We start from the raw sequence: 55502 nt of genomic DNA on the forward strand, positions 1-55502 counted from the left end.
GCGGGCGCAGAAGTTCACCTGGAACGCGGACGGCACGCCCAACTTCGGCACCCCGGTCAACAGCGGCGTGGCCATCCCGGTGCCGTCGGGTGAGCCGGCGTCCTGACGTCTTGTTGTTTTGCGGTTTGTTGTTTTCGCGGTCGCCGGCGGCCTCAGCGCTGAAACTCCTGGCGCACGATGCCACCGGCGACCGCGCACCACGTCGCCAGGTCGACTTTCCCGGTGGGCTCCAGGCCGTGCAGGCGTTGCACCTTACGCACGGCGTCGCGGGTGGCCACGTCGAACGTGCCGGTCAGCTCCACCGGGTATCCCTTGGGGCGCAGGATGCTCTGTAGTCCGAGCACGGCGTCGCCGGTCGACCGCGCGTCCAGCGGCGGCACCAGCGCGTCCCAGGTGCCGCCGAGCACCTCGCCCAGCCCGGCGGCCGGCATGCCGTGCGCGACCTGGAAGTCGTTGACGGCCGCGACCGTGGTGGGATCGAAGGTGCCGGTCGGCTGCACCTGGTACCCGTGTGTCCGCAGTAGATACTGGGTGAGCCGGACCACCGGGCCGGTGCTGGGGGAGAGGATGTTGGGCCAGGTGCGGGCCGGGATCGCCGACGGACGCTGGCCCAGCGCGCGTGCCACGTCGCGCCGCACGCGCGGAAAGAGCTTGTAGAACTCGATGCCGGGGCACTGTGTCTCGCGAAAGTCCCAGTGTCCGAAGAGGACGTGCGCGCCCAGCCCGTACCGCCGGCAGATCTCCACGCAGAGCGCGGTGAGCCCGGTGAGCAGCGAGCGCGGCGGCGCCTCCTCGACGTAGATGCCCTCGTTCTCGATGCCGATCGCGCGACCGTTTTCACCCGGCGAGTGGGCGCCGACGACCTGCTGGGTGCCACCGCGCAGCGCGGCGAGGCTGCCCGCCCGGCCTTCGAGCACGAAGCCGCCACGGCTGACCGTGAAGTGCTGGCCGCTGTCGAGCCAGCCGTTGCCGTCCATGTGCAGGTTTTGGATGTCGCGGGCGAGCCAGATCGCCTGGTTGACCGAGTAGTCGGTGCTGTTCGGGTAGGCCGTGTGGTGGATGACGACCTTCTGCGTGGTGCCGGTGTTGAGCGTGGGCGTGCCCGACGGCGCGCGGGCCGCCCAGGACGTGCCGGTGATGATCTGGTCGACGAACGGCTGCTCGGTGTCGCTTGTGGACACCGGCGCGGCCTGGGCGGTGGCCGGGATGGTCAGGCCGCCGGCGGCGGCCGCGGCGACACCGGTCTTCACGAGGGTACGGCGGTCGAGGGTCATGGCTCGCTCCTGGTGGCGGTTTTTGCCGACGCTTTGGACCACGCGTGAAGGATATTGCCAGTCGCCGGTGTGTCCGGTCAATCGCCACGTCCGAATCCCGCCAGCATCGCGGCTCTTCCGGGGGCAGGCTGTAGGCATGTCCACTGTGTTCACGACCCTCGACACGCCCATGGGTGCCCTGCTGCTGGCCGGGGAAGGCGGCGTGCTGACCCGCGTCACGTTCGGCCGCCCGGAGCCCGCGTGGCGCGCCGGCGACCTCCCGGAGGCGACCGGCCAGCTGCGCGCCTACCTCGCCGGCGAACGCCACGACTTCGCGCTGCCGGTGCGGTCGGCCGGCACCCCGTTCCAGGAGCGGGTGTGGGCGGCGCTCGACGAGATCCCGTACGGGCGGACGCTCACGTACGGCGCGCTGGCCGAGCGGGTGGGCGCACCACGCGACCGCATCCGCGCGGTGGCCGCGGCCGTGGGTGCCAACCCGCTGCTGATCGTGCGGCCGTGCCATCGGGTGGTGGGGGCGGACGGCTCGCTGACCGGGTACGCCGGAGGGCTGTCCGCCAAGCGCGACTTGCTGACGCTGGAGGGCGCGCTACAGACCGCGCTGTTCTAGAGACCTTTCGGAGTTGGGGTTACCGCGGTCGCGGGCTCGATTCAAAGGCAGATTTGAGCTACCGCGATGTCCGTCGTGGTCCCGACCGCTGCGCGGGGCCCCCGGGGAAACGTGGAGCGCAGCGGAGCGTTTTCTTGGGGTGCATTTCCCGCGGCCTCACCCGTCCGCCGCTGGTCACGCTCACCCCGCGCACGGTCGTTTGTCCACAATGCCCCGTGCCGAGGCGACCGGCACCGGACCGGACAGAGGCACTGTCACCACAGGTAACCGCCGCGGCGGTGTGAACAGGATCCCGATGCCAGATCTTGGAGAGTTTGGGCGCCATATCAACCCTAGGTCTCCTAGATCTGGAAGCCCGACCCCCGATGCTGGTGACGCTGCGTCAGGATGTCGTTGGTAGGGGCTTGTCCCGCGCAGCTGGCAGTGGACGGCCGGGGATTTCGGGCTCGCCTTTCCTCTTGTCGGCGGCGACAGCGTCGAGCGGCCTTCGTCGCCGCCAGTAGCCACCGAGACGGCATCCGCGGCGCGAGCTTCGAGATCTAGAACGGTTAGGGCGCTATATCAGCCCTAACCGTTCTAGATCTGAAAGCACCTGTCCAGGCCGGCGACGCTGTGTCACCAAGCGGCGCGGCGACCACCACACCGACCCTGCGGGCTTGCGGCGCGGGCCTGGCAGCGCGGGTCGGGGATCTCGGCGAGCCCTGGCGAGCCGCCGACCCACGCGTACTCCGGCGGGAGCAGCGGCCCGCAGCTGACACGAACCCGGGCAAACTCAAGCTCGAGGCACACCACGACCGGCGCCACCCTGACCCCGAAAGGCCTCTAGGGCGCGCTCTCCCGATGATCGTTCGCCCAATACCCGCACGCTTCCCGGCGTGTCGTGTCGTTTTCGGGCGAACGATCATGGCGCCGCCACGTGCCGAGCCACATCCCCAAACAGTGGGAAGCGGGAAGGTCTCCAGACCAGGCGGAGCGAGGGGTGCGGGGTGGCACGTTCCGGGGATTTGGCGGGACGGGCGCTTTCCTAGCGTGAGTGCCATGACGGACTTTCATGTTCCGACCGAGCCGTATCACGTGCTTCCGGCCGAGATCCACAGCGACGGCAACTCCGACGGTGTCACCGACTACGTCGTGCACGACCACGACCGTGACGGGCACTACGAGCGGTACGAGCAGGACACCGACTACGACGGGCGGTTCGACGTCGTCCAGTACGACACGAACGAGGACGGCGTGGTCGACGGGCGGCTGGAGGATCTCAACCGGGACGGCGCCTGGGATGTGGCGGCGTGGGACCGAAACCACGACGGGACCTACGACAACCTCAGCTACAACCTCGACGGGCGGCCGGGCTGGGATCTGCACAAGGTGGACACCAACTACGACGGGCTGATCGACCTCGTGCGCCGCGACCTCGACCACGACGGGTTGTACGACGTGCGGACCGAGGACCGCGACCACGACGGCGCGGTGGACCGGCTGTCGTACGACCTCGACGGCGACGGCCACTTCGACCTGGTCAAGGAGGACAACAACTTCGACGGTGACTTCGAGAACTCGTTCCGCTACTGACCGGCGGCGTCCTCCGCGAGCGCCGCGGCCAGCAGGTCGTAGGTCGCCGCGTCGAAGGCGACCAGCCGCACCTGTTCCACCCTCGTGGGTGTCGCCCGGATCGTCGCCACCGCGATGCGCGCGGCCCTCGCCGGCGGGAAGCCGTAGACGCCCGTCGCGATCGCCGGGAAGGCCACGCTCCGCGCGCCCACCTCGTCCGCGACCGCCAGGCTGCGCCGGTAGCAGGAGGCGAGCACCTCGTCCTCGCCGTACGCGCCGCCGTCCCACACCGGGCCCACGGTGTGGATGACGTGCCGCACCGGCGGGTCCATGCCGAACGCGGGCGTCACCTTCGCCTCGCCGGGCGGGCACGGCGCGATCGCCCCGCCCGCCCGTGCCAGCTCCGGGCCGGCCGCCTGGTGGATCGCCCAGTCGACGCCGCCGCCGCCCAGGAGCGACTCGTTCGCCGCGGTCACGACCGCGTCGACCTTCTCGCGCGTGATGTCTCCGCGCACTACCTCGATCGCCACCATGGCACCGATGCTTCCAGAACGTGGGAGAGGATGTACCCGTGCGGTACGGGGTGCTCGGAGCGGTGCAGGTGCTCGGCGCCGGCGGGGTCGAGGTGCCCGTCGGTGGGCCGCGCGCCCGCGCGCTGCTCGTGCTCCTGCTGCTCGACGCGGGGCGGATCGTGCCGGCCGAGCGCCTGATCGACGGCCTCTACGGCGACAGCCCGCCGGCCGGTGCCGCCAACGCGCTCCAGTCGCAGGTGTCCCGGCTGCGCCAGGCGCTGGGGGAGTACGCGCCGATCGAGTTCCATCCGGCGGGGTACCGGCTGGCGGTGGAGCCGGACGGCGTGGACGCGCACCGGTTCGCGCGGCTGGCCGCCGACGGGCAGCGGGCGTTGGGCGCGGGCGACCTGGCCGGCGCGGCCGCGGCGCTGCGCGAGGCGCTCGACCTGTGGCGGGGGCCGGCGCTGGCCGACGCGCCCCACGCGGCCGGGAGGGCGGCGCGCATGGAGGAGCTGCGGCTCACCGCCGTCGAGGACCGCGTCGAGGCGGAGCTGGGCTTGAAAACCAACCCGGGCCAGCTCGTCGCCGAGCTGCGCGACGTCGTGGCCGCCCACCCGCTTCGGGAACGGCCGCGCGCCCTGCTCATGCGGGCGCTCTACGCGGCCGGGCGGGCGGGCGAGGCGCTCGCCGCGTTCGAGGACGCGCGGCGGGTCTTCGCCGACGAGCTGGGCACCGACCCGTCGGCGGAGATGACCGCGCTGCACGTGGCCATCCTGCGGGAGGAGGTGGCCCAGCCGCCGTCGCTGCCCGGGCAGCTGACCAGCTTCGTGGGGCGGGAGGAGGAGCTGCGCCGCGTGGGCAAGCTGCTCGGCGAGGCGCGGCTTGTCACGCTGCACGGGCCGGGTGGGGCGGGCAAGACCCGGCTCGCGGTGGAGGCGGCCGGGCGGCAGGACGGCGAGGTGTGCTTCGTCGAGCTGGCGGCGCTCACCCCCAGACCGCCGGAGCGGGCCGGCGCCACCGCGGACGCCGCCGACGGGGGGAGTGAGCGCGGCCAGGACGGTGACGTGCCCCGGGCGGTGCTCGGCGCGCTCGGCCTGCGCGAGGCCGGCCTGCGCGGGGCGGCCGACCCGCGGGACGCGACCGAACGGCTCGTCGCCGCGCTCGCCGACCGGCGGCTGCTCGTCGTGCTCGACAACTGCGAGCACGTCGTCGACGAGGCGGCCCGCCTCGCGGCGCGCATCCTCGCGGCCGCACCGGGAGTGCGGGTGCTCGCCACGAGCCGTGAGCCGCTCGGCATCACCGGCGAAGCGCTCTGCCCCGTCTCCGGCCTGGCGGTCCCGCCGACGGAGAGGCCGGACGAGACAACGGCGGAAAGGCCGGACGAGACACCGGATCGGGCGCCCGGCCAGGCCTCCACCTACCCCGCCGTGCGGCTGTTCGCGGACCGGGCGGCGGACGCCGTTCCCGGGTTCACCGTCGATGGTTCCAATGTGGACGATGTGCTGCGGATCGTCCGTACCCTGGATGGGTTGCCGTTGGCCATCGAGCTGGCGGCGGCGCGGCTGCGGGCGCTCCCGGTCGCGGAGGTCGCGGTCCGTCTCGACGACCGTTTCCGGCTGCTCACCCGCGGCAGCCGCGCGGCGCAGCCCCGCCACCAGACCCTCCGCGCGGTCGTCGAGTGGAGCTGGGAGCTGCTCGATGAGAGCGAGCGGCGGCTGGCGCGGCGGCTGACCGTCTTCGTGGGCGGGGCCACGCTCGACGCCGCCGAACGCGTCTGCGGCGCCGACCTCGACGTGCTCGCCAGCCTCGTGGACAAGTCGCTGGTGGTGGCCGCCGCCGGACGGTACCGGATGCTGGAGACCGTCCGCGCGTTCTGCGCCGAGCGGCTCGCGGAGGCCGGGGAGGCGGCGGAGCTGCGGGCCGCGCACGCCGCCTACTACCTCGACCTGGCCCGCACGGCCGACCCCCACCTGCGCCGCGCCGAGCAGCTGGAATGGCTGCGGCGCCTGGACGGCGAGCGGGACGACCTGCGCGCCGCGCTCGCCCGCGCCGTCGACGACGACCCGCCCACCGCGCTGCGCCTGCTCGCGGCGCTGTCGTTCTACTGGTGGCTGCGCGGCCTGCGTACCGAGGGGGCCGCGCTCGCCGCCCGCCTGCTCGCCGCCGCCGGCCCGGAGGCGCCCGAGGGACTGCTGGAGGAGTACGCGGCCTGCGCCCTCACCGCTCATCTCGGCGGCACCGCCGACGTGCCGGCGCGGCAGTGGGGCGCGGACATGATCGTCCCGACGCTGGGGCGGCCGCCGCGGCACCCGTTCGTGCTGTATCTGTCGGCGATGGCGCTCGGCCCGCCCGCGGACGGCCCGGTCACGATCGCCGAGATGGTCGAGCGGTGGGGCCCGATCTTCGGCGAGGACCCGTGGATCCACGCGCTCGGCTCCATCGGGGTGGGGCTGATGCTCCTGTTCCACCAGCGGGTCGAGGAGGCCGAACGGGAGATCGCGGTCGCGCTGGCCGGCTTCCGGGCGATCGGCGAGCGGTGGGGCATGATGCTGTCGCTGGCGGCGACAGCCGAGTTCGCCGACGGGCGCGGTGACCACGCCGCGGCCGCCGCCCCGATGAGCGAGGCGCTGCGGCTGGCCGAGGAGCTGGGCTCCGGGGTCGACATGGCCGACCTGCTGCGCACCCGCGGCGACGGGCGGGTGGCCGCCGGCGACCCGGCCGCGGCGCGCGCCGACTACGAGCGTGCGGCGGCGCTCGCCCGCCGCGCCGGCGTGACCGAGATGGTGGCCGCGGCCCACCTGGGGCTCGCCGGGGTGGCCCTGCGCAGCGGCGACCTGGCCGAGGCGCGGCGGTGGTGCGCGGAGGCACTGGCGGAGTGCCCGAGCGGGTGGTTCAGCGCGGACGCCACCCGCTTCGGCGTGCTGGTGGCTCACGGCAGCATCGCGCGCGAGGAGGGGGACGAGGCCGCCGCCCGTGCCTGGTACCGCCGCGCGCTCGCCGCGATGGCCGGCGTCCGCACGATGCCCATCGTCGCCGACGCGATCGACGGCCTCGCCGCCCTCTCACCGCCGGACGAGGCGTCGCTGCTGCTCGGCGCCGCGGCGGCGCTGGAGGCGGTCCCGCTCGACGCGGCCCGCGGCCGCGCGGCCTCCCTGGCGGACTTCGAGCGCGGCGCCGCGATGAGCCGCGCACAGGCGCTGACGGTGTTGTCAGCCGGCGGTGCGTGACCGGTCAGCGCCGCCCGCCACCGTGCTGGCATGACGACACAGACCCCCGCGGTGGTCGCCGAGGACCTGCGCAAGCGGTACGGCGCGACCACCGCCCTCGACGGCTTCGACCTCACCGTGCCGGCCGGCACCGTGTGCGGCGTCCTCGGCCCCAACGGCGCCGGCAAGACCACCGCCGTGCGGGTGCTCGCCACGCTGCTCCGCTTCGACTCCGGCCGGGCGTGGGTAGCCGGGCACGACGTGGTCCGCGAGCCCGGCCGGGTGCGCGGCGCGATCGGCCTCACCGGCCAGTACGCGGCGGTCGACGACATCCTCTCCGGCCGCCAGAACCTCGTCCTGTTCGGCCGCCTCCACCACCTGCGCCCCCGCGCGGCGAAGCGGCGGGCGGACGAGCTGCTGGAGCGGTTCGGCCTGGCGGAGGCGGCGGACAAGTCGGCCAAGGACTACTCCGGCGGCATGCGGCGCCGGCTCGACCTGGCGGCCAGCCTCATCCGGACGCCGGAGGTCCTGTTCCTCGACGAGCCCACCACCGGCCTCGACCCGCGCAGCCGCAACCAGCTGTGGGACGCGGTGCGCGAGCTGGTCGGGGGCGGGACGACGGTGCTGCTCACCACGCAGTACCTGGAGGAGGCCGACCAGCTCGCCGACCGCATCTCGGTGGTCGACCAGGGCCGGGTGGTGGCCGAGGGCACCTCCGACCAGCTGAAGAGCAAGATCGGCGGCGACCGGGTCGAGGTGGTCGTGCGGGACGCGGCGGACCTGGCGGAGGCGGCCCGCCTCGTCGGCCACGTCACGGCCGCGCCACCCGAGGTCGACGCCGACGTGCGCAAGGTGAGCGCGCCCGTCACCGACCGCGTCGCCGCGCTCTCCGACGTGATGCGGACACTCCAGGCCGCGCGGATCACCGTCGAGGACGTCGGGGTACGTCGCCCGACGCTCGACGAGGCGTTCCTGCGGATCACCGGCCACCGTTCCACCGAGGGGGTGTCGCGGTGACCTCGCTGCGCTGGGGCCTCGCGGACGGGTGGACGATGACCCGCCGCAACATGGCGCACGTGGTGCGCGCCCCCGAGGAGATCGTCATCTACTTCAGCCTGCCGATCATGTTCGTGCTCGTCTTCGGGTACGTCTTCGGCAGCGGCATGGCCGTCCCGGGCGGCGGCAACTACCGCGAGTACCTGCTGCCCGGCGTCTTCGTCATGACCATGCTGTACGGCCTGGGCGCCACCGCCACGGGCGTCGCGGTGGACGTGAGCCGCGGCGTGGTCGACCGCTTCCGCTCGATCGACATGGCCCGCTCCGCGCTGCTCGTCGGCCGCAGCGGCGCCGACCTGCTCCGCGCGCTACTGGAGATGGCGACGCTGGTCGTGTGCGGCCTGCTGGTGGGCTGGCAGTGGCGCGACGGCGTCCTGAGCGCGCTCGCCGGCGTGGGGCTGGTGCTGCTGCTCCGGCTGGCGCTGACCTGGGTCGGCATCTACCTCGGCCTGGTGGTGCCCAACCCGGACACCGTCTCGGTGATCGTGTTTCCGGTGGCGTTCCCGCTGACCGCGCTCTCGAACGTCTTCGTCGCGCCCGACCTCATGCCCCACTGGCTCGGCACGATCTCCGCCTGGAACCCGCTCTCCGCGACGGTCGCGGCCAGCCGGGAGCTCTTCGGCAACCCCGGCACGGGCGGCGACTCGTGGGTGGCCCAGCACCCACTGCTGCTGGCGGTCCTGTGGCCGGCGCTGCTCATCACGATCTTCGCGCCGCTGGCGGTGCGGCGCTACCAGCGCCTGAGCCGCTGACCCCGCCCGTGAGCGGCCGGGCCGCCGGGCGGTGGGCTCGGTGGGCTCGGCCGTTCGGTGGGCTCGGCGGCTCGGTGGGCTCGGTGGGCGCGGCGTCGGTGGGCCTGGCCCCTCGGTGGGGTCGGCGGCTCGGTGGGCTCGGCCGCGAGAATGGGTCCATGAGCGAGGAGATGCGACGCGCGGCGGTGGTGGCGTTGGCCGCGCTGGCGAGGAGTTTCGACGACCGCGACCAGGCGGACGCGGGCCGTTGCCTGGCCAGCTTCGCCGAGATCCCCGAGGCACGCGAGCCGTTGTGGCACCTGATGCTCGGCTCCGCCGGCGCGTCCGCCGTCCGCGCGACGGTGGAGGGCCTGCTCCGGCGCCAGGACGCGGTCGGCGTCACGGTGGTCGCGGCGGCGCTGGGCACCGCCGACCCCGACCAGGTCGACCGGATCCACATCGCGCTGGCCGACGTCATGAGGGTGCTCGCCGGCGAGCTGGATCTGGAGGCCACCATGCGGTCGTGCGGGATGTTGGTCGAAGGCGACGACGAAGACCTGAGCCGCGGCGCCGACATGCTGATCAGCATGGTCGCGATGGTCTCCATCATGGACCCCGACGACTAGCGAGCGTTCGGGCAGATCCGGCTCAGATCGTGGTACTCGGCTGCTGCCCCAGCTACAGCCAGGTACCACGATCCGCATCGTGTGTTACGCCTCCTGCGGGGTGAGCCTGGTGCGGCGGAGGAGTTGGGCGTTCAGGGCAACCACGATCGTGGAGGCGCTCATCAACACCGCGCCGACCGCGGGGCTCAGCGTGATGCCGGCCCAGGCCAGGACGCCGGCGGCCAAGGGGATGGCCACGATGTTGTAGCCGGCCGCCCAGGCGAGGTTCTGCACCATCTTGCGGTAGGAGGCGCGGGACAGGCGGATGACGCCGGTCACGCCGCGCGGGTCGGACGAGGCGAGCACCACGCCGGCCGACTCGATGGCCACGTCGGTGCCGGCGCCGATCGCGATGCCGACGTCGGCGCGGGCCAGGGCCGGTGCGTCGTTGACGCCGTCGCCGACCATCGCGACCCGGTGGCCGCGCTCCTGGAGGCCGGCGACCGCGCTGTCCTTGTCGGCGGGGAGCACCTCGGCGAAGACCTCGTCGAGGCCGAGCTTGTCACCGACCGACTCGGCAACCGCCCTCGCGTCGCCGGTGATCATCGCGATCTTGCGGACGCCCTCGCGGCGGAGCTGGGCGATCGCGTCGCGGGCCTCGGGGCGGACCTCGTCTTCGAGGGCGAGCGCGCCGATCACCTCCGGGCGGCCTCCGTCCTGGCTCGCCGCGCCCCCGTCCTGGCTCGACCCGCCGCGGTCCTGGCTCGACCCGCCGCCCTCGTGGTTCGCCTCGCCGCCCGGCGCCGCGGAGGTGGGGTCGAGGCGGATCAGGTGGAGGACGGCGGCGCCGCGGCGTGACCACTCGCCGGTCTGCTTCGCCAGGTCTTCGGGGACCTCGGCGCCCAGCTCGCGGAGCAGTGCCGGGCCGCCGACCGCGTAGCCGACGCCGTCGATCGTGGCGCGCACGCCGCGGCCAGTCAGGGAGCGGAAGTCCGTCGCCTCGGCGGGGGTGTCCGCGGCGGCGACGATCGCCTTGGCCAGGGGATGCTCGCTGTCGGCCTCGACGCCGGCGGCCAGGCGCAGCACGTCGTCGCCGCCGGCCACGCCGCTGACCTTGTGGGCGCCCTTGGTCAGCGTGCCGGTCTTGTCGAAGAGGACGGCGTCCACGGTGCGCATGCGCTCCAGGGCGAGGCGGTCCTTGACCAGGATGCCGGCGCGGGCGGAGACGGCCGTGGACAGCGCGATCACCAGCGGGATGGCCAGGCCGAGCGCGTGCGGGCAGGCGATGACCAGGACCGTCACGGTGCGGACGACGGCCTCGTCCAGGTCGCCCGATGCCCACCAGGCCAGGAACGTGAGCACGCCCGCGCCCGTCGCCACGTAGAAGAGCATCGCGGCGAACCGGTCGGCCAGCACCTGAGCCCGGCCGGCGCTGGCCTGGGCCTGCGCGACGAGGCGCTGGATGCCGGCGAGCGCGGTGTCCTCGCCGACGGCGTCGACCCGGACGCGGATCGCCGAGTCGGTGGCGACGGTGCCGGCCACGACGCGGTCGCCCCGCTCGCGCGGGACCGGGCGGGACTCGCCGGTGATCATCGACTCGTCCAGCTCGGCGGCGCCGTCGGTGATGCGGCCGTCCGCCGGGACGCGGCCGCCGGAGCGGACCAGGACCACGTCGCCGGGCTTCAGGTCGGCGATCGGGACCCGCTCGCCGCTGACCAGCTCGGCCTCGTCGGGCAGCAGCGCGGCCAGCGCGGACAGGGCGCCCTGCGCCTGGCCGATCGCCTTCATCTCCTGCCAGTGGCCGAGCAGCATGATCGTGACAAGGGCGGCGAGCTCCCACCAGAAGTCCAGGTCGAAGGCGCCCGCGGCGGTGGCGATCGAGGCGCCGTAGGCCACGGTGATCGCCATCGAGATCAGCAGCATCATGCCGGGCGCGCGGTCGCGCACCTCGCGCACGCCGCCGACCAGGAACGGCCAGCCGCCGTAGAAGAACACGACCGAGCCGAGCACCGGGCCGACCCAGTCGACGCCGGGGAAGTCGAGGCGGTAGCCGAACCAGTCCATGACCATCTCGCTGGTCAGCACCACCGGGACGGTGAGCGCCAGGCTCAGCCAGAACTTCCGCCGGAACATCGCCGGGTCGTGGCCGGCGTGCTTATCGTGGCCTTGCACGTGGTCGTGGCTGTGTTCCATGGGCCGTACTATACCCCCCTAGGGTATTGCTCCGGGTAGGATGTGGGGCCGGGAGAGGATGACATGGACGACACTGCACACGCACACCACGGATATATCCACCAGAAGGACGACTACCTCAAGCGGCTGCGGCGCATCGAGGGCCAGGCGCGCGGCCTTCAGCGCATGGTCGAGGAGGAAAAGTACTGCATCGACATCCTGACCCAGGTGTCGGCGATGACGAAGGCACTCCAGTCGGTCGCGCTCGGCCTGCTCGAAGAGCACCTCAGCCACTGCGTGGCCCAGGCGGCCCAGTCCGGCGGCCCGGAGGCCGACGAGAAGATCCGCGAGGCATCGGACGCGATCGCGAGGCTGGTGCGCTCGTAGAAATTCGGCGGCGGCCGCGAGCGAGGACCGGCACCCTGGGCGGGTGGCCACGTTCGAAGAGCTTGTCGAAGAGGGCGCCGCCGCGCCCGTAGAAGGGTGGGACTTCTCCTGGTTCGCCGGCCGGGCGACCGAGGAGCGACCGCCGTGGGGTTACGCCCGGCTGATGGGGCGCCGCATGGCCGAGGCCCGGTCGGGCCTCGACGTGCAGACCGGCGGCGGGGAGGTGCTGGCCACCATCCCCGCGCCACCACCCCGGCTCGCGGCCACCGAGTCCTGGCCGCCCAACGTGGCGGTGGCCCGCCGCAACCTCGCCCCGCTCGGCGCCACCGTGTACGAGGTGGCCGACGACGCCGACCTGCCGTTTCCGGCGGAGGAGTTCGACCTCGTCGTGAGCCGCCACCCGACCCGGATCCTGTGGGACGAGATCGCCCGGGTGTTGCGGCCCGGCGGCGCCTACCTGTCGCAGCAGATCGGCGACGGCACCAACCACGAGCTGACCGAGGCGATGACGGGCCCGGTGCCGGCCGGCACCGCGCGCGACCCGCGCCGGGTGGTCGCCGCCGCCGAGGCCGCCGGGCTGACCGTGGTCGACCTGCGGGAGGCGACGCTGCGGGTGGAGTTCTTCGACGTGGGCGCGGTCGTGCACTTCCTGCGCAAGGTGCTCTGGACCGTGCCCGGGTTCACCGTCGAGGCGTACCGCGACCAGCTGAAGGCGGTGCACGACCGGATCCAGGCCGAGGGGTCGTTTCTGTCCCACAGCCGCCGGTTTCTCATCGAGGCGGTGAAGCCCGCAGGATCTTGACGGTGTGCACGGTGATGTAGCCGCGCCAGTCGAGGGCCGCCGCGGGCGACCCGGCCGCGAAGTCGACGGTCCAGCCGCCGTCGTCCTCCTGCCGCCCGGCCAGCTCGGCGAGCTCCGCCTGGACCGCGCCGGGTGGCATGAGGTCGCGCAGCGGCCCGGGGAATGGGGCGAAGTCGAGCGGCCGCATCGACTCGCCCTCGCTGCCGCCCACCACCGGCAGCGTCGCCGACGCCGGCAGAAACCCGACGAGCCGCCGCAGCTCGGCGGCCGCGCCCGGCCACGAGTCGTGCACCGCGTCGAGAAACCACAGCATGAACCGGAACTCGATCGCGAAGCCGGCCTCCCGCCGCTCGGCGATCCGCTCCCGGCAGTACGCGCCGGCGCGGGCCAGCCACGGGTGGTCGCGTACCGCCGGGTCGTGCCGGGCGACCTGGTGCGCGGCCGCGGCGACCGCGCAAGTGATCTGCGGCGACGACGTGGTGGTGTCGGCCCCGGTCCAGATCGGCGAGGTGCCCGTGGGCTGGGTGACGGGGAGCGCGAACGGCAGGCCGCCGTCACCCAGCGTCACCGATTCGAGCCAGTCGCACAGCGGGCCGCCGAACTCGCTCGTGCCACCCACCTCCGCCAGCACCTCGAACGCGTGCAGCGCGCCGGCCGGCTGGCTCTCCGGCGACCGCAGGTCGGGCTCCAGCGCCCAGCCGAAGCCGCCGTCCGGGTTGCGGTACGCGGCGAGGGCGGCCAGCACCGCCACGCCGTCGCCCTCCCCGGTGACCAGGTCGAACCGCCGGCGGTCGATCAGCCGTGCGTGGCCGGCCAGGAACTCCGCGGCCTTGTTCAGATAGGTCTCCATGGGCCCCATCCTGGCGCGCCCATACCGGCCCCGGCTTGAACGAAACGGACACGCGGCGGGTATCGCACACCGGACAACGCGTATCAACGCGACGTGCGGGCCGCTCATGTCTGCGTGATGCCAAAATCGATCCCGTCCAATCAGCACCGTCCCGGCGCGCGTCGTGGACTTGCCGAGCGGCCGTTCGCGAGAATGGGGCCGGCGATCCGGGGGGACGGGATGGACCCATTGGCGGAGGCGGATGCACGCGATCTTGTCGAGCGGGTGCGAGACGGCGACAACGAAGCGTGGGTGGAGCTCACCGACAGGTACGTGAGCCTGCTCTGGTCGGTCGCACGGAGCATGCGGCTGAGCGAGGCCGACGCGGCCGACGCGGTACAGACCACGTGGCTGCGCCTGGTCGAGGCGCTCGACTCGCTGCGCGATCCGGCGCGGGTCGGCTCCTGGCTGGCGACCACGATGCGGCGCGAGTGTCTGGCGGTGCTGCGGCGCCGCGCGCGGGTGGTGGCCGCCGAGGGCTGGGACCAGATCGCCGGCGACACCGCCGCGCTCGACGAGGCGCTGCTGCGCCGGGAGCGCGACGCGGCGCTGTGGCGGGCGTTCAAGGGGCTCGGGCCACGCTGCCAGTCACTGCTGCGGATGCTCATGGCCGAGCCGGCCCCGTCGTACGCCGAGGTGTCCGCGGCGCTCGACATGCCGGTCGGCGGCATCGGCCCGACGAGGCGCCGCTGTCTCGACAACCTGCGCAAGATCATGCTGGCCGGAGCACATCCGTTCGAGGCCCCGTCAGCGGGGAGTGCGTGAGGACTGTCATGAACGATCTTGATGACGACGCCCTGATGGCCGAGCTGCGCCGCATCGCGGCCGAGGTCGACCCGGTGCCGCTGAGCGTGGTCGAGGCGGCCCGCGCCGCGATCGCCACCCGCCACCTCGACCACGAGCTCGCCGAGCTCGTCGCCGACTCGGCCGACGCCGGGTCGGGCCTGCTCTTCGAGGCGGTGCGCGGGCCGGGGGTGGCGGAGAGCCGGCTGCTCACGTTCGACGGCGGCGGCGTGCAGGTCGACGTCGACCTGGCGCCGACGGGCGGCGGCCTGCGGGTGATCGGGCAGTTCACCGGCCCGGTGACCGAGTGCGCCGTGGAGCGCGGCGACGGCGGCGCGCTGGAGCTCGCGGTCGACGAGCTGGGCCGCTTCGTGGCCGACGACGTCTCGCCCGGCCCGCTGCGCCTGCGCTACCGCTCCGAGATCGGTCAGCTGGTGCGGACCGCGTGGCTCGTCCCGTGAGCCGCGCCCGGGGCGTCGCGTGAGCTCAGCGCCCGAGGGCGAGGAAGGACAGGGCCGTCGCGACCGCGACCGGGTCACCGCCGGTGCCGGCGCGCACGGTGAGCAGCGCCTCGGCGAACGAGGCGCCGGCCCGCAGCCGCTCGTGGAAGGCGACCATCAGCGGGGCGGTGGCGCCGTCGTGCACTGGCACGACGCTGGCCAGGATGCTCGCCGTGCCGAGCGGCACCAGCGCGGTGACCATGCCGAGCAGCTCGTCGACCACCGAGGCGCCGGCCGCGGCGACCGTACCGGCCACACCGGACTCGCAGCTGGAGAGCACCAGCCGCAGCGGCGCGCGGCGCAGCCGCCCCAGGTCGTGCACCATCAGCGGCCCGTCGTCGAGCGACAGCGCGGAGAAGAGCGGGTTTCCACTGTGGAACGTGCCGTGCGCCGCGACGTGCGCGGTCCACGCCCCGTCGAGCGCGGCCAGGGTGGCGGCGGCCGTGGCGGCGCCCTCGCTGAGCACCACCGCGTCGGGGTACAGGGCGGCGAGCTGCTTCAGCTCGACCGCGCTGGCGTCCAGACCCGGGCCGCCGACCAGCGCCACCCGGTGCCGGCGCGGCGCCTGCACGGCACCGGCGCGCAGCCAGGTGGCGGCCGACGGCGCGACGCCCAGCGGGGTCCCGCGCAGCGCCGGGAGCAGCGCCCACGGCACCGCGTGCAGCTGCGCCGGCGGCACCACGACGACCGGGCCGTCGCCGGCGAGGTCGGCGGCGGCCGGCCCGAGCAGCGCCCGCTGGAGCGCCACCCCGGCGCGGTCGAGGCGGTCGAGCACCCCGCGCGGCGCCCGGCCGTGTGCGAGCCGCCGCAGCATGAACCGGGCCAGCTCCACCTCCCGCTCGGCGCCCGCGAGCGAACCGACGGCGTGCATGCGGACCCGGCGGCCGACGGCGGTGGTGGCGTACAGGACGCCGTCGACCGCGGTCAGCTCGGCCAGCCGGTGGTCGCCCAGGCCGTCGAGCAGCGCGGCGAGGTCGGTGCCGGCGAAGCCGCCGCCGGCCGGGTCGCCCGCCGCCCGCCGGGTACGCGCGCGGATCGACGCTTCGAGCGTGCCCCGCTCGTGGTCGAGCCGCGCGGTCGGCGCGCCCTCCGCCCGGGCCGCTTCGAGTCGGCGTACCACCGCGCGCAGCGAGCCCAGCTCGGCGACGAGCTCCGGGTCGTCGGGCGGCAGCGCCGGGGGCACGGCGAGCGCGCTGGCCCGCCACCGCTCGGTCCAACGCAGCAGCATCCGGCCGTCGCCGCGCCGCACCGCGTGGCGCAGGGCGATGTCGACCAGCTCGGTGCCGTACGCGGCGGCGTGCGCGCGCAGCTCCGGCGCACCGAGCGTGCGCTGGTGCTCGCCGGCGGCGACGAGGCCGCGCCGGCAGGCGACCAGCGCGGCGGCCGTGTCACCGCGGCCCTGCGCGCGCAGCGCCTGGGCCAGCCAACCGGCCGCGTGGCCGAACGTCGGGCCTCGGTGCCGGTAGCGGGCCGCGCTGGCCAGGTGGCGCTCGGCGACGTCGGTGCGCCGGCCCAGCCCGGCGGCCAGCCGCCCGGCGAGCAGGTGGGCGGCGGGTGCCTCCTCGGCACGCAGCGCCTCCAGCCGGTGGGCCAGGTCGGCGGCCTGCGCGAGCAGGCGGGCGCCGCGCTCGCCGGCCGCGTACCGCGACTGGGTCACCACGAACGCCGCGCGGGCGTGCCACCACTGCCGCCCCTGCCGGCGGAAGAGGTCGCGGGCGGCGGCCGCGCGTTCGATCGCCTCCGCGGGACGGCCGGCGGCGACCGCGGCACGCGCGGCGACCAGCTGGAGCTCGGCCACCTTCGTCCGCTCGCCGCCGGTGCCCGCCCGGCGCACCGCCTCGTCGGCGACGGTGACCGCCTCGGCGGCCAGGCCCGCCGCGAGCAGCACGGCGCAGCGGTCGATGGCGAGGTTGGGGCGGGTCACGCCGAGCGCCGCGTACCGCTCGCCGGCTTCGTCGAGGAAGCCGAGCGCGCGCGGGATGTCGCCGCCCTGAAGGGCCAGGTCGGCCCGGCTGTGCACGGCCATCGCCGACTCCATCTCCTGCCCCGCGTCGGCGAGGAGGCGCTGGGCGATGGCGAGGTCGTGGTCGGCGCGGGCGGCCTGCCCGAGCGCCGCGTACACGAGGAAACGGTGCGTGCGCGAACGGGCCTCCCAGATCGGGTCGCCGCCGCGCCGCAGCAGGTCGATGGCGCGGCGCAGGTCGGCGAGCGCCTCGTCGTACCGACCCAGCACGCGAAACAGGCTGGCCCGGCGCATCAGCACCCGGCCGGCCCGGACCCCGCCCGCGCAGCCCGCGACCGCGGTGTCCAACATGGCCAGACCTTGTGCGGTACGCCCGGCGAACCCGAGCGTCGCGCCGAGGGTGGCCTGCACGTCGACGACCCGCTCGGCCGAGGGGGAGCGCCGGGCGGCACGGAGGGCGGCGCGCAGTTCGGCGATGGCGTCGTCGACCCGGCCGGAGTCGCGCAGTACGATCGCCCGCGCTTGGTGCGCGACCGAGGCGGCGGTCGCGTCCGGACGCCGGGCGAGCACCTGCCCGGCCTCGGCGAGCGCGTCGGCCGGGCGCGAGACGGCGAGCGCGAGCAGTGCCTCGTCCACCAGCACATCGTAGGAATTCCATGGAACCGATCGAGACACCGGGGAGGGTGTCGTGGCTGACAAGCCGACAGGCAAGTCGAGATCGACCGAGCAGATACAGGCCGACCACACGGTCCGCGCGCTTGGCGGGCCGGAGGAGGCGGGCATCCTCCGCAGTGGACAGCCGGGGGAGATCCAGTACATATACCGGAAGGGCTTTATCCTGGTCCGCGAGGAGGCGGTGGCCGACGTGCGGTCCATCTTGGACCGTTACGACCAAGGCGTGCGTGGGCGGCGCAGCGACGACTACGGCGAGACACCGCCGCCGTCCCGCGAGCGCGACGAGATCGAGCAGGTGGTCAGCGGCGTCCGGCTGCTGCGGGTGCGCGGCCTGGAGACGCACGACGCCCTCGACCTGATCCGGGAGGGCAGCGAGGAGTTCGACATCGCGGGCCTCGGCGCCGGGATGTGCGCGCCCGACCACGCGGTGCACATCTCCGGTGACGCGGCGACGTGCCCGGCCACCGAGCCGGAGCCCGTCGCGCCGGGTGGCTCGCCGTTCCCGCCGATAGCCGCCGACCCGTCGGCCGGCGCCGGCGTCAAGGTCCTGGTGATCGACACCGGCTTCGACAACGGGATGAGCAGCACGCCGTTCTGGCTGCACGGGGTGACCGGCGAGACCGACCCGCTGGTGCGGCAGGGCAGGGTGCTCGAGCCGTACGCGGGGCACGGCACGTTCATCGCCGGGCTGGTGCGGGCGGTCGCGCCCCGGGCCGAGGTGCGCGTGCTGAGCTTCTTCAACCGCGGCGGCGCCACCTGGGAGTCGACGCTGGTGCAAAACCTCGACAGCGCGCTGGCGTTCGAGTTTCCGGACATCATCAGCATGTCCGCCGGCACCCGCTCCTACCCGGGCGGGCTGCTCGCGTTCAACGTCTTCAACGAGCAGCGGCTGCGCCACCACAAGGGCGTGGCGCTCGTCGTGGCGGCCGGAAACGACGGCGACCGCGACTTCTTCTGGCCGGCCGCCGCGTCGTACACGGTGTCGGTCGGCGCTCTCGACACCGACTGGCGGAGCCGGGCCGACTACAGCAACTTCGGCGGCTGGGTCGACGTGTACGCGCCCGGCACCGACCTGGTCAACGCGTTCCCGGACGGGAAGTTCACCTACCAGGAACACCCGAACATCCCGCCCGCGCTGCCGCAGCCGCGGGTCGAGACGTTCGCGGGCATGGCGATGTGGAGCGGCACGTCGTTTTCCACGCCGATCGTGGCCGGGCTGATCGCCGCCCGGATGTCCCGCACCGGTGAGAACGGCCGGGACGCGGCGGCCGCTCTCATCGCCCAGGCGCGGGCACAGGCGGTGCCCGGGGTGGGTGCGGTCCTACTGCCGTAGCACGGCGGCGAGGCGGTCCAGCTCCTCCTCGGTGTTGTAGTAGTGCACCGAGGCGCGGACCAGGTCGGGCAGGCCGCGGGCGGCGAGGTCGAAGCGGGCGTACTCCATCGGGGACACGCTCGTGTTGATCCCCGCCGCCCGCAGCCGCCCGCGCACGTCGGCCGCCGGCACGCCCCCGACCGTGAACGTGACGATGCCGCACCGCCGCGTCCCCTCGTCCCGCACGGCCACGCCGGGCACCTCGCGGAGCCGGTCGCGCAGCCCCTCCGCGAGGGCGGTGACCCGGGCCTCGATCGCGTCGAGGCCCCAGCCGAGCGCGTAGTCGACCGCCACGCCGAGGCCGATCTTGCCGGCGTAGTTGGTCTCCCAGGTCTCGAAGCGGCGCGCGTCGGGGCGGATCTCGTACGCGTCCGGCGCGGTCCAGGTCGCCGCGTGCAGGTCGAGGAACGGTGGTTCGAGGCGCTGGACGAGCCGCTCCGAGACGTACAGGAAGCCGGTGCCGCGCGGCCCGCGCAGGAACTTGCGGCCGGTGGCGGCGAGCATGTCGCAGCCGATCGCGGCTACGTCGATCGGCATCTGGCCGACCGACTGGCAGGCGTCCAGCAGGTACGGCACGCCGGCCGCCCGGGCCAGCGCGCCGATCTCCGCGGCAGGGTTGACCAGCCCGCTGTGCGTGGGCACGTGGGTGACCGCGACGAGCGCGGCGCCCCGCTCCAGCTCCTGGGCGAGGTGGTCGAGCGAGGGGAGGCCGTGCGCGTCGGTCTCGATCACCTCGATCACCGCCCCGGTGCGGCGGGCCACCTGGAGCAGGGCGATCACGTTGCTGGCGTACTCGGTGCGGACGGTCAGGACCCGGTCGCCGGGCCGCAGGTCGTACGCGTAGAACGCCATGTCCCAGCCGCGGGTGGCGTTTTCCACGACCGCCACCTCGCCCGGCGCGCACCCGATGAGCCGGGCGATCGCCGTGTACGCGTGGTCGACCTCGGCCGCCGCCGCCTCGGCCGCCTCGTAGCCGCCGATCCGCTCCTCCAGCCGCAGGTGGCCGACGACCGCGTCGGTGACGGCGGCGGGCGGGAGCGCGGCGCCGGCGTTGTTGAGGTGGACCACGTTTTCGCAGCCGGGCGTCTCCCGCCGCGCCCGCTCGACGTCGATCATGACGCTTGCGCCAGCGTCACCCCGAAACGGCCCGCCGGGTCGGTCCACCACCGCGCCGGCTCGAAGCCCGCCGTCGTCAGCTCGGCCGCGATCCCGTCACGGCGGAACTTCGCGGAGATCTCCGTGTACAGCTCCTCGCCCTCGGCGAACGAGACGTCGAGGTCCAGCCCGGTGACCCGGACCCGCATCGGCCGCAGCGCGCGGAGCCGCATCTCGATCCACTCCTCCTTCGCGTCCCAGAGCGCCACGTGCGCGAACGACTCCGGGTCGAAGTCGGCGCCGAGCTGGCGGTTGAGCACGCGCAGCACGTTGCGGTTGAACTCGGCGGTGACACCGGCGCTGTCGTCGTACGCCGCGACGAGCGTCGCCTCGTCCTTGACCAGGTCGGTGCCGAGCAGGAACCACTCGCCCGGATGCAGCACCGCCCGCAGGTCGTGCAGGAAGCGGGCCCGCTCGGCCGGCTCGAAGTTGCCGATCGTGCCGCCCAGGAACACGACGAGGCGCCCGTCGCCGGCCGGTATCTCGTCGAGGTGGCGGGTGAAGTCGCCGGCGATCGCGTGCACGTCGAGGTCGGGGTAGTCGGCGTCGATCGCGGTGGCGGCCGCGCGCAGGGCCGGCTCGGAGACGTCGAGCGGCACGAAGCGGGCCAGCGTGCCGTGCCGGTGCAGCGCGTCGAGCAGCAGCCGGGTCTTGTCGGAGGAGCCGGAGCCGAGCTCGACGAGCGACTTCGCGCCCGTGGTCTCGGCGATCTCGGCGGCGTGCGTGGTGAGCGCGGCCCGCTCGGCGCGGGTCGGGTAGTACTCGGGCAGCTCGGTGATCCGCTCGAAGAGCTCGCTGCCGTACGCGTCGTAGAACCACTTCGGCGGGAGCGTCTTCGGGGTCGCGGTCAGGCCGGCTCGGGCGTCGTCGCGCAGCGCCCGGGCCAGGTCGGCCTCGGTCAGGTGGATGTCGAGCCTCACAGATCCTCCACTGTGTACGTTGTCGCGTCGGCCACGACGAGCGAACGGTCGGGCACGGGTCGCCACGCGGGGTCGTCGTCGAAGGGCTCGGAAGCGACGACGTGGGGACGGGTCCACAACGAGTGGCCGGCGGTCGTGGCGTGGATCCGGCGGCCGTCGGTGAGCAGCAGGTTGAGCCGCGAGCCGGGCGCGGCGGAGTCCACTTCGGACACGGTGGCGGCGAGCGCGGCGGCCGGGTCGGCGCCACCACGCAGCCGGTGCCGCACCAGCGCCCACAGGAACGCGGCGTCGGTGGGCGCGTCGAGCGTGAGCAGGTCGACCGCGGGGAGCCGCTCGGCGAGCTTGGCGACGCTGTGCGGCCACCCCATGACCCGGCCGTTGTGGCTGAAAAGCCAAACCCCGTCGTGGAACGGGGCGCAGGCGCCCTCGGTCACCGGCATCCCCACCGTCGCCGAGCGCACCGCCGCGAGCACCGACCCCGACGTGGTGACGCGCGCCAGGTCGACGAAGCCCGCGTCACTCCACATCGGACTCGCACGCCGATAGCGGACGGGGCCGTCGGGCGTGTGCCACCCGACGCCGAAGCCGTCCGCGTTGATGGTGCCGCCGCCGCGCATGTCGCGCGGCGCCCAGGACTGGCGCAGCAGCGCGTGCGGCGGCTCCAGCACCAGGGCCGACAGCGACACCGGCGGCCCCAGGTAGGCCAGGTGACGGCACACTAGGCGACCTCGCCGGGCGCGGCGTCACGCGCGCAGCGGAAGCCGCTGAAGATCTGCCGCCGGATCGGGTAGTCCCAGTTGCGGAACGTGCCCCGGCAGGCCGCTTTGTCGGTGCCGAACGAGCCGCCACGCAGCACCTTGTACTCCGGACCGAAGAACACCTTCGAGTACTCGTCGTAGGGGAACGCGGCGAAGCCCGGGTAGCCGGCGAAGTCGGACGACGTCCACTCCCACACGTCACCGATCAGCTGGTGCACGCCGGCCGGCGAGACGCCCGCCGGGTAGGCGCCCACGGGCGCGGGGGAGAGGTGGCGCTGTCCCAGGTTGGCGTGCCGCTCCGCCGGATCCTCGTCGCCCCACGGGTAGCGGCGCGATCGGCCGGTGGCCGGGTCGAAGCGGGCCGCCTTCTCCCACTCCGCCTCGGTCGGCAGGCGCTTGCCGGCCCAGGCGGCGTAGGCCTCCGCCTCGTACCAGCAGACGTGCACCACCGGCTCGTCCGGCACCAGCGGCTCGCGCCGGCCGAAGCGGGTGTACGTGCCGTCGCCGTGCCAGTGCATCGGCCCGGACAGGCCGGCCCGCTGGCGATGCGCCCACCCCTCGGTGCTCCACCAGCGCGGGTTGGCGTAGCCGCCCGCGTCGACGAACTCCTGGTACTGCCCGTTGGTCACCGGCGCGCGGTCGATCAGGAACGCCGGCAGGTCGACGGTGTGCGCCGGCCGCTCGTTGTCGAGCGCCCAGGGCTCCGCGGAGGTACCCATCGTGAAGGGCCCGGCCGGGATCAGCGCCTCGCCGCCGGCGGTGGCCGTGGCGCGCGGTGGCGGCGCGGCCTCCAGCACCGGCGGACCGACCCGCAACTGGTGGGTGGCGAGCATGGTCTCGTCGTGCTGCTGCTCGTGCTGCACGATCATGCCGAACGCGAACCCCTGGTCGACCAGCGGCCGCCCTTCCAGCGGCACCCGGTCGAGCAGGTCGAGCACCTTGTCGCGTACCTGGCGGGTGTAGGCCCGCGCCTCGGCCGGCCCGAGCAGCGGCAGCTGCGGGCGATCCTTGCGCGGGTGCTTGAACGCGTCGTAGAGGTGGTCGATGTCGGACCGCACCGGCTCGCGGCCGCCCACGTCGCGGACCAGCCACAGCTCCTCCTGGTTGCCGACGTGGGCGAGATCCCACACCAGCGGCGACATGAGCGGGGAGTGCTGGCGGACCAGGTCGTCGTCGTCGACCGCGTCGGTCAGGCCGGAGCTGCGCAGGCGGGTGCGTTCGAGCTCGGCGGCGACAAGCGCACGGACATCGATATCAGTCATTTCGCAGCCTCCTGTAGCCGGTCGGCAACCGCGCTGACCTGCGCGGCGGTGAGGTCGGTGTCGGACAGTGCGGCGAGCGCCAGCTCCACGACCCGGGGCGCGACCGCGCCGAGCACCGGGTCCGCGAGGCCGTCGCGCGCCGCCGCCACCCATCGGTCCGCGGCGGGCAGGGCCCGCGCGGACGCCTCGTCCACCGTCTCCTCACGAGCGAAAAGCGCCGCGAGTACGGCCACCGGGGTGAGCCAGTCGCCGGACGGCTGGGCGTCCAGGTAGCGAACCTCGAGGTAGCCCCGGGCCCGCACCGGCGTGAAGAGCGTGGACAGGTGGTGGTCGAGGTCGTCGTAGGTCGGTGGCCGGTCCGGCGCGCCCGCGACGCCGTCGATCCAGCCGGCGAACGTCACCGGTCCGGGGGTGTCGCGTGCCTCGGCGCCCTCGCGGACGAAGAGCACCGGGGTGTCGAGCGTGCGGCCGGCCCACGAGCCCACCGCGCCGTCGCTGGGCGGCGGGGGATGGGTGCGGCTCGGGTCGGTGGCGAACCAGCTGCGCACCCGGCTCGACACCCAACCCGTCTCCCGGCCGGCCTGGCGGGGCGAGTTGGCGAACAGGGCCACCATGACCGGACCGAGCCGATGCAGAGCGGTCCAGCGGGCGGCGACCCGCTCGGTGGTGCCCGCGTCGAGGCAGACCTGGAGCCCGGCGGAACCGGTCATCCACGCGCGGCCGTGCGGCCCGATGCGGTCGAAGGCGCGTTCCATCGCCTGGTAGCGCGGGGTGTGCAGCACGCGCCGCGCCGGCCGGTGCGGATCGCACCCGTGGTCGCCGAGGCGCAGGCCGGCGCCGGCCAGGCGGGCCGCGACGTAGTCGATGTCGGCCGCCGTGCCGGCGTGCAGTCGGGAAAGGGATGACTCGGGCGGGGTGGAGATCTCCACCTGGCCGCCGGGCTCGAGGGTGACCGTGCCGCCGTGCGGCAACGCGAGGTGCGGACTGTCCGGCCGCAGCGTGCGGGGTGTGTGGTCACCGAGCGCCGCGCAGAGCGTGGCGGGGTCGAGGGGTCGGGACGGGTCTTCGGAGTGGTGAACGGTCCATTCGAGCTCGATGCCCAGGTGGCGGGGTGGTCCGGTCTTGAAGCAGACGCGCCCCACATAGCCCTCGGCATCCGCCCGATCGGTGACCGTTGGCGCGGTCGCCGTTACCGATTCGAGATGTGACACGATCGCGACCTTACCTCGGCCGTGTGACATCTTCTCGTCGCTCGGGCGACCTCGGCGGGCGTGCGCGGTCGGTCAGCCGGTGTGCTCCGCGCACAGGCAGCCGACGCCGCGCTCGATCCACTCCTGCCCCTCCCAGTCCGGGTGCAGGCGGATCATCAGGTCGCGTACCTCGGCGACGATCTCGGCCTCGCCCATCGCCGAGTCGCGGCGCTTCCAGGTCTCGTCGCGCAGCAGCCGCAGGTAGTCGCGCACGTCGGCGAGCAGGGCCGGACCGCCCACCGCGCCGTGGCCCGGCACCACGACGCGCGGCGCCCGCTCGGCGAGGCGTTCCATTACCGCCAGCCAGCGGGTGCCGGACACGTCGGTGTCGTGCGGCGGAAACCACGGGAAGATCGCGAACTGCCCGGCCTCCACCAGGTCGCCGGTGAACATCACCCCGGCGTCCGGCACCGTCACCACCTGGTCGCCGCGGCTGTGCGCCCGCCCGGTGGCCGCCATCCGCACGACCCGGCCGCCGAGGTCCAGCTCGTACTCGTCGCCGTAGACCACGTCCGGCTCGGTCAGCGTCACACCCTCCAGCTCGCGGGCGACCGCCTCGCCCAGCCCCTTGAACATCTCGAGGTAGCCCGGCCCCTTGCCGCGCCGGTCCTCGGCCTGCGCGCGGTTGACGAGGTAGGTGGCCGCGCCGGCGAACACCTGCGCGCCCATCGCGTGCTCCGGGTGGAAGTGCGTCGTGGTGAGGTACATGCGGCGCCCCTTGGCCACCTCGGCGGCGAAGGCGAGGACCCGCTCGGCGTTGGCCGGCCCCATGCCGGTCTCCACCACGAGCACCGAGTGGGCGCCGCCGACGACGCCGATGTTCGGCACGAGCTGCACACCCCGGTTGGGCACCACGAGCAGGTCGCTCGCGAGCTCCTGGACACCACTGATCTGTACGACCGTCATGCCACCACTCCAGCGCCGCCGCACCGGTACCGTCCAAGACTTGTTGCGGCGTCCCGATACCGGCCGGGTATCGTCGCCGGTCATGGAGCTGCGGACGCTGCGCTACTTCGTCGCCGTCGCCGAGGAGCTCCACTTCGGCCGGGCCGCCGCCCGCCTGCACATGACCCAGCCGCCGCTCAGCCGCGCGATCCGCCAGCTGGAGACCGACCTCGGCGCGGTGCTGCTGCGCCGCTCACCGGCGGGCGTCACGCTCACACCGGCCGGCACCGCCCTGTACGAGGAGTCCCGGACCCTCCTGGAGCAGGCCGACCGCGCCCGCGCCCGGGTCGCCGGCGCGGCGGGGGAGCAGGCCCTGACGATCGGCACGCTCGTCGACAGCGTCCAGCTGGCCGGCACGCGCCTGGCCGCCGCCTTCCGCGAACGGCATCCGGCGGCGCGGGTGCGGATCCGCGAGGCTGACTTCACCGACCCCACCTGCGGCCTGCGGGCCGGCCTCGTCGACGTCGCGCTGACCCGCGCACCCTTCGACGACAACGGCATCACGACGCGGGTGCTCCGCGCCGATCCGGTCGGCGTGGTCCTGCGCGCGGACGACCCCCTCGCCGCCCGCGACGCGCTGCGGCTGGACGACCTGGCCGGCCGGCGGTGGTTCCGGCTGCCGGACGGCACCGACCCGGTGTGGCACGCCTACTGGACCGCGACGGACCCGGGCGGCCCGTGGCGCGACGGCCCGGTCGTGCGGACGATGCAGGAGTGCCTTCAGGGTGTGCTCTGGAACGGGACGCTGGGGCTGGCGCCGGTGGACCACGCCCTGACCGACGGCGTGACGGTGGTGCCGCTTGTCGACATGCCGCCGAGCCGCCTGGTGCTGGCCTGGAACACCGCGGACACCAGCCCCCTCATCCGCTCCTTCGTCGCGCTCGCCGGCGCGCTCTTCTGACCGGGCCTAGGCGTCGACCACCACGACCTCGTACCGCGGCGCGGTCGGCGGGATGCCGGTGTCGAAGTGCGCGTTGACGGCCGCGAGCCGGTAGCCGAACAGCGCCGCGGTGGTGGGGATCGCGAACGCGGGACTCGTGATCGTCTTCTCCAGCGTGCCCCGGCTCAGGTCGCCGGCGAGCCGGTACCGCGCGATCTGGTTGTCGAAGTTGCGCACCGCCCACAGCCGCCGGCCCTCGAGCACGATACCGTCCACATTGGGCACGTCGACGCCCGCGATCAGCGCGCTGGCGCCGGTGGCCGCGTCCACCGTGTACAGCCGGCCGTTCGCGGAGTGCGCGACGACGAGTGTCTTGCCGTCCGGCGTGGCGGCGATCCCGTTGAGGTTGAAGTCACCGCTCGTGTCGGCCGCCGGGCCGGTGACGGCGAGCGTGCGCACCGCCCCCACCTTCCCGTGCCGGTCGACCGGCACGAAGAAGAGCTTCGCCTGCGTGGTGTCGGTGAACCAGGCGCCGCCCCGCGTGAGGGCCACGTCGTTGACGAAGTTGGTGTTGGCGGTCGCGAGCTGCCGGGTGGCGACGGTCGCGCCGGTGCGCAGGCTGTAGACGTACGCCTGGCCGGTGGCCCCGCCGGCGACGAAGAGCAGACCGTGGCGGGTGTCGGCCTTGAGGCCGACCGCCATCCTGCCATCGGGTACGTCGATGAAGCGCTCCGCGGTGCCCTTGCGGATGTCGCCCCGGAAGATGTCACCGGCGAACAGGTCACCGGCGTAGAACGTCGAGCCCGCGCCCGCCGCGATCCCCTCGGCCGAGGTGGCCCCCGGCAGCACGATGACCTTGTCCTGCCTGGTGTCCGCCGTCCCCCCAGCGGCGGCTGGCGTGGCCGAGGCCAGGGGTAGCGCCAGCGCGAGCAGCGCCACCGCCGTGCGTCGCAGAAGCATGATGTCTCCTATCAGGTGATGTCAGCGTGATTGTGCCGGATCGTCCGCCCGACACAGCTCCGCCACGTCGCCAACCGGTCACGACCGGTCTATCACCGATGTACGCCGATGGCACAAGGTCGCCGCGCTCGTATCCGGGCCGCGCCATGATCGTTAGCCCGACAGCTGTGCGACACGCCGGGATGAGTGCGGTTGTGGGGCTACCGATCATCGACGCGGAGGGCGCGCTCGGCTTGGCCGCTGCCGGGCGGTGCGGCGGCCTGGACGCGGCACGCGGCCACGGTGGCGCCCGGCTGGGTCACCGACGCGGGCTGGCCGAGGGGGACGGAGCCACCAGGCCGTTGACGCGGGCCGGCCGCCGGCTCGGTCACGCGGCCCGGCGGGCGAGGGCCAGTGTGGACAGTCCGGCGGCGAGGAAGAGGGCGGCCAGCACGGCCCAGCCGCCGCGGCCGTGGTCGATCGCGGTCGTGGTGACGACCAGCGGGGCGAGCATCGAGCCCAGCGCCGCCCCGGTCTGGCTGACGCCCTGGTACGCGCCGGCGTTGTCCGGGTCGGCGAGCTCGAAGGCGAGCGTCCAGCTGCCCGCCTCGGAGAGGATCTCGGCGAGGCTGTGCGCCACGGTGGCCAGCGCCAGCACCGCCACGACGACCGCGACGCCGCCGGACGTGGCGGCCGAGTAGAGGGCGCAGGCCACGGCCAGCAGGGCGCCGGCGCGGGCGACCGAGCGGCCGGCCGCCGGCAGGTCGTGCGCGCGGCGGGCCGCCCAGACCTGGAGCAGGGACACCAGCACGGTGTTGACCGCCAGGAGCGCCGCGACGGTGACCGGCGGCGCCGCCGTCCAGCCGGCCACCCACAGGGGTACACCGACGGTCAGCATGCCGAACTGCATGGTCATGACCGCGTTGAGCGCGGTGGCGGCCAGGTACGTGCGGTCGCGGAGCGGGGAGCGGCGGGTGTGTTCCGCCGCGGGCGGGGTGACCTGGCCGGGCACCCTGAGCCGGCGCAGCGACAGCGCGGAGACGAACAGCAGGGCCGCGGTCGACGCCATCGCCAGCATGTACGCGGGCCTTGTGCCGACCGCGAGGGCGATGGCCGCGAGCCCCGTGCCGACGCCGATGAAGCAGTTCATGACCACGCGGAGGCGGGCCCGCACCTCGACCCGTTCCGGGCCGGTGAAGCTCTGGGCGATCATCGTGGACAGCGCGGTGCGCTGCATGGCCTGCTGGCCCACGGCCGCGCAGGCGACGGCGACGAACGCGACCGGCGTGCCGACGGTGAGGTAGGCGAGCAGCGCGACGGCCTGCCCGGCGGTGGCGACGACCAGGACCCGGCGGGCGCCGACGACGGCGGCCAGGTAGCCGGCGCCCAGCGACGCCGCGACGGCCACCGCGCCGGCGACCGTGAGCCCGAACCCGACCGTGGTCGGGGTGAGCCCTGCGACGCGGGTGAAGAACAGCGCGCTAACGCTGAAGAACACGCCCCTGGACAGGGCGGAGGACATCGTCGACCAGGTCAGCGCCCGGGCGACCGGGTCGTCGGGGCTCAGGGTCCGCCGGACCCAGCCCGCCGCCCGGGGAGGGCTCGCGACAAGAAGCACGCCGACAGTTGTCGCAGGTAACCGGCCGGCCGTACCAACGATGTAGCGTATTGCTTCATGATCCGGTACGAGCTTGTCGGCATGGACCTGGCCGACGTGCGGTTCGCGGTGTCGCCGCTCAACGAGCTCGTGCTGTCGTTGCGGGCCTGGCGCGACCCGGGCCGGTATCCGCTGCACCTGCGCTGGCTGCACGCCCTGCGGGAGGCGCGCGGCGACCTCGACGAGGCCACCCTGTCCGCGCTGACCAACGACCGGCTGTGGACCCCCGACTTCCTCAACCCGCGGCCGTACTCGCCGCTGACCCGCGTCGACGACGAGCTGGCCCGGATCGCCGGCACCGACCCGGAGACCGTGCGGCGCGACCTGCGGGCCGTGCACGGCGCCGGGCCGCTCCCGGCGCCGCTGCGCGGGTCCGCGGCGCGCGTGCTGAGCCGGGTGCTCGACGCGCTCGGCGAGTACTGGCGGCGCTGCTTCGAGCCGTACTGGCCACGGATGCGGGCACTGCTCGAAGGGGACGTCACCTATCGGGGACGGCAGATCGCGCAGCACGGGCTCGCGGCGATGTTCGCCGACCTGTCCGGCACGGTGCGCCTGGTCGGCAACGTGGTCGAGGTGCGCCTGCGCTCCAATGTGGACTATGCCCGCCCGACCACCGGCGGCCTCACCCTCGTGCCCACGCTGTGGACCACCAACGCGTCCACGCCGATCTCCGCGGACGAGCCACCGATGATCCTGTACGCCGCGCGCGGCATCGCCACCCTGTGGGAGCCGCAGGTGCTGCCGGCGCCGGACACGCTCGCCGCGATCCTCGGCGCCACCCGGGCCGGGCTGCTCGTCCACCTCCGGACGCCGGCGTCCTCCACCGAGCTGGCCACCCGGCTCGGCGTCACCACCACGGCCGTCAACCAGCACCTGCGCACCCTGCACGCCGCCGGGCTGCTGGTCAGCGCCCGGCACGGCCGCTCGGTGCTCTACCGCCGCTCCGCGCTCGGCGACCAGCTGGCCGGCGACGCGGGTCAGACCGTGGTGTAGCCGCCGTCGACGACCAGCACAGAGCCGGTCATGAACGCCGACGCGTCGCTGGCGAGGTAGATCAGGCTGGGCGCGATCTCCTCCGGCGTGGCGTACCGCCGCATGGGCACGTCGTCGATCCAGCGCTGGCGGAACTCCGGCCGGTCGACCGGCGCCATCTCCGTCTTGATGTACCCCGGCGCGAGGGCGTTGACCCGGATGCTCAGCGGCGCCCACTCGGCGGCCAGCGACTTGGTCAGCTGGTGCACCGCCGCCTTGGAGGCGTTGTACGCCGGCTGCCACTGTGGACGGTTGACTATCAGCCCGGAGATCGAGCCGACGTTGACGATGGTGCCACCGCCGCGGCCGGCCATGTGCTTGCCGAACGCCTGGCAGCAGTGCCACACGCCGTTGACGTTGGTGTCGATGACGTCGGCCCAGTCGGCCTCGGTGACATCGAGGGCGGGCGCGTGTACGCAGGTGCCGGCGTTGTTGACGAGGATGTCCACGCCACCCATCTCGGCGGTGATCTCCGCCACCACCCGGTCGACGTCGGCGCGGCTGCGGACGTCGGCCTGGAAACCCCGGACGGTCGCCAGCTCGCCGAGCACCTCCGCGGTCTTGGCCGCGTCGCGGGCGACGATCGCGACCCGCGCGCCGGCCTGGGTGAGCGCGGCGGTGAACGCCCGGCCGAGCCCCCGGTTGCCGCCGGTCACGACCGCCACCTTTCCGGCGAGCCCAAACGCGTCAAGTACCGACATCACGTCCTCCAACACTCTGGTCCGGGACGCACCAGACTACGTGCGACAAGATGGCGGGGTGCTGCCCGTCGAGAAGGTGCTGCCCGCCATCGGCGATGCCTTGGACCGGGCCGGCGCCGCCGCGCTCGTGGCCCCGCCCGGCACCGGCAAGACCACGGTCGTGCCGCTGGCGCTCATGGAACGCTTCCCGGGCCGCGTCGTGGTCGCCGAGCCGCGCCGGATCGCGGCTCGCGCGGCGGCGCGCCGGATGGCCGACCTGCTCGGCGACCGGGTGGGCGGCCGGGTCGGCTACACCGTGCGCGGCGACCGCCGGGTCGGCGCGGCGACGAGGGTGGAGGTGGTCACCACCGGGGTGCTCGTCCGGCGGCTCCAGCGCGACCCCGACCTGCCCGGCACCGGCGTGGTGATCCTCGACGAGTGCCACGAGCGCCACCTCGACTCCGACCTGGCGCTCGCGTTCTGCGTCGACGCGCGCGCCACGCTCCGGCCCGACCTGCTGCTGCTCGCCACCTCGGCGACCGCCGACGTCGAGACCGTGGCCCGGGCGCTGGGCACCGACGAGGTCGTCGTCGCCGAAGAGGCCCTGCATCCCGTGGAGGTGGTGTGGGCGCCGCCGACCCGGCCGGTCGACGCGCCGCACGGGCTGCGGGTCGACCCGCGGCTGCTCGACCACGTCGCCGCCGTCGTACGCCGGGCGCTGGCCGAGCACGACGGCGACGTGCTGGTGTTCCTGCCCGGCGCGGGCGAGATCGCGGCGGTCGCCTCCCGGCTGCCCGGCGCGCCCGTACAGACCCTGCACGGGCGCCAGGACGCCGCCGCACAGGACGCCGTGCTCCGGCGGGGCACCGGCCGCCGCGTGGTGCTCGCCAGCGCGGTCGCGGAGAGCAGCCTGACCGTACCCGGCGTCCGGGTCGTCGTCGACGCCGGCCTGAGCCGGGTGCCGCGCACCGACCACGCCCGCGGGCTGGGCACGCTGGCCACCGTGCCGGTGTCCCGGTCGACCGCGGAGCAGCGGGCCGGCCGGGCCGGGCGGGAGGCGCCGGGCGTGGTGTACCGCTGCTGGTCGCCGGCCCAGCACGACCGGCTGCCGGCCCAGCCGGAACCGGAGATCGCGGTGGCCGACCTGACCGGCTTCGCGCTCGACCTGGCCTGCTGGGGCGACCCGGACGGCGCCGGGCTGGCGCTGCCGGACCGGCCACCGGCGGGCGCGCTGCGGGCCGCGACGCAGACGCTGCGCGCGCTCGGCGCCGTCGACCCCGGCGGCCGGGTCACCGCGCGCGGGCGGGCCATCGCCGCCGTCGGCGCGCACCCGCGGCTGGCCCGGGCGCTGCTCGACGGCGCCCCGGCGGTCGGCGCCGACCGCGCCGCGCGGGTCGTCGCGCTGCTCACCGAGCCGAGCGGCAGCGAGGAGGACGTGGTCGCCGCGTGGCGCCGGCAGGGTGTGAACGCGGAGGTGCGCCGCCTGCGCGCCGAAGCCGGGGACTGGCCGGAGACCGACCTGCCCGACGATCTCGCCGCCGGTCTGGTGGTCGGCCTGGCGTACCCGGAAAGGCTCGCCCGAGCCCGGCAGGCCGGCGGCCGGGCGTACCTCATGGTCGGTGGGACCGCCGCGGACCTGGCGCCGGGGTCGGCGCTGGCGGGCGCGGCCTGGCTGGCCATCGCCGCCGCGGACCGCGACCCGGGCCGGCCCGCCGCCCGGATCCGGATGGCCGCCGCCATCGACGAGGCCACCGCGCGGGTGGCCGGCGCCGACCACCTGGCCCGCGGCGAGGAGGTGGCCTGGTCCGGCGGCGACGTGGTGGCCCGCGCGTTCGAACGGCTCGGCGCGGTGACGCTCGTCGAACGCCCGCTGCGCGACCCGGACCGTGCCGCGCTCGACCGCGCGCTGCTGGACGGCCTGCGCCGGGAGGGCCTGGCGCTGCTGCGGTGGGACCGCGAGGCGCGGGCGCTGCGCGAGCGGCTCGCGTTCTGCCGGCACGCGCTCGGCGACCCGTGGCCGGACGTGTCCGACGAAGCCCTGCTCGCCACCGCGGAAGAGTGGCTCGGTCCGGAGCTGCACGGTGCCCGCCGCCGCGCCGACCTGGAACGCGCCGACGTCGCCGCCTCGCTGCGCCGGCTGCTGCCCTGGCCGCAGGCCGCCGCGCTGGACCGGGTCGCGCCGGAGCGCCTACCGGTACCCGGCGGGTCGCGGCCGCGGCTGGACTACACCGATCCGCGGGCACCCGTGCTGGCGCTGCGCGTGCAGGAGGCGTTCGGGTGGCGGGAGGCGCCGGTGATCGCGGACGGGCGGGTGCCCGTGCTGCTGCACCTGCTCTCGCCGGCGCGCCGGCCGGTCGCGGTCACCCAGGACCTCGCGTCGTTCTGGCGCACCGGGTACCCGCGGGTGCGGGCCGAGCTGCGCGGCCGGTACCCCCGTCACGCCTGGCCGGAGGACCCCACCGCGGCGGGTTGACCGGGTTTGAGCACGTCGTCGAGGAAGTCGATGGACGCCTCGATCAGCGCGGCCACGTCCGGCGCCCCCCGGAAGATGTGGTCGGCGCCCGGCACCGGGTGGAGGTCGCAGCGCACGCCGTACGCGTGCAGCACCGCGGCCAGGTGTTCGCTCTGCGAGTACGGCACGATCTTGTCGTCCGTGCCGTGCACGCACAGGAACGGCGGGGCGTCCGCGTGGGCGTGCTCGGCCGGGCTGGCCAGCGCCGCCAGCTCGCGCAGCTCGGCCGGCTGGCCGCCGAGCAGCTGTACCTCCGGGTCGTCGTCGCTCAGGCGGACTGTGTGGATCATGTCCGAGACGCCGTACCAGTCGACGACCGCCTGTACCGCGGTGGAGACGCCGGCGTCGCCTTCCAGCCGGGGATCGTCGGAGTCCGCGGTCAGCCCGGCCAGCGCGACGAGGTGGCCGCCCGCCGACTCGCCCCACAGCGCGAACCGGCCCGGATCGAGACCGAAGTCTCCGGCGTGCCCCCGAAGCCACCTGATCGCCGCCTTCAGGTCGTGGAGCTGGGCGGGAAACGTGGCCTCGGCCGAGAGGCGGTAGTCGACGCTCGCCACCGCGTACCCGCGGCGCTGGATCCGGTCGAAGAAGCCGAGCGGCAGGTAGGTCTCGGGGAGGGTCTTGCGGTCGCCGTTGCGCCAGGCGCCGCCGTGCACCCACACGACAAGCGGCCAGGGGCCCTCGCCGGCGGGCAGGTACAGGTCGAGGCGGAGGGGCCGGTAGCCGGAGATGTCGGCATAGACGAGGTTGGCGTGCGTCACACCCGGAGCGTAGCGAGGTTTTCCACTCACCCACCCGGGTAAGCGGAGCCCGGGCTCGCTTCTAGCGTCCCCTGCCGACCGGGCCCCGCCTGGCGCCCCCGGGGAGGAAGTCGGACCGGGCGGAAGAGCCGCCCGCCCGACCGTTCGGCGCCACACTATGAGGTAACCCGAGCAGGCCACCGTCAAACCAACGAGAGGCGGATCAATGGCTCGTCCACGGATCGTCATCGTCGGGGCCGGGTTCGCCGGCTACCACTGCGCGCGAAAGCTTGCCCGGCTGGCGCGGGGAGCGGCCGACATCACGCTCCTCAATCCGACCGACTACTTCCTCTACCTGCCGCTGCTGCCGGAGGTGGCCGCCGCCGGCCTGGAGGCGCGGCGGATCACCGTGTCGATACCCGGCACGATCGGCCGGGGCGTGCGGCTGGCGCTGGGCAAGGCGACCGAGATCGACCTCGACGGGCGGCGGGTGCGCTACACCGACCCCGAGGGCGGCGCGGGCGAGCTGCCGTACGACCGGCTGGTCCTCGCCGCCGGCAGCGTCAACAAGCTGCTGCCGATCCCGGGCGTGGCCGAGCACGCGCACGGGTTCCGCGGCATCTTCGAGGCGCTGTACCTGCGCGACCACGTCACCCGCCAGGTCGAGCTCGCCGACGCGACAGACGACCGGGCGGAGCGGGCGGCGCGGCTGACGTTCGTGGTGGTCGGCGCCGGCTACACCGGCACGGAGGTGGCCGCGCACGGCGCGCTGTTCACCCGCGACCTCGTCGCCCGCCATCCGCGCCTCGCCGACGCCCCGGTGCGGTGGCTGCTGCTCGACGTGGCCGGCCGGGTGCTGCCGGAGCTCGACGAGCGCCTCTCCCGCACCGCCGACCGGGTGCTGCGCGAGCGCGACGTGGACGTGCGGATGGGCACCTCGGTCAAGGAGGCCACGCACGACGGCGTGCACCTGAGCGACGGCGGGTTCATGCCCAGCCGCACGCTCGTGTGGTGCGTGGGTGTGCGCCCCGACCCGCTCGTCGAGGGCCTCGGCCTGGCCACCAACAAGGGGCGGCTCGTCGTCGACGAGTACCTGGCGGTGCCCGGCCGTCCCGAGGTGCTCGCCTGCGGCGACGCGGCGGCGGTGCCCGACCTCACCCGGCCCGGCGAGATCACCGCGATGACCGCCCAGCACGCCGAGCGGCAGGGCAAGCTCGCCGCGCGCAACATCGCCGCCTCGTACGGCAAGGGCAGGCCGCGCGCGTACAAGCACCACGACCTCGGCTTCGTCGTCGACCTGGGCGGCGTGCAGGCGGCGGCCGACCCGCTCGGCATCCCGCTCGGCGGTCCGGTGGCGAAGGCGGTGACCGCCGGCTACCACCTGCTGTCGATGCCCGGCAACCGGGTGCGCACCGCCGCCGACTGGGCGCTCAACGCCGCGCTGCCCCGCCAGACCGTCCAGCTTGGACTGGTCCGCGCCCCGGCGGTTCCGCTGGACACGTCGAAGCCGGAGGCCCGTACCATGTGATCATGGTGCGGTACGCGGAGGCCGCCGGCCGGTGGGTGCTGTTCGCGACCGTGCTCGGCTCGGGTCTCACATTCCTCGACGCCACCGTGGTCAACATCGCGTTGCCCCAGATCGGCGACGACTTTGGCGCCGGCGCGGCCGCTCTCCAGTGGACGGTCAACGGCTACACGCTCAGCCTCGCCGCGCTCATCCTGCTCGGCGGCTCGCTCGGCGACCGGTTCGGCCGGCGGCGGATGTTCGTGATCGGCACCGCCTGGTTCGCCGTCGCGTCGTTGCTGTGCGGCATCGCGCCGAACGTGGAGACGCTCATCGCCGCCCGCGTCCTCCAGGGCGTGGGCGGCGCGCTGCTGACGCCCGGGTCGCTCGCGATCCTGGAGGCCTCGTTCGAGAAGGACGACCGGGCCAAGGCGATCGGCGCGTGGTCCGGCATGGCGGGCGTGGCCGGCGCGATCGGCCCGTTCCTCGGCGGCTGGCTGATCGAGGCGGCCTCGTGGCGGCTCGTCTTCCTGATCAACGTGCCGCTCGCCGCGTTCGTCATCTACGTCGCGCTCCGCCACGTGCCCGAGTCGTCCAACCCCGCCGCGGCCCGCCGTTTCGACGTCGCCGGGTTGGTCACCGGCGCGGCCGGGCTCGCCGGCCTCACCTACGGTTTCACCGCGTGGGCCGCCGACGGCCCCGGCTCGCCGGCCGTGCTCGGCGCGCTCGCGCTCGGCGTGGGCGGGCTGGCCGCGTTCCTGGTCGTGGAGCGGCGGTCCAGCGAGCCGATGCTGCCGCTGGAGCTGTTCGCCATCCGCCCGTTCACGGCCGCCAACCTCGTCACGTTCGCGGTGTACGCGGCGCTCGGCGGGGTGTTCTTCCTCGTCGTGCTCAACCTTCAGGTGGTCGCCGGCTACAGCCCGCTCGCCGCCGGCACCGCGCTGCTGCCGGTCACCGCGCTGATGCTCGTGCTCTCCGCGCGGGCCGGCGCGCTCGGCCAGCGGATCGGCGCGCGCATCCCGATGACCGCCGGGCCGCTCGTGTGTGCCGGCGCGCTCCTGCTGCTGTCCCGGGTGGGCGCGGACGTCTCGTACGCCGTCGACGTGCTGCCCGCCGCGATCCTGCTCGGCCTCGGCCTGTCGCTGACCGTCGCGCCGCTCACCGCGACCGCGCTCGGCTCGGTGCCCGAGCGGCACGCCGGCATCGCCAGCGGCGTCAACAACGCGGTCGCCCGCGCCGCCGGCCTGCTCGCCGTCGCCACGCTGCCGCTCGCCGCGGGTATCGGCACCGGCAGCCTCACCGACGCGGGCGACCTCGCACCCGTGTACCGCGACGCGATGCTCATCTGCGCCGGCCTGCTGGTGCTCGGCGCGGTGGCCGCGGCGGTGTGGGTGCCGGCGAGGGTGAGACGCGAGTCCGAGGTGCCGGTCCATTGCGGCGTTACCGGCCCGGCGCCCCACGTCGCCGCGAGACAATGAGCGAGTGAGTTGGCGCGGCGGCGTCTGGACGGAGCCGCCCCGCCGACGAAGTCGGGGTTTCGGGGTGGCGGAGGAAGACGTCGCCTTCAGCGCCGCACGAGCGAGCGAATCAGGAGGCAGAGCCGTCATGCTCGCCTGGGAGGTGCGACGGCCGGGGATCCGCGCGGTGGTCCGGCCCGTCCCGGAGCCGGCGGCGGGGGAGTTGCTTCTGCGGGTACGGGCGAGTGCCGTCTGCCGCACCGACCTGCACGTGGCACAGGGCGACCTGCCCACGCACCGCCCCGACGTGGTCCCCGGCCACGAGGTCGTCGGCGAGGTGGTCGCGCTCGGCCCCTCGGTCGAGGGCTTCACCGAGGGGGAGCGGGTCGGCGTCGCCTGGCTGCGGCACACCTGCGGCCGCTGCGTGTACTGCCGGCGCGGCGCGGAGAACCTGTGCCCCGAGTCGCGGTACACCGGTTGGGACGCCGACGGCGGGTACGCGGAGTACGCGGTCGCGCCCGCCGCATACGTATACCGGCTGCCGCCGCGTTACCCCGACACGGAGGTCGCGCCGCTGCTCTGCGCCGGCATCATCGGCTTCCGCGCGCTGCGCCGCGCCGCCCTGCCGCCCGGTGGCCGCCTCGGCGTGTACGGCTTCGGCGCCTCCGCTCACCTCGCCACCCAGGTCGCCCTCGCGCAGGGCGCCACCGTGCACGTGCTCACCCGTTCGGCCGCCGCCCAGCGGCTCGCCCTCGACCTGGGCGCCGCGTCAGCTCTCGGCGCTCACGAGCGACCACCCGAGCCGCTCGACGCCGCGATCCTCTTCGCCCCGGTCGGCGACCTCGTGCCGGTCGCACTGGAGGCGCTCGACCGCGGTGGCACGCTCGCCATCGCCGGCATCCACCTCACCGGCATCCCGCCGCTCGACTACGAACGGCACCTCTTCCAGGAACGCCAGCTGCGCAGCGTCACCGCCAACACCCGCGAGGACGGCCGCGACTTCCTGGCCTTCGCCGCCGACCACCCGCTGAGCGTCACCACCACGCCGTACCCGCTGAAGGCCGCCGACACCGCTCTAGCAGACCTGGCCGCCGACCGGGTAAACGGAGCCGCCGTGCTCATCCCCTGACCGCCGACGATACTTAGGCGCGTGAGTCACGAGTTCGAGTACGGGATGGACGGTCCCAAGGTGCTCGTCGTGGGGGTGGACGGCTCGACCACCTCACTGCGCGCCGGCGCCTACGCCGCCGGCCTGGCCCGCCGCCAACGCTCCCGCCTCGTCGTCGTGTACGTCGCCCGCCCCGGCGCCTTCGTCGGCCTCGCACCGGGTGCGGCGGCGCTGGCCCGCGAGGCCGACCACGAGTTCGCCGAAGACCTGCGCCGCCAGGCCGAGGAGGCGGCCACGTCGGTCGGCCTGAAGATCTCGTTCCAGGAGGTCTACGGCGACCCGTACACCGAACTGGTCCGCGTCGCCGACGAGGTAGGCGCCGACGGCGTCATCGTCGGCGCCTCGATGCGCGCCGGCCACCGCTTCGCCGGCTCGCTCGCCATCCGCCTGGTCAAGACCGGCAAGTGGCCGGTCACCGTGGTCCCGTAACCGCCTTGTCGGACAATATGGCCGAGCTCACCACGCACCTGCGAGTGGGCGCCGCCGAGCCGCGACTGCTGCTCGACCCGCTCGCCCGCCGCGAACAGCTCGCCCGCCGCGAAGAAACAGAGACACCTCATGACTGACCACAGCACCGCCGGCACCTGGGATGTGATCGTCACACCCTGGCACCTCGACGAGCACATCCCGGCCTTCCCGATCCCCGCCACGGCGGCCGAGACGATCCGCCCGGCCCTCCCGGCCGGCCCCGTCCCCGCCCGGATGAGCCTGCTGCACCAGGCGGTAGCCGACGCGGTGGCCCGGGCCGCCAGGCCGCTGCTGCTCTCCGGTGACTGCCCCGCCGCCCGCGCGGCGGTAGCCGGGCTTCAGCGCCGCCACCGCGACCTGGCAGTGGTATGGCTGGACGCGCACGGCGACTTCAACACCCCGGCCATCACGGTCAGCGGCTACCTCGGCGGCATGGCACTCGCGATGCTAACCGGCCGGACACCCGGGCTGTTCGACGACGCGCTCGACCCGCGACCAGTCCCCGACACCAGCGTCGTGCTCGTGGACGCCAGGGATCTCGACCCCGCCGAGCGCGACGCGCTGACCGCCAGCCAGGTCCGCCGCGTGCCCGCCGACCCGGCCGCGATCACCGCCGCCCTCGACGCGCTCGGCCGCACGCCGGTCTACCTGCACCTCGACATCGACGTCGTCGACAGCGCGCAGCTGCCCGGCCTGCGCTTCCCCTCAGGCCCCGGGCCCTCCCTCACCCAGATCGAGGAATGCCTGGCCGCCGCCTGCGCCACCGCCGACGTGGCAGGCGCCGGTATCGCCTGCGCCTGGCTCCCCGATCGCGTCAACGACCAGACCACCCGCGAAGCGATCACCCGGCTCGTCGGAGCACTCGGCGCCGACCTGGCATGGCCCGAACCCGCCGCCCGCTGACCGTTCGTTCATGCCGGCGGGCCCGGTCGACCGGTGGTCGGTCAGCGGCGTGCTGTAGCGCCGTTGCCGGGCGGGCGTCTCGGTGCGGGGAGTTCGGCGGAGGGGAGCGCCTCCTGTAGGGCCGCGGCCAGGCGGCGTACCACCGGGTCCGGGTCGGCGCCGGCCACCAGCTCGACCTCGGCCTTGGCCAGCGCGGTCCACACCTGGCGCATCTCCGGCAGCGACGGCATGAGGTCGCCGGCGCGGCACTCGGCGTAGAAGTCGGCCATCGTGGGGTCGCGGGCGACCACCTCGTCCAGTGCCGTGCGCAGCGCGGGTGGGCGGGGCTGGATGTCGTAGAGGGACAGCGCCACGTCGGTGCGGGTCAGGTAGTGGGCGGCCAGGTCCTGGGCGATCGTCTTGTTGCGGCCGCGGCGGGTGAGGAAGAAGCCGTGCACCGACACGAACGGCCGTACCCGACCCTGGCCCTCGTACGGTGGCACCGGGCCCACCGCGAACCGTAGTCCGGCCTCGCGCAGGTCGCTGACCACGCGGGAGGCGCAGACCAGGTAGGGCGTGCGGCCGGCCTGGAAGAGCGCGGTGGCCCGCTCCTTGTCGATCTCCCGGCGGAGCACGCCGATGCCCTGCGCGCCCAGCTCGCGGAAGCGTTCGAACGCCCGGATCGTCTCCGGCGCGGTCACACCCAGCCGGCTCGGGTCGGGCCGGCCCTGCGCGCCGCGGCCGAACAGCCAGCCGCCGGCGGCGAGCAGCAGGGGGTACATGTAGTACGGGTCGCCGTCCGCGCCGACCTGCACGACCAGCGCCTCGTCGGCCCGCCCGGCCGCGCGCAGCGCCTCGCCGGAGGCGAGCAGTTCCTCGAACGTCGCCGGCTGCTCCGGCGCCAGGTCGGTGTTGCGCAGCAGCAGGGCCGTGTCGAGGGCGTACGGCACGCCGTACAGCTCGCCGTTCCAGGTCATGGCCTCGACCGCCTCGGGCAGGAACGCCTCCTGCCGCCGGTGGGACAGCGCGAGCGGCTCGATCAGCCCGCGCCGCGCCAGGTCGCCGACCCAGTCGTGTGGGCCGACCACCACGTCCGGTACCTCGTCGCCGTCGGTGCCCTGTACCAGCCGCTCCTGTAGCCGCTCGATCTGCTCGGTGTGGAAGCGCAGCCGCACGCCGTGGGTGGCGAGGAAGTCGGCGGCGAACGTGCGCAGCGCGTTGGCCCGCCGCTCGTCCGCCCAGATCAGCACCTCGGGGCGCAGCTCGGAGAGGCGGCCAAGCTGGTCGCGGATCCACCGCACGCCGGCCGAGTCGGTGAACGTCACCTCGACCCGGTAGTCGACCGCGTGCGAGCCGTCCGCGACGAGCCCGGTGCCCAGCTCGCTGGACTGGAACATCGGCTCGGCCGCCGGCGGCACGATCGGCAGGTCGACGCGTTCGCCGACGTTGGGGTCGTGGATGTCCACCACCGTGAGGCTGACCTGGTAGATCGGCGTCTCGGAGGCGTTGCGCACGAACGCGCCCCACCCGTCGAGGCCCCAGCCCCACCACGCCGACACCAGCGCAGCCTGGGTGCGCCGGACGAACGCCTCCTGCTGCCGGCGCGCCTCGGCCGCCACCTCGTCGCGCTGGGACTCGATCCGGTACACCCGCTGGGCGGCGAGTGCGGCGAGGCCCGCGAAGATCAGCGCCATGATCGTCGCGACCGAGGAGATCCAGGTGGGTACGTCGCCCCAGTCCGCTGCTACCACCACGCCTTGACTGTAGAGAGTGGATCAAACGTGGCCGCGGAAGGTGCGGCGGTACGCGGTCGGTGGGACGCCGATCGACAGCTGGAACTGCTGGCGCAGCGCGGCCGCCGTGCCAAAGCCGGACTGGCGGGCCACCTGGTCGACGCCGAGGTCGGTGGTCTCCAGCAGCAGCCGGGCGCGGTCGACGCGTTGCTGGAGCAGCCAGCGGGCCGGGCTCGCGCCGGTCTCCTCGCGGAAGCGGCGGGTGAACGTGCGCACGCTCATCCGGGCGTGTGCCGCCATCGCCCGCAGGGTGAGTGGCTCGGCCAGGCGGGCGAGGGCCCACTCGCGGGTCGGCGCGGTGCCGGTGACGCCGATCTCGGGGACGGGGTGCTCGGTGTACTGCGCCTGCCCGCCCTCCCGCCACGGCGGCACCACGCAGCGGCGGGCGGCGTGGTTGGCCACCTCGGTGCCGTGGTCGCGGCGGATGACGTGCAGGCACAGGTCGATGCCCGCGGCCACGCCGGCCGACGTGAGGATCTCGCCGTCGTCGATGAAGAGCACGTCGGGGTCGAGCTTGACCTTCGGGTACAGGGTGCGGAACGTCTCGGCGTGCGCCCAGTGGGTGGCCGCCGGGCGGTCGTCGAGGAGTCCGGCCGCGGCGAGCACGAACGAGCCCGTGCAGATCGACACGATGCGCGCGCCCCGGCCGTGCGCGGCGCGCAGCGCCTCGCCGACCGCCGGGTCGAGGGTGCCGTCGGTCAGTGGCGGGCCGCCGTGGATGCCGGGCACCACGACGGTGTCGGCGGTCTCGGTCAGCTCCAGGCCGTGGTCGGGCAGGACCTGGAACCGGGCGGCGGAGCGGACCGGGCCGCCGGTCGGCGTGCACGTGTCCACCGCATACCGCCGGCGGCCGGCCGCGTCGCGCGCGGCGCCGAGCACCTGGGAGGGTGTGCCGAGGTCGAGACCGACGACGTGGTCGAGGGCGAGGACGGCGACGCGATGGGCGTCCGGTGCGATCGGCATGCACCCGAGTATATGGCCCGATTATTGCGCATGATGGCTCGCGGGCCACTCGTCGTTCGGTACCCCTTGATCGAAACTCGGACCGTGACCCGCCGTCTTCACCCTGCCTGGCTCGTGGCCGTCGTCGCCTTCGTCGCGCTCGTCGGCGCCGCCGGCTTCCGCGCCACACCGTCGGTCATGCTCCACCCGCTGCACGAGGAGTTTCGCTGGCCGCTGGCCACCATCTCCGCGGCCGTCTCCGTCAACCTGATCCTGTACGGCCTCACCGCACCGTTCGCGGCGGCGCTGATGGAGAAGTTCGGCATGCGGCGCGTGGTGACCGGGGCGCTGGTGCTGGTCGCGGCGGGCAGCGGGCTGACCGTGTTCATGAACGCCAGCTGGCAGCTGATCCTCTGCTGGGGCGTCCTGGTCGGCCTGGGCACCGGCTCGATGGCGCTCGCGTTCGTGGCGACGGTCACCGGGCGGTGGTTCGTGAAGCGGCGCGGCCTCGTCACCGGCGTGCTCACCGCCGGCGGCGCGGCCGGCCAGCTGGTCTTCCTGCCGCTCCTGGCCACGGTGGTCGAGTCGAACGGGTGGCGCACCGCGGCGCTGATCGTGGCGGCGGCCGCCCTCGCCGTCGTACCCCTGGTGCTGTGGCGCCTGCGCGACCGGCCGGCCGACCTGGGCGTGACCGCCTACGGCGCCGCCGGGGACGACCCGCCGCCGGCGCCGGCCACCGGCGGTGCGGCCGCGCGGGCCGTGGGCGCGCTGCGCGCGGCGGCCCGGACCCGGGCGTTCTGGCTGCTGGCCGGCGGCTTCGCGATCTGCGGCGCGACCACGAACGGCCTGGTCGGCACGCACTTCATCCCGGCCGCACACGACCACGGCATGACCGAGACGACGGCCGCCAGCCTGCTGGCGCTGGTCGGCCTCTTCGACATCGCCGGCACGATCGCCTCCGGCTGGCTCACCGACCGGATGGACCCCCGGGTGCTGCTCGGCGCGTACTACGCGCTGCGCGGCGGCTCGCTGCTCGTGCTGCCCACCCTCTTCGCCGACTCGGTGGGGCCGAGCATGCTGGTGTTCGTCATCTTCTACGGCCTCGACTGGGTGGCCACGGTGCCGCCGACCGTCGCGCTGTGCCGCGAGTACTTCGGCGCCAGCGGCCCGGTCGTCTTCGGCTGGGTGTTCGCCTCGCACCAGGCCGGCGCGGCGGTCGCGGCCACGGGCGCCGGCCTGGTCCGCGACCAGCTCGGCACCTACGCGCTGGCCTGGTACGTGGCCGGCGGCCTCGCGATCGGCGCGGCCGTGCTCTCGCTGATGCTCCGGCGCGGCGGCACGGTGGTGCCGGTGGTCATCGAGCCGCCCACGCCGAAGGTGGCGGTCGGCTGGCGGCTGCGGCCCGCCGAGGACTAGCCCGCCGCCTTCTTCACCAGCGCGGCGATCCGCTTCTCGTCGGCGGCGGTCAGCTTCGTCAAGGCCCAGGCGGTCGGCCACATGGTGCCCTCGTCGAGCGTGGCGTCCTCGTTGAAGCCGAACGACGCGTACCTCGCCTTGAACTTGGCCGCCGGCGTGAAGAAGCAGATCACCTTGCCGGCCGCGTTGGCGTACGCGGGCATGCCGTACCAGGTCTTGGGGGAGAGGCTCGGCGCGCTCTCCGTGACGATGGCGTGGATGCGTTCGGCCATGACGCGGTCGGAGTCGGGCATCTCGGCGATCTTCGCGAGCACGGCGGCCTCCGCGTCCGCCTTGGATCCGCGCGCCTTCAGCTCCTTGGCGTGCTCCTTCATCGCGTCGCGTTCCTCGGCGCTGAAGCCTTCGTATGTGCCGGTGCTCTTGGCGGCCTTCTTCGCGGGCATGGCGGCTCTCCTTCTGGCGGTCTCTCAGACGATCTTCATGCTACGGAGCCGCCACGCGCCGCGACTTCTTGAAACCTGATCGATTGATTCCTACTAAACCTATAGAGTAACGTCCTCGATATGGACAAGGTGGAGATGTCCCGCCGGAGCCTGGTGCGGCTCTCGGCCGCGGCCGGCATAGGGGTGGCGGCCGGCGCCGCCGTCGGAGGCACGCCCGCCCGGGCCGCCGACCCACCCATCCTCAAGCCGCTGCCGCCGGAGCTGTTCACCGTCTTCGGCACCAACGCGGAGACGAAGTGGGAGGCGCTGCGCGACACCGGCGCGCTCGTACCCGTGGACCGCTTCTTCGTGCGCAACCACACGCGCACGCCGCGGATCGACGCGGCGGCCTGGCGGCTGCGGATCCACGGCAGTGGCCTGCGCCGCGGGCCGGTCGAGCTCACCTACCGCGAGCTGCGTCACCTGCCGTCCGACACGGTCACCGCGGCGATCGAGTGCGCCGGCAACGGGCGCGGCTTCTTCACCAGCCAGCAGGGTCAGACCGTCTCGGGTACCGCCTGGAAGCTCGGCGCGATCGGCGTGGCCCGCTGGACGGGCGTGCGCCTGTCCACTGTGCTCAAACGCGCCGGCCTCTCCCGCACGGCCGTCGACGTGCAGCCGGTCGGCCTCGACCCGGACTTCGTGAGCGGCGGGGTCAACCTCGGTCCGGTGCGCCGCCCGCTCCCGATCGACAAGGCACTGCACGACGTGCTGCTCGCCTACGAGATGAACGGCGAGCCGCTCCCGCCCGACCACGGCTTCCCGGTGCGCGTGGTGGTGCCCGGCTGGATCGGCATCTCGTCGATCAAGTGGCTGGGCCAGCTGGAGGTCTCCGCCGAGCCGCTCCTCTCGCCGTGGAACACGCAGTTCTACCGCCTCTTCGGCCCCACCTACCCAGCCGAGGGTGAGCTGGTCGGGCGGCAGACCGTCAAGAGCGCGTTCGAGCTGCCGTGGGAGGGCACGCTCTCCGCCGGCCGGCAGGTGCTGCGCGGCCGCTCGTGGTCGGGCAACGGGCGCGTCCGCCGGGTCGAGGTGAGCACCGACGGCCGCACCTGGCGCCCGGCCGAGCGCGTGGGGGCGGGCGGCGCGTGGCAGCGGTGGGAGTACCCGTGGCACCCCGCGCCGGGCGCGTACACGCTGCGGGCCCGCGCCACCGACGTCACCGGCGTGACCCAGCCCGACACGGTGCCGCACAACACGCTGGGATACCTGTTCGGTGCGATCGTTCGGCACCCGGTGACCGTGGTGTAGACGTACCGTGATCGAATGAACGAGGCCTACCGGCGGTGGGCGTGGGTCGCGGTGCTGGTGGTGGGCCTGGTGCTCTACCTTGCCGTGCTCCGCACCATGGTCGACACGCGCAACCCGAACTTCGTGCCGACCACCATCCTGCTCGGCGCGACGGTGTGCCGGCGACGTTCCTGACCTTCGCCGCGGGGCGCTCCGGCCGGTGGCAGGTGCCGGCCTGGATCCTGGCCGTCGCGGCGTTCTTCGGCGGCGTGGTCGGCGTGGTCGTGGCCGGGCAGCTCGAGTACGACACGCTGCGCGACCTCGGCGCGCTGCCGATGCTCTTCGTCGCGGTGATCGAGGAGTGCGCGAAGCTGATCGTGCCGGCGGCGCTGCTGTTCGTGCTGTGGCGGCGCCGCCGCGAGCCGAGCGACGGCCTGGTCATCGGCGTGGCCTGCGGGGCGGGCTTCGCCGCGCTGGAGACGATGGGCTACGCGTTCACCGCGCTGCTCGCCTCCCGCGGCGACATCGGCGCGGTCGAGGAGACCCTCTTCGTGCGCGGCCTCCTCGCGCCCGCCGGCCACACCGCCTGGACCGGCCTGACGGCCGGCGCGCTCTACGCCCTCGCCGCCCGCCCGAGCGGCCGCCGCGTCTGGATTTTCCTGGGTACGCTCGCCGGCGCGATCGTCCTGCACACGCTGTGGGACAGCATCGGGGCGATCCTCGGGTACGTGGTGCTCGGCGCGGTCAGCGTCGGCTGGCTGTTGCTACAGATGCGCCACTACCGCACCTTCACCCCGGCGCCCAGCCGGGGTGCGCAAAGGTCCTCACACGCCGTTGGAGCTGCTTGAGCGGACCTTTGATCACGGGGCTTCCACGGCTAGCCGCTCGGGTCTGGCCTGCCGCGCGGGCGTCAGGGTGCCTACCACCGCCACCAGGAGGCAGGCCACGCCCGCCGCGAGGGTCGTGGCCGGCACGCCGTGGTTGGCGGCCGACGCGGTCAGCACCGCCGCGCCGACCGGGCCGAGCGCCGAGTGGATCGTCCAGAACGACGACGTGACCCGCCCCAGCAGGTGATCCGGCGTCACCTCCTGGCGCAGCGACATCGAGCAGATCCCGGCCACACCGATGCCGAAGACGACGGTGGTGGCGAGGGCGGCCACCACCGGGACGCTGCGGGTCATGCCGATGCCGGCGATGGCGACGCCGCAGAGCGCGTACGAGCCGATCCAGCAGGCGCCGAAGCCCCACGTCCGCCGCGCCGGCACCACCACGAACGCCGCGACGATCGTGCCGAACGCGGCCGCGGCGAGCACGTACCCGACGGTGGCGTCCGGCCGGCGCAGCTCGTGCCCCACGTAGTAGACGATGATGTCGGTCAGTCCCAGCGTCAGGAACGTCAGAAACCACAGCAGCATGGTCAGCGCGCGCAGCACCGGATGCCGCCACAGGAACCGCACGCCGACCACCAGGTCGCGCCACGACATGCCGTCCGGCTGGCGCGGCTCGCCGGGCGCCGTGCGCACGCGCAGCCGCACGAAGCAGAGCCCGATCGCCGAGACCGTGAACGTGGCCGCGTCGACCGCGACCGCGACGGTCGGGCTGTACAGGCCGGAGAGGATGCCGGCCACCACCGGACCGCCCACCGCGGCGGCGGCGTAGGTGGCGGAGAGGCGGGCGTTCGCCTCGGTGATCCGCTCGGGGTCGACGAGGTTGGGCAGCGCGGCCACGTAGGTCACCCGGAAGATCATCGCGAACCCGGCGCCGAGCGGCACGATCGCGTAGAGCAGCCAGATCTGCGGGGAGAAGAACCACATGATCGGAATCAGCGCGTACAAAATGGCGCGCGAAATGTCGCAGACGATCAGCAGCGCCCGCCGGTCGATCCGGTCGGCGAGCGCGCCGGCGAATACGCCGGTGAGGATCGTCGCCGCACCGGCGAGGCCAGTGAGCAGACCCATCTGCGACACCGACCCGGTGCCGCGGAGCACCAGGAGCGGAATCGCCACATAGGAGAACGAGTCGCCCGCGACGGACAGCGTCTGCACTACCCAGAACAGCGTGAAGTCGCGATCTCGCCACAGCGACGCGGAGACCATGGCGTATTGGATCATTCACAGCGTGTGTTCGTCAGTATCGATGAGCGTTAACATCCTCACATTGACGTGCGTACGGTATGTTTTGCGTGTATGAGAGCGATCTTCGCCGTGATCCCCGCAATCCTTCTCGCCGTCACCGCCGCACCGGCTGAAGCGGCTGGCCACGGGTACTCCTGGAAGCTCGCCGAGACCGGTTCCACCGCCCGCCTCCGCGGCCTCGACGTGGTCAGCGCCAAGGTCGCCTGGGCCAGCGGTTCGGCCGGCACCGTGCTGCGCACCGTCGACGGTGGACGCACCTGGGCGCAGGTCGGCCCGCCGGACACCGCCGACCTCCAGTTCCGCGACATCGAGGCGTTCGGCGCCGACCGTGCCGTCGCGCTGTCGATCGGCGAGGGGGAGGCGTCCCGCGTGTACGCGACCGGCGACGGCGGCCGCACCTGGACCGAGGCGTTCCGCAACGACGACCCGCGCGCGTTCTACGACTGCATGGCGTTCTTCGACCACCGTCGCGGGCTGGCGCTCTCCGACCCGGTCGACGGGAGGTTCCGGATCGCGTCCACAGTGGATGGTGGGCGCTCGTGGCGGGTGCTGCCCGCCGACCGGATGCCGGACGCCCTGGCGGGCGAGTTCGCGTTCGCGGCCAGCGGCACCTGCCTGGTGACCTCCGGGCCGTTCGCCTTCTTCGCGACTGGGGGAGGCGCGACCGCGCGGGTCTTCGCCTCACCGGACGGCGGGCGGAGATGGAAGGCCGCCGATTCGCCGGTCCCCAGTGGAGCGTCGGCGGGCATCTACTCGCTCGCCTTCCGCGACCCGTGGCACGGCATCGCGGTGGGCGGCGACTTCGCGGCACCCACCGCCGCCCCCGACGGCGCCGCGACCAGCCGCGACGGCGGGCGCACGTGGCAGGTCGCGCGGACCGTGCCGGGGGAGTACCGCTCCGGCGCCGCCTGGGTGCCGTGGAGGTGGAACACCGCGCTCGCGGTCGGCCCCACCGGCAGCGACGTCTCGCGGGACGGCGGCCGTACGTGGACCCGCTTCGACACCGGCAGCTTCGACGCGGTCGACTGCGCGCCCGACGGCACCTGCTGGGCGTCGGGCGAGCAGGGACGGCTGGCCCGGCTCCGTAAGTGATTTCTCACAGCGCTTGTCCGGCGCGTTGAGAGGGCACCCTTTCGTACCAATGATGGTATTTAGGGGTGAATTCGTTTTCGTGGCGCGCTCGCGGCGGCGCGGCCCTGGCCGTGCTGCTCGCGGGCGTCGCGGGGTTTGTGTTCATCCGGCCGGGGGCCGCGGCGGCGCCGCCGCGGCCGAACATCCTGCTGCTGGTCCTCGACGACGCGCGCACCGGGTCGACCGAGGTGATGTCCAAGATGGAGGGTTGGCTGCGGCGCGACGGGACGTACTTCCCGAACACCGTCGCCACCACCCCCAGCTGCTGCCCGAGCCGCGCGTCGCTGCTGAGCGGCCGCCACACGCACAACCACGGGGTCAACCAGCAGGACGCGATCGGCCGCTACGACCACCGCCGCACGATCCAGCACGACCTCAAGGCCGCCGGCTACGGGACCGCCGCGGTGGGCAAGCTCTTCAACCGGTGGCCGCTGGAAGAACGGCCGCCGGGCTTCGACCACTGGGCGCTCACCCACGGGGGGTACGACGGCGCGTGGTTCTCGATCGAGGGGAAGAGCCGGCGGGTGGGCTACTCGACCACGTTCATCGGCGAGCAGGTCAACCGGTACCTGGACGGCTTCGAGTCGGACGACGCGCGGCCGTGGTTCGTGTACGCGGGCTTCACCGCGCCGCACTCCCCCTACACGCCGGAGGACCGGTACGCGAAGCGCTCGTTTCCGTGGGACGGCAACCCGGCGGTGCGCGAGACGGACCGGCGCGACAAGCCGTCGTGGGTGCGGAAGTATTCGGTGGGGTTCGAAGAGGGCCGTGCCACGCGGACGGCGCAGCTGCGCACGTTGCTGTCGGTGGACGATGCCGTGGAGTCGGTGCGGCAGCACCTGGCCGCCCGCGGGGAGCTGGAAAACACGCTGGTGGTGCTTCTCTCGGACAACGGCAAGGCGTGGGGCGAGCACGGGCTGCCCGGCAAGTTCACGCCGTACCTGGAGTCGGTCAACGTGCCCGTCTACCTGTGGTGGCCCGGGCACGTGCGGGCCGGCGCCGCCGACCCCCGGATGGCCGCCCTCGTCGACGTGACGCCGACGCTGCTGGCCGCCGCCGGCCTGCGCCCGAGCTACGAGGTGGACGGCCGGTCGCTGCTCGGCCCGTCGCGGCGGGAGCGGATCCTGATGGAGTACTGGCGCGACCCGGCGAACGGGAGCTTCCCGACCTGGGCGTCGCTCTTCGCGTGGGGCCGCTACCAGTATACGGAGTACTACGACGCGGACGGCCGCCGGACCGAACGCGAGTACTACGACCTGACCACCGACCCCTGGCAGCTGACGAACCGCCTGGCCGGCGGCGAGGAGCCCCCGGCCGGATTGGCGGAGGCCCTGGCCGGTCAACGCCGGTGCGCCGGCTCAGGCTGCGCCTGACCCGCCACCGGATTTGGCGGAGTTGATCAGGGGTGGGTGGGCGAAAGATTTGAGCTGCCCCTGGGGTGGGGCTTTATCCCAATGTCTCTTCCGGATGGCGGCTGCGGGGTCTCGTCGCCGCGAGTAACCGCTCTGGCGGTGTGAGTGGTGCGAGATTCGAGATCTAGGAGAGTTAGGGTGCCATTTCAACCCAAAGTCTCCTAGATCTCGACGTTTCCGACCCCCACTGGTGACGCGGCGTGAGGGCGGCGGAAGGTAGGGGTCTTTGGAGCTTGTCTCGCGAGCCCCGGCAGTGGACGGCCGGTGATCTCGGCTCGGCCCGCGAGCCGCCGGCCGGGCGGTGCACGGTCCGGAGCTGACGCGAAGGCGGGGAAATCTGCCTCGACGTAGGGGGCACGACGGGCGGCGGCCGCTACTCCGCAAGCCTTCTACAGGAAGCTGACCGGCGGCGGCTCATTGCCGGGGCGCCACTTGATGCCGCAGCCGAGGCTCGGCACGTGCGGCTCCGGCACGGCCTCGCCACGCAGCGCGGTGTCCGCGGCGGCGCGCAGCAGGTCGCCGGTGACCGGCAGGTCGTTCTTCGGCCGCGCCTCGTCGAACGCGCCCCGGTAGACAAGCCGCCGCTGCGCGTCGTACAGGAAGAAGTCCGGCGTGCACGCGGCGGCGTAGGCCTTGGCCACCTCCTGCGAGCTGTCCACCAGGTAGGGGAAGGTGAACCCGGCCCGCTCCACCTGCGCGGCCAGCCCCGGCACGTCGTCGTCCGGGTAGTTGTCGACGTCGTTGCTGCATATGGCGACGGTGGCGAGCCCCTTGCCCGCATACTCGGCGGCGAACGCGCCGAGCGCCGACTCGATGTGCCGCACGTAGGGGCAGTGGTTGCTGAGGAAGACGACGAGCAACGCCGGCGCGGACACGTCGGTGAGCTTCACCTCCGGCCCGGCGACCGAAGGCAGAGCGAAGTCCGGCGCGGGCGTGCCCAACGGCACGAGAAACGACGAAACGGCCATGGGGGAGAGGGTAGTCCGCGCCGCGCGAATCCGGCCGGGTGGCCTTTGCCACCTCCGCGAGTGGAGGGCGTGGGGCTGGGTGGCCTTGGGGTGTCCGGGTGTGGGGCGTGGGGCTGGGCGGCTTTGGGGTGTCCGGGTGTGGCGGCCTGCCGTCAGGCGCCGGGCCGGATGAGGCCGGTCTCGTAGGCCAGGATGACCGCCTGGACGCGGTCGCGCAGGTCGAGCTTGGCCAGGATGCGCTTCACGTGGGTCTTGACCGTCGACTCCTCGACGATCAGCGACTTTGCGATCTCCGCATTGGACAGCCCGCGCGCGACAAGCTCCAGCACATCGCGCTCGCGCGGCGTCAGCTCCCGCAGCCGGCGGCCCGCGCTCGGGTCGGGCTGCGGCTGGCGAGCCATGCGGTCGATCACCGTGCGGGTGACCGACGGCGAGAGCAGCGACTCACCGCCCGCGATCGTGTGGATCGCCTCGATGAGCTGCTCCGGCCGGGTGCGCTTGAGCAGAAACCCCGAAGCACCCGCACTCAGCGCACCGAACACGTAGTCGTCGTCCTCGAACGTCGTCAACATCAGGATTCGGGTCTCCGGCGCCGCCGCGATCAGCTCGCGGGTGGCCGCGATGCCGTCGAGGCGAGGCATGCGCACGTCCATAAGCACGACGTCGGGCGAGAGGCGCCGGACGCTGTCGACCGCGGCCCGCCCATCGGCCGCCTCACCGACGACGTCGATGGACTCGTCGCTGGACAGGACCGCCCGCAGCCCCGCACGCATGAGATCGTCGTCGTCCACGACCAGCACCCGGATCACGCCGCCGCCCCGATCGGTGCCGCTCCCGGCCCGCCGCGCGCCCGCGCGGCGGCGGCGGCGGTCGGACGCGCTGAAGCGGTCAGCCGTGCCGGTCGTGGTGGTGAAGCCGGCAGGGTGGGCCGCGCTGCTGGTGGCCATGAAGCCGGTCGGGTCGGCCGTGTTGCTGGTGGTGGTGGGGTCGGCCGTGGGGTCTGGTGGTCGGTCATGCTGGCTGGCCGTGGGGTAGGTGCGCGTGCAGGCGGAAGATGCCGCGCTCGGCCGCCGCGTCGAGGGTGCCGCCGAGCAGGGTGGCGCGTTCGCGCATGCCGACGATGCCGTGGCCGCCGCCGGTCGACGCCGCGGCCGCGGTCGGGTTGGTGACCGTGATGTCGACAGCGTCCGCCGCGAACCGCACCGCCACGTCCGCGGTGCCCCGCCCGTGCCGTGCCGCGTTGGTCAGCGCCTCTTGCAGGATCCGGTAGGCCGCCCAGGCCACGCCGTGCGGCAGCGCCCGGCCCGGCGGCGGGATCTCGGCGGCGATGGCCAGGCCGCCGGCCCGGTGGCGCTCGACGAGCTCGGCCAGCGCGGTGGGGTCGGCGGGCGCGGGTGGGACCGGGCCGTCGTCGCGGAGGGCCCGGACCAGGCGGTCGATCTCGCCGATCGTGCCGCGGGCGACGTCCTCGATCGCGGAGATCGCCTGCCGCGAGCCGTCGGGGTCGCGGCCGTGCAGCAGGCGGGCGGCGCCGGCCTGGACGAGGATCACGTTGATCGCGTGACCGGCGGAGTCGTGCAGCTCGCGGGCGATGCGGGTGCGCTCCTCGGCCACCGCCAGCCGCCGCTCGCGCTCGGCCTCCCGCCCGGCGCGGCGGGCCTGCTCCTCCAGCTCGGCCATCCGCTCGCGGCGCATCCGCGCACGGTCGCCGGCGAGGTAGAGCGTGGCGGCGACTAGGGCGAGCCCCAGCAGCTCGGGCACGAGGATCGCGCCGACGTCCTCCCCGCGCAGCAGGTAGGCGAACCCCAGCAGCGGCGCGAACGCGAGCGCCACCTGAAGCGCCAGCCGGCGGCGCCACGGCCGCGGATCACCGCCGTAGGCCGAGCCGAGCGTGTAGATCGCGATGCCGGGGCCGAGCGGCAGGTCGAACGGGTATCCGAACCGGTACAGCAAGCCGCTCGCCGCGAACGTCATCAGGCACACCGCCATCGGCGCCCGCCGGCGGACCGCGAGCGGCAGGGCGGTCGCCGCGGCCAGCAGGACGCCCGGGCCGTCGAGGTGACGCACCCCGGCATCGGGCGTGCCCAGCCCGTCTGACGCCAGGACGCCCACCGACAGGACCAGCGCGAGCACGGCGAGACCCGCGTCGAGGGCGTCGCTGCGGCGGATCACGTTTCGAGCCTAGGCCAGGGGGACGCCACTCCGGATCGCCCCGTGGAGGCACGTTGCGTACCCCCTCGGGGGGACAGGTGGTTCGCCCCGCGGCGCGACGCGGTGGAGCGCCCGCCGTTCCTAACGTGTCCCGCATGCCCGTTTCCGCGCCGTCCCGCGCCACCGCCACGCGCACATCCCGGCTGGCCCGCCTCGCCGGCTGGTCCCAGGAGCACCGGTGGTGGGCGCTCGCCCTGTGGGTGCTCGCCCTCGCCGCGGTGACGGTCGGTTCACAGGCGGTCGGCAGCGCGTACCACAACGACTTCTCCCTGCCCGGCACGGAGTCGCAGCGCGCGGTCGACACGCTGCGCGAGCGCGCGCCGGTCCGGGCCGGCGACACGGTCCAGATCGTGGTGCAGGACGCTGGCGGCGTGACCGCGCCGGCCGCGCGCGAGCGGGTCGAGGCCATGCTCGGCCGGGTGCGCGCGTTGCCGCACGTCGCCGACGTCCAGAGCCCTTATGGCGGGCCGGGTGCGGTCTCGGCGGACGGCACGATCGCGTACGCCACGGTCACCCTCGACCGCCAGGCGCAGGACGTGCCGACCGACGACGTCCGCGCGATCATCGACACGGCTCAGGCAGCCGAGGGCAGCGGCCTGCGCGTCGAGCTGGGCGGCGACGCGGTGCGCGGGGCCGAGGAGAGCGAGGGCGGCGCCGCCGAGGGCATCGGTCTACTCGCCGCGCTGGTGATCCTGGTGCTGCTGTTCGGCTCGCTGCTGGCGGCCAGCCTGCCGATCGTCATCGCGGTGTTCGCGGTGGGCAGCTCGATCGGGCTCGTCGTGCTCGCCTCGCACCTGGCCACCATCGCCGACTTCACCCCGCCGCTGATGATCCTGGTCGGGCTCGGCGTCGGCATCGACTACGCCCTGCTCGTCTTCTCCCGATACCGCGCCGAGCTGATCGCCGGTCTAGGGCGGTCTGGGCCGGGACCGTCAGGCGAGGCGGGCGCCGGCCGTGCCGAGCTGGTCGCCGGTCTGGGGCAGCCTGGGTCGGGACCGTCGGGCGGCGGAGGTGTGGACGGGGCCGGTCCCGGACGCGGCACCGGCGGAGGCGCGGACCGGGCCGAGGCCGCGCGTATCGCGCTCGACACGGCCGGCCGGACGGTCTTCTTCGCCGGTTGCACGGTGATCATCGCGCTGATGGGGCTCGTCGCGCTCGGGCTCGGCTCGCTCCAAGGTGTGGCCGTCGCGGTCGCGGTGACGGTGTTCGTCACCATGGTCGCGTCGCTGACGCTCCTGCCGGCGCTGCTCGCCGTCTTCGGCCGCCGCATCGAGCGTGGTGTCCGGCGCCGCGCCGGTCGGGCCCGCCGTCCGGAGGGAGACCGCTGGCGGCGCTGGGCGGCCTGGGTGCAGCGTCGCCCGTGGAGCGCGGCGCTCGTGTCGGTGGCCGCGCTGCTCGCCATCACGGCGCCGGCGTTCGGCATCCGTCTCGGCTTCGCCGACGCCGGCAACGACGCGCCGTCCACGACCAGCCGTCAGGCGTACGACCTGCTGGCCCAGGGCTTCGGTCCGGGCTTCAACGGCCCGCTGATCGTGGTCGTCGAGGGCGACCCGGCCGCCGCGGCGCCCGCCGCCCGCGCCCTCGACGAGGTGCCCGGCGTGGCCACGACCGTGGCGCCTCCGCCCTCCGGCGACGTCGCGACGCTCATCGTCTTTCCGGCGTCCAAGCCGCAGGACGCGCAGACCCACGACCTGGTGCAGCGGCTGCGCGAAGACGTGCTGCCGCCGCTGTCCCGGGAGACCGGCGCGACGTTCCTGGTCGGCGGCAGCGTGGCGGCGACCGAAGACTTCGCCGACGCGGTCGCCGGCCGGCTCCCGCTCTTCGTGGCCGTGGTGGTCGGGCTGTCGGCGCTGCTGCTGATGGCCGTGTTCCGCTCGCTGTTGATCCCGGTGAAGGCCGCGGTGCTCAACCTGCTCAGCGTCGGCGCCTCGATGGGCGTGATCACGCTGGTCTTCCAGCACGGCCTGTTCGGCGTCCAGCCCGGCCCGATCGAGGCATACGTGCCCGTCATGGTCTTCGCGATCGTGTTCGGCCTCTCGATGGACTACGAGGTCTTCCTGCTCTCCCGCATGCACGAGGAGTGGGAGCACCGCCGCGACGCACCCGCGGCCGTCCGCGAAGGCCTGGCCACGACCGGCCGGGTGGTCACCGCGGCGGCGGCCATCATGGTGGTGGTGTTCGGCGCGTTCCTGCTGAGCCCGGACCGGATGCTCCAGCAGTTCGGCCTGGGGCTGGCGGTGGCGGTCCTCCTCGACGCGGTCGTCATCCGCTGCCTCGTGCTGCCGGCGGTGATGCAGCTGCTCGGCGCCCGCGCGTGGTGGCTCCCGCGCCCGGTCGCCCGCATCCTGCCGAGGCTGGCCCTAGAGCGCCCAACGCCCGACTGACCCGCGCGCACTGGCAGGCCCGCGCGCACCCGCCGGGGCCGAGCGCCGCCGGCCCGAGCGCCGCCGGCCCGAGCGCCGCCCGGGCCGAGCGCCGACGGCGCGAG

At 74.2% G+C, this 55502-nt stretch carries 49 protein-coding genes; 27 read left to right on the forward strand and 22 right to left on the reverse strand.

Annotated features, from left to right (window positions below; all coding sequences use genetic code 11):
- Positions 1 to 152: 152 nt before the first annotated feature.
- A complete protein-coding gene (locus ACTMTJ_RS27715; RefSeq protein ID WP_441220982.1) occupies positions 153 to 1274 on the reverse strand; it encodes a peptidoglycan recognition protein family protein in 1122 nt (373 codons plus the stop codon).
- A 136-nt stretch (positions 1275 to 1410) separates the two neighbouring features.
- Here ACTMTJ_RS27715 and ACTMTJ_RS27720 point away from each other — a divergent pair, with 136 nt between their 5' ends.
- Positions 1411 to 1881, forward strand: coding sequence for a methylated-DNA--[protein]-cysteine S-methyltransferase (locus tag ACTMTJ_RS27720; protein ID WP_441220984.1), 471 nt, complete (start codon positions 1411 to 1413; stop codon positions 1879 to 1881).
- Positions 1882 to 2919: 1038 nt separating this feature from the next.
- Complete coding sequence (locus ACTMTJ_RS27725) at positions 2920 to 3453, forward strand: hypothetical protein (protein WP_441220986.1); 534 nt, start codon at positions 2920 to 2922, stop codon at positions 3451 to 3453.
- Here the strand turns inward: ACTMTJ_RS27725 and ACTMTJ_RS27730 are convergent.
- Positions 3447 to 3965, reverse strand: a complete 519-nt coding sequence (locus ACTMTJ_RS27730; RefSeq protein WP_441220988.1) for an O-acetyl-ADP-ribose deacetylase — start codon at positions 3963 to 3965, stop codon at positions 3447 to 3449. The genes ACTMTJ_RS27725 and ACTMTJ_RS27730 overlap by 7 nt on opposite strands.
- A gap of 38 nt (positions 3966 to 4003) precedes the next feature.
- Here ACTMTJ_RS27730 and ACTMTJ_RS27735 point away from each other — a divergent pair, with 38 nt between their 5' ends.
- The 4 genes from ACTMTJ_RS27735 (at position 4004) to ACTMTJ_RS27750 (ending at position 9563) form a co-directional block, all read left to right on the forward strand.
- Positions 4004 to 7171: a BTAD domain-containing putative transcriptional regulator gene (locus ACTMTJ_RS27735; protein WP_441220990.1), complete on the forward strand. Its 3168-nt coding sequence runs from the start codon at positions 4004 to 4006 to the stop codon at positions 7169 to 7171.
- 30 nt (positions 7172 to 7201) lie between these two features.
- A complete protein-coding gene (locus ACTMTJ_RS27740) occupies positions 7202 to 8167 on the forward strand; it encodes an ATP-binding cassette domain-containing protein (RefSeq protein WP_441220992.1) in 966 nt (321 codons plus the stop codon).
- Positions 8168 to 8202: 35 nt separating this feature from the next.
- Positions 8203 to 8958 carry an ABC transporter permease gene (locus ACTMTJ_RS27745; protein ID WP_441221418.1) on the forward strand — a complete coding sequence of 252 codons (756 nt, stop codon included), beginning with the start codon at positions 8203 to 8205 and terminating at the stop codon, positions 8956 to 8958.
- A gap of 158 nt (positions 8959 to 9116) precedes the next feature.
- The gene (locus ACTMTJ_RS27750) at positions 9117 to 9563 is read left to right on the forward strand and encodes a hypothetical protein (RefSeq protein WP_441220994.1); all 447 of its coding nucleotides are present in this window, start codon (positions 9117 to 9119) and stop codon (positions 9561 to 9563) included.
- A gap of 84 nt (positions 9564 to 9647) precedes the next feature.
- Here the strand turns inward: ACTMTJ_RS27750 and ACTMTJ_RS27755 are convergent, their stop codons facing one another.
- Positions 9648 to 11735 (reverse strand): HAD-IC family P-type ATPase, encoded by a 2088-nt coding sequence (locus ACTMTJ_RS27755; protein WP_441220996.1) that lies wholly within the window; start codon positions 11733 to 11735, stop codon positions 9648 to 9650.
- 63 nt (positions 11736 to 11798) lie between these two features.
- Here ACTMTJ_RS27755 and ACTMTJ_RS27760 point away from each other — a divergent pair, with 63 nt between their 5' ends.
- The gene (locus ACTMTJ_RS27760; RefSeq protein WP_441220998.1) at positions 11799 to 12101 is read left to right on the forward strand and encodes a metal-sensitive transcriptional regulator; all 303 of its coding nucleotides are present in this window, start codon (positions 11799 to 11801) and stop codon (positions 12099 to 12101) included.
- Between the two features lie 43 nt (positions 12102 to 12144).
- Positions 12145 to 12903 carry a class I SAM-dependent methyltransferase gene (locus ACTMTJ_RS27765; protein WP_441221000.1) on the forward strand — a complete coding sequence of 253 codons (759 nt, stop codon included), beginning with the start codon at positions 12145 to 12147 and terminating at the stop codon, positions 12901 to 12903.
- On the opposite strand, the gene ACTMTJ_RS27770 is transcribed toward ACTMTJ_RS27765, so the two are convergent.
- Positions 12872 to 13753 (reverse strand): hypothetical protein, encoded by an 882-nt coding sequence (locus ACTMTJ_RS27770; protein WP_441221002.1) that lies wholly within the window; start codon positions 13751 to 13753, stop codon positions 12872 to 12874. The genes ACTMTJ_RS27765 and ACTMTJ_RS27770 overlap by 32 nt on opposite strands.
- A gap of 219 nt (positions 13754 to 13972) precedes the next feature.
- Here ACTMTJ_RS27770 and ACTMTJ_RS27775 point away from each other — a divergent pair, with 219 nt between their 5' ends.
- Both ACTMTJ_RS27775 and ACTMTJ_RS27780 read left to right on the forward strand, forming a co-directional pair.
- Positions 13973 to 14557, forward strand: coding sequence for an RNA polymerase sigma factor (locus ACTMTJ_RS27775; protein ID WP_441221004.1), 585 nt, complete (start codon positions 13973 to 13975; stop codon positions 14555 to 14557).
- Positions 14558 to 14565: 8 nt separating this feature from the next.
- On the forward strand, positions 14566 to 15036 hold the full coding sequence (locus ACTMTJ_RS27780) for a hypothetical protein (RefSeq protein WP_441221006.1): 471 nt from the start codon (positions 14566 to 14568) through the stop codon (positions 15034 to 15036).
- A gap of 25 nt (positions 15037 to 15061) precedes the next feature.
- Here ACTMTJ_RS27780 and ACTMTJ_RS27785 read toward each other — a convergent pair whose 3' ends face one another.
- Positions 15062 to 17674, reverse strand: coding sequence for a CHAT domain-containing protein (locus ACTMTJ_RS27785; RefSeq protein WP_441221008.1), 2613 nt, complete (start codon positions 17672 to 17674; stop codon positions 15062 to 15064).
- Between the two features lie 52 nt (positions 17675 to 17726).
- Here ACTMTJ_RS27785 and ACTMTJ_RS27790 point away from each other — a divergent pair, with 52 nt between their 5' ends.
- Positions 17727 to 19046 carry a S8 family peptidase gene (locus ACTMTJ_RS27790; protein ID WP_441221010.1) on the forward strand — a complete coding sequence of 440 codons (1320 nt, stop codon included), beginning with the start codon at positions 17727 to 17729 and terminating at the stop codon, positions 19044 to 19046.
- On the opposite strand, the gene ACTMTJ_RS27795 is transcribed toward ACTMTJ_RS27790, so the two are convergent.
- The 6 genes from ACTMTJ_RS27795 to ACTMTJ_RS27820 all read right to left on the reverse strand — a co-directional run bounded on the left by ACTMTJ_RS27795 (position 19035) and on the right by ACTMTJ_RS27820 (position 25336).
- Positions 19035 to 20201, reverse strand: a complete 1167-nt coding sequence (locus tag ACTMTJ_RS27795; protein WP_441221012.1) for an aminotransferase class V-fold PLP-dependent enzyme — start codon at positions 20199 to 20201, stop codon at positions 19035 to 19037. The genes ACTMTJ_RS27790 and ACTMTJ_RS27795 overlap by 12 nt on opposite strands.
- Complete coding sequence (egtD, locus tag ACTMTJ_RS27800; protein ID WP_441221013.1) at positions 20198 to 21160, reverse strand: L-histidine N(alpha)-methyltransferase; 963 nt, start codon at positions 21158 to 21160, stop codon at positions 20198 to 20200. The genes ACTMTJ_RS27795 and egtD overlap by 4 nt, the downstream gene beginning before the upstream one ends.
- Positions 21157 to 21879, reverse strand: a complete 723-nt coding sequence (egtC, locus tag ACTMTJ_RS27805; RefSeq protein WP_441221015.1) for an ergothioneine biosynthesis protein EgtC — start codon at positions 21877 to 21879, stop codon at positions 21157 to 21159. The genes egtD and egtC overlap by 4 nt, the downstream gene beginning before the upstream one ends.
- Complete coding sequence (gene egtB / locus ACTMTJ_RS27810; protein ID WP_441221017.1) at positions 21879 to 23180, reverse strand: ergothioneine biosynthesis protein EgtB; 1302 nt, start codon at positions 23178 to 23180, stop codon at positions 21879 to 21881. Before egtB ends, egtC begins: the two co-directional genes overlap by 1 nt.
- Positions 23177 to 24391 carry a glutamate-cysteine ligase family protein gene (locus ACTMTJ_RS27815; RefSeq protein ID WP_441221019.1) on the reverse strand — a complete coding sequence of 405 codons (1215 nt, stop codon included), beginning with the start codon at positions 24389 to 24391 and terminating at the stop codon, positions 23177 to 23179. The genes egtB and ACTMTJ_RS27815 overlap by 4 nt, the downstream gene beginning before the upstream one ends.
- Positions 24392 to 24463: 72 nt before the next feature.
- Complete coding sequence (locus tag ACTMTJ_RS27820) at positions 24464 to 25336, reverse strand: MBL fold metallo-hydrolase (protein ID WP_441221021.1); 873 nt, start codon at positions 25334 to 25336, stop codon at positions 24464 to 24466.
- 82 nt (positions 25337 to 25418) lie between these two features.
- Between ACTMTJ_RS27820 and ACTMTJ_RS27825 the strand changes: the two genes are divergently transcribed.
- Complete coding sequence (locus ACTMTJ_RS27825; RefSeq protein ID WP_441221023.1) at positions 25419 to 26276, forward strand: LysR family transcriptional regulator; 858 nt, start codon at positions 25419 to 25421, stop codon at positions 26274 to 26276.
- 6 nt (positions 26277 to 26282) lie between these two features.
- On the opposite strand, the gene ACTMTJ_RS27830 is transcribed toward ACTMTJ_RS27825, so the two are convergent.
- Positions 26283 to 27215 (reverse strand): SMP-30/gluconolactonase/LRE family protein, encoded by a 933-nt coding sequence (locus tag ACTMTJ_RS27830; RefSeq protein WP_441221025.1) that lies wholly within the window; start codon positions 27213 to 27215, stop codon positions 26283 to 26285.
- A gap of 367 nt (positions 27216 to 27582) precedes the next feature.
- Positions 27583 to 28812: an MFS transporter gene (locus tag ACTMTJ_RS27835; RefSeq protein ID WP_441221027.1), complete on the reverse strand. Its 1230-nt coding sequence runs from the start codon at positions 28810 to 28812 to the stop codon at positions 27583 to 27585.
- Between the two features lie 57 nt (positions 28813 to 28869).
- Here ACTMTJ_RS27835 and ACTMTJ_RS27840 point away from each other — a divergent pair, with 57 nt between their 5' ends.
- On the forward strand, positions 28870 to 29844 hold the full coding sequence (locus tag ACTMTJ_RS27840; RefSeq protein ID WP_441221029.1) for an HTH domain-containing protein: 975 nt from the start codon (positions 28870 to 28872) through the stop codon (positions 29842 to 29844).
- Here the strand turns inward: ACTMTJ_RS27840 and ACTMTJ_RS27845 are convergent.
- Positions 29829 to 30584: an SDR family NAD(P)-dependent oxidoreductase gene (locus ACTMTJ_RS27845; RefSeq protein ID WP_441221031.1), complete on the reverse strand. Its 756-nt coding sequence runs from the start codon at positions 30582 to 30584 to the stop codon at positions 29829 to 29831. The genes ACTMTJ_RS27840 and ACTMTJ_RS27845 overlap by 16 nt on opposite strands.
- 16 nt (positions 30585 to 30600) lie before the next feature.
- Here ACTMTJ_RS27845 and hrpB point away from each other — a divergent pair, with 16 nt between their 5' ends.
- A complete protein-coding gene (hrpB, locus tag ACTMTJ_RS27850; RefSeq protein WP_441221420.1) occupies positions 30601 to 33036 on the forward strand; it encodes an ATP-dependent helicase HrpB in 2436 nt (811 codons plus the stop codon).
- On the opposite strand, the gene ACTMTJ_RS27855 is transcribed toward hrpB, so the two are convergent.
- Positions 33000 to 33836, reverse strand: a complete 837-nt coding sequence (locus tag ACTMTJ_RS27855; RefSeq protein WP_441221033.1) for an alpha/beta hydrolase fold domain-containing protein — start codon at positions 33834 to 33836, stop codon at positions 33000 to 33002. The genes hrpB and ACTMTJ_RS27855 overlap by 37 nt on opposite strands.
- Positions 33837 to 34041: 205 nt before the next feature.
- Here ACTMTJ_RS27855 and ACTMTJ_RS27860 point away from each other — a divergent pair, with 205 nt between their 5' ends.
- From ACTMTJ_RS27860 to ACTMTJ_RS27885, 6 genes are all read left to right on the forward strand, one after another.
- Complete coding sequence (locus ACTMTJ_RS27860; protein ID WP_441221035.1) at positions 34042 to 35343, forward strand: NAD(P)/FAD-dependent oxidoreductase; 1302 nt, start codon at positions 34042 to 34044, stop codon at positions 35341 to 35343.
- Positions 35344 to 35345: 2 nt separating this feature from the next.
- A complete protein-coding gene (locus ACTMTJ_RS27865) occupies positions 35346 to 36797 on the forward strand; it encodes a DHA2 family efflux MFS transporter permease subunit (RefSeq protein ID WP_441221037.1) in 1452 nt (483 codons plus the stop codon).
- Positions 36798 to 36924: 127 nt separating this feature from the next.
- Positions 36925 to 37905, forward strand: a complete 981-nt coding sequence (locus ACTMTJ_RS27870; protein ID WP_441221039.1) for a zinc-binding alcohol dehydrogenase family protein — start codon at positions 36925 to 36927, stop codon at positions 37903 to 37905.
- Positions 37906 to 37950: 45 nt separating this feature from the next.
- Positions 37951 to 38373: a universal stress protein gene (locus ACTMTJ_RS27875; protein ID WP_441221422.1), complete on the forward strand. Its 423-nt coding sequence runs from the start codon at positions 37951 to 37953 to the stop codon at positions 38371 to 38373.
- A gap of 5 nt (positions 38374 to 38378) precedes the next feature.
- The gene (locus ACTMTJ_RS27880) at positions 38379 to 38510 is read left to right on the forward strand and encodes a hypothetical protein (RefSeq protein ID WP_441221041.1); all 132 of its coding nucleotides are present in this window, start codon (positions 38379 to 38381) and stop codon (positions 38508 to 38510) included.
- A complete protein-coding gene (locus ACTMTJ_RS27885) occupies positions 38503 to 39315 on the forward strand; it encodes an arginase family protein (RefSeq protein WP_441221043.1) in 813 nt (270 codons plus the stop codon). Before ACTMTJ_RS27880 ends, ACTMTJ_RS27885 begins: the two co-directional genes overlap by 8 nt.
- A gap of 41 nt (positions 39316 to 39356) precedes the next feature.
- Here the strand turns inward: ACTMTJ_RS27885 and ACTMTJ_RS27890 are convergent, their stop codons facing one another.
- Both ACTMTJ_RS27890 and ACTMTJ_RS27895 read right to left on the reverse strand, forming a co-directional pair.
- Positions 39357 to 41048 carry a sugar ABC transporter substrate-binding protein gene (locus ACTMTJ_RS27890; protein ID WP_441221045.1) on the reverse strand — a complete coding sequence of 564 codons (1692 nt, stop codon included), beginning with the start codon at positions 41046 to 41048 and terminating at the stop codon, positions 39357 to 39359.
- Positions 41049 to 41069: 21 nt separating this feature from the next.
- On the reverse strand, positions 41070 to 42050 hold the full coding sequence (locus tag ACTMTJ_RS27895) for a GlxA family transcriptional regulator (protein WP_441221047.1): 981 nt from the start codon (positions 42048 to 42050) through the stop codon (positions 41070 to 41072).
- Positions 42051 to 42134: 84 nt separating this feature from the next.
- On the opposite strand from ACTMTJ_RS27895, the gene ACTMTJ_RS27900 reads away from it, so the two are divergent.
- Positions 42135 to 43445: an MFS transporter gene (locus ACTMTJ_RS27900; RefSeq protein ID WP_441221049.1), complete on the forward strand. Its 1311-nt coding sequence runs from the start codon at positions 42135 to 42137 to the stop codon at positions 43443 to 43445.
- On the opposite strand, the gene ACTMTJ_RS27905 is transcribed toward ACTMTJ_RS27900, so the two are convergent.
- Positions 43442 to 43888: an iron chaperone gene (locus ACTMTJ_RS27905; RefSeq protein WP_441221051.1), complete on the reverse strand. Its 447-nt coding sequence runs from the start codon at positions 43886 to 43888 to the stop codon at positions 43442 to 43444. The genes ACTMTJ_RS27900 and ACTMTJ_RS27905 overlap by 4 nt on opposite strands.
- Before the next feature lie 120 nt (positions 43889 to 44008).
- Here ACTMTJ_RS27905 and ACTMTJ_RS27910 point away from each other — a divergent pair, with 120 nt between their 5' ends.
- From ACTMTJ_RS27910 to ACTMTJ_RS27920, 3 genes are read left to right on the forward strand one after another with little or no spacing between them, the layout of a single operon-like run.
- Positions 44009 to 45178 (forward strand): sulfite oxidase, encoded by a 1170-nt coding sequence (locus ACTMTJ_RS27910; protein ID WP_441221053.1) that lies wholly within the window; start codon positions 44009 to 44011, stop codon positions 45176 to 45178.
- A 15-nt stretch (positions 45179 to 45193) separates the two neighbouring features.
- Positions 45194 to 45352 (forward strand): hypothetical protein, encoded by a 159-nt coding sequence (locus ACTMTJ_RS27915; RefSeq protein WP_441221055.1) that lies wholly within the window; start codon positions 45194 to 45196, stop codon positions 45350 to 45352.
- On the forward strand, positions 45334 to 46005 hold the full coding sequence (locus tag ACTMTJ_RS27920; RefSeq protein WP_441221057.1) for a PrsW family intramembrane metalloprotease: 672 nt from the start codon (positions 45334 to 45336) through the stop codon (positions 46003 to 46005). Before ACTMTJ_RS27915 ends, ACTMTJ_RS27920 begins: the two co-directional genes overlap by 19 nt.
- 12 nt (positions 46006 to 46017) lie before the next feature.
- On the opposite strand, the gene ACTMTJ_RS27925 is transcribed toward ACTMTJ_RS27920, so the two are convergent.
- A complete protein-coding gene (locus tag ACTMTJ_RS27925) occupies positions 46018 to 47268 on the reverse strand; it encodes an MFS transporter (protein ID WP_441221059.1) in 1251 nt (416 codons plus the stop codon).
- A gap of 75 nt (positions 47269 to 47343) precedes the next feature.
- On the opposite strand from ACTMTJ_RS27925, the gene ACTMTJ_RS27930 reads away from it, so the two are divergent.
- Both ACTMTJ_RS27930 and ACTMTJ_RS27935 read left to right on the forward strand, forming a co-directional pair.
- Positions 47344 to 48384 (forward strand): WD40/YVTN/BNR-like repeat-containing protein, encoded by a 1041-nt coding sequence (locus ACTMTJ_RS27930; RefSeq protein WP_441221061.1) that lies wholly within the window; start codon positions 47344 to 47346, stop codon positions 48382 to 48384.
- Between the two features lie 65 nt (positions 48385 to 48449).
- Positions 48450 to 49796 (forward strand): sulfatase-like hydrolase/transferase, encoded by a 1347-nt coding sequence (locus ACTMTJ_RS27935; RefSeq protein ID WP_441221063.1) that lies wholly within the window; start codon positions 48450 to 48452, stop codon positions 49794 to 49796.
- A gap of 428 nt (positions 49797 to 50224) precedes the next feature.
- Here the strand turns inward: ACTMTJ_RS27935 and ACTMTJ_RS27940 are convergent, their stop codons facing one another.
- The 3 genes from ACTMTJ_RS27940 to ACTMTJ_RS27950 form a co-directional block, all read right to left on the reverse strand.
- A complete protein-coding gene (locus tag ACTMTJ_RS27940) occupies positions 50225 to 50803 on the reverse strand; it encodes a thioredoxin family protein (protein ID WP_441221065.1) in 579 nt (192 codons plus the stop codon).
- A 152-nt stretch (positions 50804 to 50955) separates the two neighbouring features.
- The gene (locus ACTMTJ_RS27945; RefSeq protein WP_441221067.1) at positions 50956 to 51750 is read right to left on the reverse strand and encodes a response regulator; all 795 of its coding nucleotides are present in this window, start codon (positions 51748 to 51750) and stop codon (positions 50956 to 50958) included.
- A 64-nt stretch (positions 51751 to 51814) separates the two neighbouring features.
- The gene (locus tag ACTMTJ_RS27950; RefSeq protein WP_441221069.1) at positions 51815 to 52975 is read right to left on the reverse strand and encodes a sensor histidine kinase; all 1161 of its coding nucleotides are present in this window, start codon (positions 52973 to 52975) and stop codon (positions 51815 to 51817) included.
- A gap of 134 nt (positions 52976 to 53109) precedes the next feature.
- Between ACTMTJ_RS27950 and ACTMTJ_RS27955 the strand changes: the two genes are divergently transcribed.
- Positions 53110 to 55398 carry an MMPL family transporter gene (locus ACTMTJ_RS27955; protein ID WP_441221071.1) on the forward strand — a complete coding sequence of 763 codons (2289 nt, stop codon included), beginning with the start codon at positions 53110 to 53112 and terminating at the stop codon, positions 55396 to 55398.
- Positions 55399 to 55502: the final 104 nt, after the last annotated feature.

Source organism: Phytohabitans sp. LJ34, assembly GCF_052068095.1.
Taxonomy (GTDB): Bacteria; Actinomycetota; Actinomycetes; order Mycobacteriales; family Micromonosporaceae; genus Phytohabitans.

What these genes read in the sequence shown, in the direction of transcription:
- ACTMTJ_RS27715 (WP_441220982.1), bottom strand. Translation starts at nt 1,274, where the DNA reads ATGACCCTCGACCGCCGTACCCTCGTGAAGACCGGTGTCGCCGCGGCC.
- ACTMTJ_RS27720 (WP_441220984.1), top strand. Translation starts at nt 1,411, where the DNA reads ATGTCCACTGTGTTCACGACCCTCGACACGCCCATGGGTGCCCTGCTG.
- ACTMTJ_RS27725 (WP_441220986.1), top strand. Translation starts at nt 2,920, where the DNA reads ATGACGGACTTTCATGTTCCGACCGAGCCGTATCACGTGCTTCCGGCC.
- ACTMTJ_RS27730 (WP_441220988.1), bottom strand. Translation starts at nt 3,965, where the DNA reads ATGGTGGCGATCGAGGTAGTGCGCGGAGACATCACGCGCGAGAAGGTC.
- ACTMTJ_RS27740 (WP_441220992.1), top strand. Translation starts at nt 7,202, where the DNA reads ATGACGACACAGACCCCCGCGGTGGTCGCCGAGGACCTGCGCAAGCGG.
- ACTMTJ_RS27745 (WP_441221418.1), top strand. Translation starts at nt 8,203, where the DNA reads ATGACCCGCCGCAACATGGCGCACGTGGTGCGCGCCCCCGAGGAGATC.
- ACTMTJ_RS27750 (WP_441220994.1), top strand. Translation starts at nt 9,117, where the DNA reads ATGAGCGAGGAGATGCGACGCGCGGCGGTGGTGGCGTTGGCCGCGCTG.
- ACTMTJ_RS27755 (WP_441220996.1), bottom strand. Translation starts at nt 11,735, where the DNA reads ATGGAACACAGCCACGACCACGTGCAAGGCCACGATAAGCACGCCGGC.
- ACTMTJ_RS27760 (WP_441220998.1), top strand. Translation starts at nt 11,799, where the DNA reads ATGGACGACACTGCACACGCACACCACGGATATATCCACCAGAAGGAC.
- ACTMTJ_RS27770 (WP_441221002.1), bottom strand. Translation starts at nt 13,753, where the DNA reads ATGGAGACCTATCTGAACAAGGCCGCGGAGTTCCTGGCCGGCCACGCA.
- ACTMTJ_RS27775 (WP_441221004.1), top strand. Translation starts at nt 13,973, where the DNA reads ATGGACCCATTGGCGGAGGCGGATGCACGCGATCTTGTCGAGCGGGTG.
- ACTMTJ_RS27780 (WP_441221006.1), top strand. Translation starts at nt 14,566, where the DNA reads ATGAACGATCTTGATGACGACGCCCTGATGGCCGAGCTGCGCCGCATC.
- ACTMTJ_RS27795 (WP_441221012.1), bottom strand. Translation starts at nt 20,201, where the DNA reads ATGATCGACGTCGAGCGGGCGCGGCGGGAGACGCCCGGCTGCGAAAAC.
- egtB (WP_441221017.1), bottom strand. Translation starts at nt 23,180, where the DNA reads ATGACTGATATCGATGTCCGTGCGCTTGTCGCCGCCGAGCTCGAACGC.
- ACTMTJ_RS27820 (WP_441221021.1), bottom strand. Translation starts at nt 25,336, where the DNA reads ATGACGGTCGTACAGATCAGTGGTGTCCAGGAGCTCGCGAGCGACCTG.
- ACTMTJ_RS27825 (WP_441221023.1), top strand. Translation starts at nt 25,419, where the DNA reads ATGGAGCTGCGGACGCTGCGCTACTTCGTCGCCGTCGCCGAGGAGCTC.
- ACTMTJ_RS27830 (WP_441221025.1), bottom strand. Translation starts at nt 27,215, where the DNA reads ATGCTTCTGCGACGCACGGCGGTGGCGCTGCTCGCGCTGGCGCTACCC.
- ACTMTJ_RS27840 (WP_441221029.1), top strand. Translation starts at nt 28,870, where the DNA reads ATGATCCGGTACGAGCTTGTCGGCATGGACCTGGCCGACGTGCGGTTC.
- ACTMTJ_RS27845 (WP_441221031.1), bottom strand. Translation starts at nt 30,584, where the DNA reads ATGTCGGTACTTGACGCGTTTGGGCTCGCCGGAAAGGTGGCGGTCGTG.
- ACTMTJ_RS27860 (WP_441221035.1), top strand. Translation starts at nt 34,042, where the DNA reads ATGGCTCGTCCACGGATCGTCATCGTCGGGGCCGGGTTCGCCGGCTAC.
- ACTMTJ_RS27865 (WP_441221037.1), top strand. Translation starts at nt 35,346, where the DNA reads ATGGTGCGGTACGCGGAGGCCGCCGGCCGGTGGGTGCTGTTCGCGACC.
- ACTMTJ_RS27870 (WP_441221039.1), top strand. Translation starts at nt 36,925, where the DNA reads ATGCTCGCCTGGGAGGTGCGACGGCCGGGGATCCGCGCGGTGGTCCGG.
- ACTMTJ_RS27875 (WP_441221422.1), top strand. Translation starts at nt 37,951, where the DNA reads ATGGACGGTCCCAAGGTGCTCGTCGTGGGGGTGGACGGCTCGACCACC.
- ACTMTJ_RS27885 (WP_441221043.1), top strand. Translation starts at nt 38,503, where the DNA reads ATGACTGACCACAGCACCGCCGGCACCTGGGATGTGATCGTCACACCC.
- ACTMTJ_RS27895 (WP_441221047.1), bottom strand. Translation starts at nt 42,050, where the DNA reads ATGCCGATCGCACCGGACGCCCATCGCGTCGCCGTCCTCGCCCTCGAC.
- ACTMTJ_RS27905 (WP_441221051.1), bottom strand. Translation starts at nt 43,888, where the DNA reads ATGCCCGCGAAGAAGGCCGCCAAGAGCACCGGCACATACGAAGGCTTC.
- ACTMTJ_RS27910 (WP_441221053.1), top strand. Translation starts at nt 44,009, where the DNA reads ATGGACAAGGTGGAGATGTCCCGCCGGAGCCTGGTGCGGCTCTCGGCC.
- ACTMTJ_RS27915 (WP_441221055.1), top strand. Translation starts at nt 45,194, where the DNA reads ATGAACGAGGCCTACCGGCGGTGGGCGTGGGTCGCGGTGCTGGTGGTG.
- ACTMTJ_RS27925 (WP_441221059.1), bottom strand. Translation starts at nt 47,268, where the DNA reads ATGATCCAATACGCCATGGTCTCCGCGTCGCTGTGGCGAGATCGCGAC.
- ACTMTJ_RS27930 (WP_441221061.1), top strand. Translation starts at nt 47,344, where the DNA reads ATGAGAGCGATCTTCGCCGTGATCCCCGCAATCCTTCTCGCCGTCACC.
- ACTMTJ_RS27940 (WP_441221065.1), bottom strand. Translation starts at nt 50,803, where the DNA reads ATGGCCGTTTCGTCGTTTCTCGTGCCGTTGGGCACGCCCGCGCCGGAC.
- ACTMTJ_RS27945 (WP_441221067.1), bottom strand. Translation starts at nt 51,750, where the DNA reads ATGGCCACCAGCAGCGCGGCCCACCCTGCCGGCTTCACCACCACGACC.
- ACTMTJ_RS27955 (WP_441221071.1), top strand. Translation starts at nt 53,110, where the DNA reads ATGCCCGTTTCCGCGCCGTCCCGCGCCACCGCCACGCGCACATCCCGG.